Source organism: Alterluteimonas muca, assembly GCF_021191595.1.
Classification (GTDB): Bacteria; Pseudomonadota; Gammaproteobacteria; order Xanthomonadales; family Xanthomonadaceae; genus Luteimonas; species Luteimonas muca.
The window spans coordinates 622,467-678,229 of record NZ_JAIWPS010000001.1 but is presented as its reverse complement, the minus strand read 5'-3'; the positions used below and the strand labels follow the sequence as shown (position 1 = coordinate 678,229).

Here is a 55,763-nt window from a genome sequence, read left to right as displayed (position 1 = left end):
CGGGGCATGCATCGCGCATCGATGCACTGCATGTCGACCAGGGTTTCGACAGCCGGGTCGGTGCCCAGCGCGTCACCGGCAACCCGCTGGATGTGTCGCTGCGACCCGACCGCTGGCTGTCGGTGCAGTCGCCCGATGGCGGCGAGGCCTATACCCGCGCCGGAAACCTGTCGCTGACGCCGAACGGCCAGCTGGTCACCGCCGGCGGGCATCCACTGCTCGACGAGCAGGGCCAGCCGATCGCCCTTCCGCCGCACCAGGCGCTCGACATCGGCCATGACGGCACGGTGTCGATCATTCCGCTGGGCGAAGGCCCGCAGACCATGGCCGTGGTCGGCCGTATCCGCGTGGTCGATGCCACGCCGGAGCGGCTGACGCGTGGCCTCGACGGGCTGATGCGCAACGCACAGCCCGAACAGCCGCTGGCCCAGGCCGCCGGTGACGTGATGACCACCGGCACGCTGGAAGGCAGCAATGTCGATGCCGCCGGTGCGCTGGTGCAGATGATCCAGCTGCAGCGCCAGTTCGAAATGCAGGTGAAGCTGATCCAGCGCGGCGACGACAACGCCCAGGCCGCCAACAGCCTGCTGCGCCTGGGTGGTTGATCCGCCTTCTGGCACGCCGGTTGCATCAGTCCTCGCGACGGCGCCATCCCGCGCCAGCCCTGAGGAATTCCGATGAACCAGGCTCTCTGGGTCGCCAAGACCGGACTGGACGCGCAGCAGACGCGGATGTCGGTGGTGGCCAACAACCTCGCCAACACCAACACCACCGGTTTCAAGCGCGATCGCGCCAACTTCGAGGACCTGCTGTACCAGCAGGTGCGCCAGCCGGGCGGCGCCACGTCGGCGCAAACGCAGCTGCCGTCCGGCCTGCAGCTGGGCACCGGCGTGCGGGTGGTCTCCACCGCCAAGGATTTCCAGCAGGGCAACCCGCAGCAGACCGGCCGCGCGCTCGACGTGATGATCAACGGCCGCGGATTCTTCGAAGTACTGATGCCCGACGGCACCCCCGCCTACACCCGCGACGGCGGCTTCCAGGTCAATGCGCAGGGCGAGTTGGTCACCAGCAGCGGCTATCCGGTGCAGCCCGGCATCCAGGTGCCGGAGGGCGCGCAGTCGATGACCATCGGCAAGGACGGCACGATCAGCGTGCAGGTCGCCGGCGAGGCACAGGCGCTGGAGATCGGCGCGCTCACCATCACCGATTTCATCAATCCCGCCGGCCTGCAGGCGCGGGGCGAGAACCTCTATCTCGAGACCACGGCGTCGGGCCCCGCGCAGAACGGCACCCCGGGCCTCAATGGCCTGGGCCAGCTCGAACAGGGGTCGCTGGAAGGCAGCAACGTCAACGTGGTGGAGGAGCTGGTCAGCATGATCGAGACCCAGCGCGCCTACGAGATGAACGCCAAGGCGATCTCGACCACCGACTCGATGCTGGGCTACCTCAACAACAACGTCTGAGCACCGCGATGAACACTCTTCTCCGCCGTTCCGTCGTGATCGCCTTGCTGGCACCGATGCTGCTGGCCGGCTGTGTTGCCGCCGGCGACGTGCGCCCCTACCCGCCGATCGCACAGCAGATGGCGCCTGCGCCGGTGGCTCCCGCCTACGCCAGCCAGGGCGCGATCTACCAGGCCGGCGGTGGCAACACCGGGCTGTCGCTGTTCGCCGACAAGCGCGCGCGCGACGTCGGCGACCTGCTCACCATCCAGCTGGTCGAAAGCACCGTGGCGCAGACCAACGCGGCCACCCAGGTCGGCAAGGAGAGCAGCATCGGCATCGGCGTGCCGGAACTCTTCGGCGGGCCGGTGACCGTCAATGGCCGCGACGTGCTCAGCGCGTCGGCCAGTGGCTCGCGCGACTTCGACGCCAGCGGCCGCAGCACGCAGAGCAACCGCCTGCAGGGCAGCGTGACCGTCACCGTGGTGCAGCGCATGCCCAATGGCAACCTGGTGGTCGAGGGCAGCAAGAACCTGCGGCTGAACCAGGGCGACGAACTGGTGCAGGTGCAGGGCGTGGTGCGCCCCTCCGACATCGGGCCCGACAACAGCGTGCCGTCGAGCCGCGTGGCCGATGCGCGCATCGTCTATGGCGGCCGCGGCGCCATCGCGCAGTCGAATGCGATGGGCTGGCTGGGGCGGTTCTTCCACTCGCGGCTGTATCCGTACTGATCCCGGTCGTGCCCGCCACGGCGGGACCACCGATCCAGCGTCACCCGTGTTCCAACCAGGCCTGCGCCATGCCCCGTCGCCACCCATTCGCCCTGCTCTCCCTGGTCCTGCTGGCCTTCGCCACGCTGGCGCTGCCCGCCCACGCACAGGAGCGCATCAAGGACCTCGCGTCGGTCGGCGGCGTGCGCGGCAACGCGCTGGTCGGCTATGGCCTCGTGGTGGGCCTGGATGGCAGCGGCGACCGCACCAGCCAGTCGCCCTTCACGGTGCAGAGCCTGCGCAACATGTTGAACGAGCTCGGCGTGACCGTGCCGGCGAACGTCAATCCGCAGCTCAAGAACGTGGCGGCAGTGGCCATCCACGCCGAACTGCCGCCATTCGCCAAGCCGGGCCAGACCATCGATGTCACCGTGTCGTCGATCGCCAACGCGGTATCGCTGCGCGGCGGCACCCTGCTGATGGCACCGCTCAAGGGCGCCGACGGGCAGGTCTACGCGATCGCCCAGGGCAGCCTGGTGGTCGGCGGCTTCGGCGCGCAGGGCCGTGATGGCTCGCGGGTCTCGGTGAACGTGCCGAGCGTGGGCCGCATTCCGAATGGTGCGATGGTCGAGCGCGAGGTTGCCGGTGGCTTCAGCCAGGGCGGCGAGCTCACCCTCAACCTCAACCGCGCCGACTTCAGCACCATCTCCAACATGGTGGCCGCGCTCGATGCCCGCTTCGGCCAGGGCACCGCGCGCGCCGTCGACGGCGTGACCGTGGCCGTACGCGCCCCCTACGACCCCGCCGCGCGCATCGGCTTCCTGGCCGAGGTGGAGAACGTACAGCTGTCGCCGGGCACCGCGCCGGCCAAGGTGATCGTCAATTCGCGCACCGGCACCGTGGTGATGGGCGCGCAGGTGAAGGTGATGCCGGCGGCGATCGCGCACGGCTCGCTGTCGGTGACCATCACCGAGAGCGTCGATGTGAGCCAGCCGGACGCCTTCGGCCGCGGCAATACCGTGATCAGCCCGCGCTCCGACATCGCCATCGACCAGGACGGCAGCCGGATGTTCAAGTTCGCCGGTGGCACCTCGCTCGACGAGATCGTGCGCGCGGTGAACGCGGTGGGCGCCGCGCCCGGCGACCTGATCGCCATCCTCGAAGCGCTCAAGCAGGCCGGTGCCCTGCGCGCGGAGCTCGAGGTCATCTGACATGCGCATCTCCGGCGCCCCCATCGAGCTCAACCCCGCCCAGCGCCACGATGCCGCGCGCATCGACCAGGTCGCGCGCGAGTTCGAGGGTGTGTTCGCCCAGATGATGATCAAGAGCATGCGCGACGCCAGCTTCGGCGATGCGCTGTTCCCCGGCGAGAACCAGCTCTACCGCGACCTCTACGACCAGCGTCTGGCGAAGTCGCTGACCGAAGGCGAAGGCCTCGGGCTGGCCAAGGTGATTGCACGCCAGCTCGGCGGCGGCGCAGACCCGGCGACCGCGCTCGACACCGGCCTGCAGCCTGCCGCGGTGCCCGCGCTGCCGCTGCCAGCCGCTGCGCCCGTGCACCGGCTGGACGCGCTGCCGGAATCGCTCAACGTGCAGGCGCTGGACATGATCGCCGGGCGTGACACGTCCGCCAGCGAGCCGGCGGCGCGCTCGCCGATGGACGCCCTGGTCGAGCGCCTGATGCAGCAGGCGCAGCCGGCAATGGATGCGCTCGGCAACGCCGCCCAGGCGGTGGGCGATGCGGTCGGCCGAGTGCCGGCGGCGCTGGAAGCCGCGTCTCGCAATGTCGCCGAGCAGTTCGGCCCGCGCAGCCCGGAAGGCTTCGTCGCCTCGATCTGGGGCCACGCCCAGCAGGCCGCGCGCGAACTCGGCGTCGATGCACGGGCGCTGGTGGCGCAGGCGGCGCTGGAGACCGGCTGGGGCCGGCGGATGATCCAGCGTGGCGACGGCAATACCGCCAACAACCTGTTCGGCATCAAGGCCACCGGGTGGAAGGGCGAGCGCGCTGCCGCCACCACCCACGAATACAGCAACGGGGTGCGCCACACCGAGCGCGCCGACTTCCGCGCGTACGGCTCGCCGGCGGAGAGCTTTGCCGACTACGTGCGCATGATCAAACACAACCCGCGCTACCGGCAGGCGCTGGAGTCGGGCGGCGACGTGCGCCGCTTCGCATCCGCGCTGCAGCAGGCCGGTTACGCCACCGACCCACGCTACGCCGACAAGATCAGCTCGATCGCCAACGGCCCGACGCTCGACCGCGCGCTGTCGGCGATCAGCGCGCAGGCGCGTTCGCTGGCCTCGACCACGGCAGCGCCGTCCCATGTCCTCGCCAGCGCGGCCGATGCGGCGCGCCAGGCCGTTCTCCGCTGACGCAGGCACCCCCGCATGGCCAACATCCTTTCCACCGGCACCAGCGCCCTGATCGCATTCCAGCGGGCCCTGACCACCGTCAGCCACAACGTCGCCAACATCAACACCCCCGGCTACAGCCGCCAGCGGGTGGAGTTCGAGGCGCGCAGCCCGCAATACGCGGGCGTGGGCTATATCGGCCGTGGCAGCCAGATCAGCGACATCCGCCGCGTCGCCGACGAGCTTGCCAATGCACGCCTGATCGACAGCGGCGGCGAACTCGCCCGCCTGCAGCAGCTGTCCTCGATGGCCAACCGCGTCGACGCGCTGATGTCGGACAAGGCCACCGGCATCGCCGGACTGTGGTCGGGCTTCTTCGGCTCGGTCAGTGCGCTGTCTTCGAACGCATCGGCCCCTGCCGAACGGCAGAACATGCTGGGCCAGGCGAATGCACTGACGACGCGCTTCGGCCAGCTGCAGGGGCAGTTCGACATGCTAGGGCGCGAGGTCAATGGCGGCCTGGTCGCCGGCGCCGACGAGGTCAACCGGCTGGCCAGCGAGATCGCGCGGATGAACGCGCAGATCGGCAGCGCCACCAGCGCGGCGCCGGACCTGCTCGACCGCCGCGAACAGCTGGTCAGCCAGCTCGTCACCTACACCGGCGGCACCGCCGTACCGCAGGACGGCGGTGCGCTCAACGTGTTCACCGCCGGTGGCCAGGCGCTGGTGGTGGGTACGCAACCATCGCAGCTCACCACCGTGGCCGACCCGTACCGGCCGGAGCGCCTGCAGCTCGCGCTGCAGTCGCAGGGCCAGACCATCCGCATCGACGAGCGCGCGATGGGTGGCCGCATCGGCGGACTTCTGGAGTTCCGCAACCAGGTGCTGGACCCGGCGCAGGCGGAACTTGGCCGCATCGCCCTGGGGCTTGCGACCAGCTTCAACGCCGGCCATGCCGCCGGCATGGACCAGCAGGGCGCGATGGGCGGCGACTTCTTCAACGTGCCGGCCCCGGCCGTGAATGCACATGCCGGCAACAGCGGTGACGCACGGCTGGCGGCGACGGTCGCGGACCTCGGCGCGGTCGACGGCCGCAACCTGGTGCTCAAGTGGACCGACGGCGCGTGGTCGGCAACCGATGCCACCAGCGGCGCCGCAGTGGCGATGACCGGCAGCGGTAGCGAAGCCGATCCCCTGCAGGTGGCAGGGTTGTCGCTGGTGATGACGGGGGCCCCGCAGGCCGACGACCGTTTCCTGCTGCAACCCACCGCCCAGGTGGCCGGTGGCATCGGCGTGGCCGTCACCGATCCCGCGCGCATTGCCGCGGCCTCGCCGGTGCGCGTCGAGGCCGCGCTGGACAACCTCGGCAGCGGCAAGCCTACCGCGCTGCGCGTCGTCGACGCTCGCAATGCGGCCCTGGCGGCCAACGTGCAGATCAGCTTCCTCGACGGCGACCAGTACGAGATCGATGGCGACGGCCCATACCCCTACACGCCGGGCAGCGCGATCAGCGCGAATGGCTGGTCGTTCGTGCTCGACGGCGTGCCGGCCGCCGGGGACACGTTCAATGTCCGCCGTAATGGCGCCGGCTCCAGCGACAACGGCAACGCCGCCCTGCTCGCCGGCTTCGACGACCGCCGCAGCCTGGATGACGGCAGCCTCAGCCTCAACGGCGCGATCTCCGGCCTGACCACCGCGGTCGGCTCCGCCGCACGCCAGGCCGAATACGCCGCCGAAGCGCAGGGCGTGCTGCACGAACAGGCGCAGGCCACGCGCGAGGGGATTTCCGGCGTCAACCTCGACGAGGAGGCCGCGAACATGCTTCGCCTGCAGCAGGCCTACCAGGCCGCCGCGCAGATCATCTCCACCGCCGATTCCATGTTCCAGACCCTGCTGGGAGCCGTGCGCCGATGAATAACCGGATCTCCACCGGCATGCTGTACCAGCAGTCCATCGGTACGCTGCAGTCCAGGCAGGCCACGATGGCGAAGTTGCAGCAGCAGCTGGCCAGCGGGCAGAAGCTCACCACCGCCAAGGACGATCCGGTCGGTGCCGGCAGCGCGGTGGGGCTGGACCGCACGCTGGCGGAACTGGAGCGCTTCGGCGCCAATAGCAACACCGTGCGCCACCGGCTCAACACCCAGGAAAACGCACTCGCGCAGGCCGGCGAAGTGATGGGTCGTCTGCAGGTGCTCACCGTGCAGGCCAACAACGGCGCGCTGGCCGAGGGTGACCGGCGCGCGATCGCCGCGGAGGTCCGCAGCCTGCGCGACGCGCTGTTCGACATCGCCAATACCGCCGACGGCACCGGGCGCTACCTGTTCGGCGGCAACCAGGATGGCGCGCCGCCGTTCGCGCGGGCCGCCGGGGGCGTGGCCTACAGCGGCGACCAGACCCAGCGACGGGTCGAGATCGCCCCGTCGATGTTCGCCGCCGACGCCTTGCCCGGCAGCGAGATATTCCTGCGCGTGCGCACCGGCGATGGCCGCGTCGATGCCGCTGCCGTGGCCGGCAATACCGGCAGCGGCCAGGTCGACGGCTTCGGCGTGGCCGATGCGGACCGGTGGAATGGCGGCAGCTACCGCGTGGTGTTCGCTGCCGACGGCGTCTATGACATCCACGATGCGGACGGCGTGGCGGTCGCGGGGGGCACCCTCGTGCCGGGGGAGCCCGTCACCGTCGACGGCCTGCGCCTGTCAATCACCGGCGTGCCGGCCGCAGGCGACGCCTTTGCCATCGGGCCTGCAGGCACGCGCGATGTGTTCGCCACCATCGACAACCTGCTGCAGGGCCTGACCATGCCCGCCGGCACCGATGCCCAGCGCGCAACGCAGCAGGAAACACTGCGCAGCGCACTGCGCGACATCGCCTCGGCGGAAGCACACATGATCGATGCACGTGCGGCCGGTGGTGCACAACTGGCGGCGCTGGAGCAGGCCGATGAGCTGCGCGCCAGTTTCGGCGTCACCGTGCAGGAGACCCTGTCCGGCCTGCGTGACCTGGACTATGCCGACGCCATCACCCGCTTCAACCTCGAGAAGGTGGCAATCGAAGCCGCACAGCTGAGTTTCGTGCAGATGCAGCGCCTGTCGTTGTTCAACCTGATCCGCTGAGGCCGCACGCCGCAACCCCGTGGGAGCTGGCTCGCCCGCGATTCCCGGCTGTCCGGGCATTGCGCCTGAAGGCCGCTCTGACAGGTGCATCCCTGCCTCCCCCGTGGGAGCGGGCTCGCCCGCGATTCCCGGCAGCCCGGGTATCGCGCCTGAAGCCGCCCCCCACGCGGGGGCTAAACCCCTGCCCCACCCTGCCGTTAATACATCCGTGACCGAAAGGGCACGCGGATCGCCGGCAACGCAGCATTAAAGCTTGACGACGACACGCCGTTAATGCTCACAGCAGAGGACAGGGCCGACACAACGGCAACCCCCTGCGGAGCCACCGGCCAGGCCCTGTTCCCGTGCCGGATTCCCAATCCAGGAGACCAGCATCATGTCCGTCATCAACACCAACACCATCGCGCTCAACGCCCAGCGCAACCTCAACACCAACTCGGCCAGCCTGTCGACCACGATCCAGCGCCTGTCCTCGGGCCTGCGCATCAACAGCGCCAAGGACGACGCCGCCGGCCTCGCCATCTCGCAGCGCATGACCGCCCAGGTCCGCGGCATGGACCAGGCCGCCCGCAACGCCAACGACGGCATCTCGCTGGCGCAGACCGCCGAAGGCGCGATGAAGTCGATCGGCGAGAACCTGCAGCGCATCCGCGAGCTCTCGGTCCAGGCCGCGAACGGCACCAACAGCGACACCGACATCGAAGCGCTGCAGAAGGAAGCCACCCAGCTGAGCGCGGAAATCGTCCGCGTCATCGACAACACCAAGTTCAACGGCATCTCGCTGTTCAAGGAATCGAACGCGGCGAACGCCGATGTCGGCAGCCGCAGCATCACGATCCAGGTCGGCGCGAATGCCAATAGCGATGACCAGATCAGCTTCGAAACCGCGGATCTCAGCGAGCTTTACACCGCGGCATCGGCCACCGATGGCATCGACATTTCTGAGGCGGGAACTCTCGCTGATCCCGCCGCGACCCCGCCCGTTACCAACGTGATCGATGACATCGACGGCTTCATGCAGAACATCAACGAGTCCCGCGCCGACCTCGGTGCCATCCAGAACCGTTTCAGCTCGGTGATCGCCAACCTGCAGACCGGCTCCGAGAACCTCTCGGCCTCGCGCAGCCGCATCCAGGATACGGACTACGCCAAGGAGACGGTGGAACTGACCCGCACGCAGATCCTGCAGCAGGCCGGTACCGCCATGCTGGCGCAGGCCAAGTCGGCCCCGCAGAGCGTGCTGAGCCTGCTGCAGTAATTCCGCAGCCTCAGGTATGACCAAGAAGGGCCCTTCGGGGCCCTTCTTCGTTGCTGGCCGCGGCGCGGGCACGCGACTTGCACGCCTATGGGATGGCGGCTCAAGTCAGTGCCTGCGCTGCCGATAACCCCTTCGAACCCCGTCATTGCGGCGGCGTTGCGACAGAAAGGACACTCCACATGGCGATCAATGCGGTCGGCTCCGGCCTGGACATCCCTTCACTGGTTTCGAGCCTGGTGTCGAGTTCGCGTGCGCCCACCGAAAAACGCATCAATACGGCCGGCGCGGCGGTCAACGCCAAGCTATCGGCCGTCGGGCAGATTCGCAATGCGATGAGCAGCCTGCAGACCGCGCTGGAGAAACTTTCGGGCAGTGCGGACACGCCGGCCTTCAAGGCCACCCTGCCCGCGGATGCCGGGTTCGCTGCCACCACCTCATCCGGTGCGATGGCCGGCAGCTGGAGCGTGCGCGTCGACAGCCTTGCCACCGCACAGAAGCTGGCCTCGGCCGGCCATGCGGCGGAGGCGGCCATCGGCCACGGCACCCTCGCCTTCGCCTGGGGCGAGGACAGCACGCTCGAGGTCGAGATCGCCGAAGGCGCAACCCTTTCCCAGATCGCCGCGGCGGTGAACCGTGCCGCCGGCGGCAAGGGAGTGACCGCGTCGGTGGTCACGACGGGCGACGGCCAGAATCCCGAGCAGCGGCTGGTATTCACCGCGGCGCAGACCGGCACCGCCAATGCGCTGACGGTGACTGCCCAAGGCGGCGATGGCGGCCTGTCCGTGCTCACCAGCGGTGGTGGCCTGACCGAGACCGTGACCGCGACCAACGCACGCGTGTGGGTGGACGGACTCGAGCGCGTGTCCGCGAGCAACAGCGTGGCCGACCTGGTGCCTGGCACCGTACTGGAGCTCACCCGCGCCACCGACGCCGCGCAGACGCTGCGTATCGGCGCCGACAACGAGGCACTGGGCAAGAACCTGGAAAGCTTCGTCACCGCCTACAACAACGTGGTCAACGCGTTGCGCAACACCAGCAGCTACAACGCGGCGACAAAATCCGCCTCCGCGCTGACCGGCGATTCGCTGGTGCGCACGCTGCAGTCGCAGCTGCGCGGCATCGCCGGTGTGGAGATGGAAGGCCTGAAGGCGCTGGGCATCACCAGCAACAAGGAAGGCCAGCTCGTCTTCAACGCCGGTGACTTCGCCACCGCGCATGCCGCCGAGCCGGGCGCGGTGGTGGCGATGTTCGGCAAGGACGGCGCCTATACCACTGCGATGTCGCAGGTGCTGAAGGACAACCTCGATTCCATCAGCGGCAGCCTGGTGCTGCGCACCGAGGGGCTCAACAAGCAGGTTGCCGAGTACGAGAAACAGCTGGATGCGCTGGACGTGCGGATGACGCGGCTGGCGGACCTCTACACCAGCCAGTTCACCGCGATGGAAACCATGATCGTGCAGATGCAGAGCAGCAGCAGCTCGCTCAACAGCCTGCTCGCATCGGTCAACAAGGACTGATCGCTCAAGCCGCCGCACCGCCAGCCGATAAGGGTTACAGCCGGCTGCCACGGCGACGTGACCAGGACACCGCCATGTATGCATCCAACCGCCAATATGCCGACCAGTACCGCCGGATGGCCGTCGCCACCAGCGTGGCCGAGGCCGATCCCCACAGGTTGATCGCACTGCTGCTCGCTGGCGCCTGCGAACGCATCCGCCTGGCCGAAGCCTGCCTGCAGAACGGCGACCAGGCGCGCAAGGGCAAGGCGATCGGCGAGGCCTGCGCGATCGTCGGGCATCTCAATGGCTCGCTGGATCATGAAGCCGGAGGCGAGATCGCCGCCAACCTGTCGTCTCTGTACGACTACGTGATGCGTCGTCTGACCGAGGCCAACCTCAACAACGACTCCAGCGCGCTGCAGGAATGCCTGTCGCTGCTGCTCGAGATCGAGACCGCGTGGAACGCGATCCAGCCGGGCGACGCTCCGGGTACCGGCACCGCGAGTGCGACGGCATGACCATCCCGACCCTGCAGCACCTGGCATCGGAGCTTGCTTCCCTGGAGGCTGCGCTGGACTGCCGCAACCTCGAGGGCGCGCAGGCCATCATGTCCAGCTACGACCGTGAACTGCGTGGCTACATCGATGGCATCGGCAGCGCGGCGCCGATGGATGGGTTGCGTACCCTGCTGCGGATGCAGAACGAACTGCTGACGACGATGCACGAACTGCGAGAGTCCCTCGGGCGGGAAGCCAGGGATGCCCAGCGTGCCGGACATGCCTCGCGCGCCTATGCGTCGGTCGGGGTCGCGCTGTGACATCCACCGGCGCGCCCGGCGGCACCAGCGCCGAACACATGCTGTTCGCCGAAGCGTTGAGCTGCGAACTCGCCCTGCCCGTGTCCATCGCCGCCTCCGACAGTGCCGGCCGCCAGGCGCAGGCGGTGACGCTGCTGTCCGGCCTGGCCCAGGTGGAAGACCTGCGCAAGGACGATGGCGGCGAGGAACATGGCGAGCTGCCGCTGCTGGCGCAGCGCATGGACGCCAAGCTCGACCTGATCCTGGCCCTTCTCGGCCGGTTGGCGCGCCAGGTCGATGGCATGCCGGAACACAACCTGCGCTGGTCGCGGCACGGGCTGCGCATCGACATGGCACCCGTGGCGCTGGAACCCGGTACCACGGTGCAGGTGCGACTGCAGCCCGCGGACTGGCTGCCGGACCACCTGGAGCTGCCGGCCGTCGTCCTCGACCGCGATTCGTCGCACGTATGGCTGCAGTTCGCCGGGCTGCGCCCGGACCTGGTCGAGGCGCTCGATCGGCACCTCTTCCGCCTGCATCGCCGCCAGGTGGCCGAGCAGCGCAGGCGCTGAACAGGCGGCTTCGCGTATCCTTCGGCCTGATACGGCCAGAGGCCGCGGGGAGACAGCAGCCGGTGCGCGTACTGATCGTCGACGACCACACCCTCGTGCGCGCGGGCCTATGCCGCCTGCTGCAGGGGTTCGGCGACGTCGACGTCTGCGGCGAGGCCAGCCGTGCCGACGAGGCCTTCGACCTCAGCCTGATCCACCGCCCCGACGTGGTGCTGATGGACCTGTCGTTGCCCGGCCGCAGCGGCATCGAGGCGATGGTCGCCATCCGCAACGAACTGCCCGCCACGCGGGTGCTGATCATGTCGATGCACGACGATTCGCAGCACGTGCGCACCGCGATCGAGCGCGGCGCCTGCGGTTTCATCGTCAAGGATGCCGCGCCGCTGGAACTGGAACTGGCGCTGCGTACGGCGATGTCGGGCCAGGTGTTCCTGAGCCCGCGGCTGTCGTCGCGGATGATGGCGCCGATGTTCGGGCGCGAGAAGGCGGTGGGCGTGGATGCGCTGTCGCCGCGCCAGCGGCAGATCCTCGGCATGATCGGCCGCGGCCTGGGCAACAAGGAGATCGGCGCCGAGCTCGGCATCAGCGTGAAGACGGTGGAAACCCACCGCGCGCGGATGATGGAAGCGCTGGGATGCCGGCGCGCCAACGAGCTGGTGGTGCTGGCGGCGCGGCACCTGCAGGAAGTGGTGTAACGCGGACCTGCGGCCGGTTCGGGCCCGTCATCCGGGTGGCCCGGGTTGGCATGACGAGTGCCCCGTCCTTGGATCCCGGCCTGCGCGGGGATGACGGCAAAGCCGACCCGCACGTAAAGATGTGACTGCCGTCGGAATTCCGCCGGCGCCGGCGGATAGGTCGTAAGGGAATCCCCTACGGGTGTCGGTCGATCACCTGGCAGGGCCGGGTTCTTCCTGATACAGATCCCGTCGCGTCGCCTTCACGATGTCTCCACACCCACGATGAAGCGGGTTTACGGAGTCGCCATGAAGGCCAGTGCCACCACCTCGATGCAGCTCGGCCAGCAGCTGCACATGACCCCGCAGCTGCTGCAGTCGATCCGCCTGTTGCAGCTCGACGGCCTGCAGCTGGAACTGGAAATCCGCCGGACGCTCGAGCACAACCCGCTGCTGGAGCTCGACGAGGAACCCGTTGCAAGCGCGATGCCAGAACCCGCCGACGCGCAGGCCGAGGTCGCCTCGTTCGACGAACTGCCGGAAGCCTCGCTGTGGGACGTGCGCGGCGCCAGCTGGAACGATGCCGACGACGACGGCATGCAGCGCATCGCCGCGGGTGAGTCCAGCGATCCGCAGCTGCGCATCCTGCAGCGCCTGTCGCATGAGCTCGACGCCCACGATCTCGCGGTGGCCGCGTACTGGCTGGAGAACTGCGACGACGCCGGCTACCTGACCGCCCCGCTCGATGCCCTCACCCGGCGCGCCTGCGCGCTGTTCGACCGCCGCGCCGGCGAGATCGAGGCCGTGCGCCAGCGCCTGCTCGCCGGTGACCCCGCCGGCGTCGCCGCCTGCGACCTGCGCGAATGCCTGCTGGCGCAGCTGGATGCCCTGCCCGGTCGCGTCGCCGCGCGCCCGCTGGCCGCTCGCCTGATCCGTGATGCGCTCGATGCGCTGGCCGCGCACGACATCGGCGCGGTTGCACGCAAGCTCGCCTGCGAGGAGGCCGACGCCCACGAGGCGGTGCGCCTGGTGCTGTCGCTGGATCCGAAGCCGGGCGAAGCCGGCGCACCGGACGTCGACCAGGCCGTGGTGCCCGACGTGGTGGTGTGGAAGGCCGATGCCGGCTGGCGGGTGGCACTGAACCCGCGCTCCACGCCGCGGGTGTCGATCAATGCCGGCTACGAACGCGCCGTGGCCGAAGGCGAAGGCGGCGCCGCCACCGCGCCGATGCGCGAGCTGCTGCAGGAAGCGCGCTGGTTCACCCGCGGCCTGTCGATGCGCTACGACACCCTGCTGCGCACCGCGCGGGTGATCGTCGAGCGCCAGGCCGCGTTCCTCGAGCAGGGCGAGGAAGCGATGGCGCCGCTGACGCTGAAGGAAGTTGCCGACGCCATCGGCATGCACGAATCCACGGTCTCGCGCATCACCACCGGCAAGTACCTGCAGACGCCGCGCGGCACCATCGAGATGAAGCGCTTCTTCGCGGTGCGGCTGGATGGCGCCAATGTGTCCGGGGCCGCGGTCCGGGCCATGGTCAAGCGCCTGATCGATGCCGAGCCGCCGCAGCGTCCGCTGGCCGACGATGCCATCGCCGCCCTGCTGGCCCGCCAGGGCGTCAACATCGCCCGGCGCACGGTGGCGAAATACCGCGAACAGCTCGACATCGCGCCGGCACGCCTGCGCCGCAACGCACGCCCACTTTCGCTGCTGGCCCGGACGGGCTGAGGATCCACATCATGGACACGATCAAGGTCCTGCTGGTCGACGACCACGAAGGTTTCATCAACGCCGCGCTGCGGCACTTCCGCAAGGTCACGTGGTTGCAGGTGATCGGCACCGCCGCCAACGGCCTGGAAGCGATCGAGCGCTCCGAAGCGCTGCGCCCCGATGTGGTGCTGATGGACCTGGCGATGCCGGAGATGGGCGGCCTGCAGGCCGCACGCCTGATCAAGGCGCAGGACGATCCGCCCTACATCGTCATCGCCAGCCATTTCGACGATGCCGAGCACCGCGAGCACGCCACCCGTGCCGGCGCCGACAACTTCGTCAGCAAGCTGTCCTACATCCAGGAAGTCATGCAGATCCTGGAATCGCTGCACGCACCGGAACCCGGTGCCGGAGACGTGTCATGAGTGAGCCCCGCATCCTGGTGATCGACGCCAACGGCGACCGCGCCGAGCGCCTGTGCACGCTGCTGGAATTCATGGACCTGCGCCCGCGCTGGGTGTCGGAGCCCGGCGAGATCGCACCCGCACGCCACCGCCAGAACGACTGGATGGCGGTGCTGGTCGGCGACCTGGATGACGCCGACGCCGCGCGCGCCTTTTTCGCCTGGCTGGCGCAGGCCAGCGTGCCGCCGCCGGTGCTGCTGCTCGACGCCGAGCCGGCCGCATTCGCGGCGGCGCACGGGCTGCACGAAGCCGGCGTGTGGGCGCTGGAGGCACCGCTGCGCCACGCCCAGCTCGAGAACCTGCTGCGCATGGCCAGCCTCAAGCGCATCGATGCCGATGCCCAGGCCGCGGCCGACCAGGGCGGTGGCCCGACCGGTACCAGCGAGCCGGTCCAGCGGCTGCGCCGGCTGATCGACCAGGTCGCGCCATTCGATACCACGGTGCTGATCCTCGGCGAGTCCGGAACCGGCAAGGAGGTCGCCGCACGCGCGGTGCATGCGCGCTCGGCCCGCCGCGATGGGCCGTTCGTCGCGATCAACTGCGGCGCGATCCCGCCGGAACTGCTGGAAAGCGAACTGTTCGGTCACGAGAAGGGGGCGTTCACCGGTGCGCTGTCGGCGCGCAAGGGCCGCTTCGAGATGGCCGAAGGCGGCACCCTGCTGCTCGACGAGATCGGCGACATGAGCCTGCCGATGCAGGTCAAGCTGCTGCGCGTGCTGCAGGAGCGCTGCTTCGAGCGCGTCGGCGGCAACCAGACCATCAAGTGCGACGTGCGCGTCATCGCCGCCACCCATCGCAACCTCGAGGACCGCATCGGCGAAGGCCACTTCCGCGAGGACCTGTTCTACCGCCTCAACGTGTTCCCGATCGAGATGCCGGCGCTGCGCGAACGCCGCGACGACCTGCAGGAGCTGGTGCGCACCATTGCTGACCAGCTTGCCCGCAACGGCCGTGGCGAGATCCGCTTCGCCGCGGAGACCCTCGATGCGCTGGCCGGCTACGCCTGGCCGGGCAACGTGCGCGAACTGAGCAATCTGGTCGAACGCCTGGCGGTGCTCAACCCGGGTGGGCTGGTGCGCGTGCAGGACCTGCCGCAGCGCTACCGCGAGCACCTGGCCCAGGCCGCGGCCGCGCCCTCGCCCGTCGCGTCGATGCGCGCGCCGGCAGGTGACGTGTCTCCCCGCACCACGGCCACGGCCGTGGTCCTGGAAACCGCCAACGAGACCCATCTGCCCGAGGACGGCCTGGACCTGCGCGACCACATGGCGCAGATCGAACTGCGGCTGATCCGCGAAGCGCTGGAGCGCAGCGACGGCGTGGTGGCGCATGCCGCGCAGCTGCTGGGCCTGCGCCGCACCACGCTGGCCGAGAAGCTGCGCAAGTACGGCATCGAGCGCGACCTGGCGGCCTGATCAGCTCTGCCCTCATCCGCCCCTTCGGGGCACCTTCTCCCGCATGCGGGAGAAGGGTTAAGGCGACATGCCCGCTCTGGAACCCCTCTCCCGCTTGCGGGAGAGGGGCAGGGGTGAGGGCAACCGGGGCGCGCATCGGCGCGTTCATCACCCGCAGTCAAGCGAGTGCCACCCGCTACGGCACGCGCCTTGCATGGTGAAGGCGGACTCCCGCCAGCCGCATGTCGATGAGCCATTCGATCGATTCCGTCCTCTCGCAGATCCGCAGCTACCAGGGCCAGGTGCGCCAGACCGTGGGCGCCGATGTGCCGCGGTCGGATGCGATCCCGTCGCCCGGCGGGCTGCAGGGTGGCATCGGCGGCGGCGGCGGTGCCACCGCGACCACGCCGAGCTTCGGCGCCACCCTGCGCAGCGCGCTGGAAGGCGTCAACGGCGCGCAGCAGCGCAGCGGTGAACTCGTGCGGGCGTTCGAACTGGGTGAGCCCGGCGCGGACCTCGCCAAGGTGATGGTCGCCGCGCAGCAGTCGCAGGTCGCCTTCCGCGCCACCGTGGAAGTGCGCAACCGGCTGGTGCAGGCGTACCAGGACGTCATGAACATGCCGCTGTAACGCGGCCCGAACAGCTCCAGGGGACCACCGGACACCATGGCGATCACGTTGTCGAGAGAAGCGCTCCGCGCGGACAAGGCCGGCGAAAAAGCGGTTGAGGTGTTCGACCGCCTCGAGAAAATGCAGCTGGCGCGGCGGCTGGGCAAGATGCTGCTGCTGGCCGGCGCCGTGGCGCTGGGGCTGATCGTGTTCTTCTGGTCGCAGAAGCCCGGCTACGTGCCGCTGTATGCCGGGCTCGACGCCAAGGCCACCGCCGAAGCCACCGACCTGCTGCGTACCGCGCAGATCCCGTTCCGCATCGACCAGTCCACCGGCGCGATCTCGGTGCCCGAGCAGAACGTGCACGACGCGCGGCTGAAGCTCGCCGGTTCCGGGCTCACCGAATCCGGCCGTCTCGGCTTCGAGATGATGGAGCGCGACCCCGGTTTCGGCGTCAGCCAGTTCGTGGAGACCGCGCGCTACCAGCACGCGCTGGAAACCGAACTGGTGCGCACCATCAGCGCGCTGCGCCCGGTGCGCGACGCCCGCGTGCACCTGGCCATTCCCAAGCCCAGCGCGTTCACCCGCCAGCGTGAAGCCGCGAGTGCCTCGGTGGTGCTGGAACTGCGCGGTGGCGCCGCGCTCGAGCGCGGCCAGGTGGATGCGATCGTGCATCTGGTCGCGTCCAGCATTCCCGACCTCGCGCCCGAGCGCGTCACCGTGGTCGACCAGAACGGCCGCATGCTCAGCAACGACCGCCAGGACGCCGCCGCGGCACTGAGCACGCTGCAGTTCGAGCAGGTGCGCCGCCAGGAAACCTCGTTCAACCAGCGCATCCGCGAGCTGCTCGAGCCGATGACCGGCGCCGGCCGCGTCAATGCCGAGGTCACCGTGGACATGGACTTCTCGGCGATCGAGGAAGCCCGCGAGCAGTTCAACGCCGAGCCGCCGAAGCTGCGCAGCGAACAGGTCAGCGAGAACAGTGCGGCCACCGCCGGCGCGCAGGGCATCCCCGGCGCCACCAGCAACCTGCCCGAGACCGTCGAGGACCCGGCCGCGGTGGACGCCGCGGTGGCGGCCGCGACCGGCGGCAACCCCACCGAGTCCTCGCGCAGCGCCACCCGCAACTACGAGCTCGACCGCACGCTGAGCCACACCCGGCAGCCGCCCGGCCGCATCCGCCGCGTCACCACCGCGGTGCTGGTCGACCACGTGCCCCGCCCGGGTGCGGAAGGCGCGAGCACGCTGCAGCCGCTGACCGCGGCCGAACTGCAGCGCGTGGAAGCGCTGGTGCGCCAGGCGGTCGGCTTCGACGAGACCCGCGGTGACGTGGTCTCGGTGATGAATGCACCGTTCGTGCGCGAACAGGCCGAGGAGTTCGGTGGTACGCCGTGGTGGCAGATGCCGCAGCTGCGCGATGGCCTGCGCCTGCTGCTCGGCGCGATCGTGGTGCTGGCGCTGCTGTTCGGCGTGGTGCGCCCCGCCATCCGCCAGATCACCGACCCGGCACCGCGGCGCAAGCCGGAGCCGCAGACCGCCGAGGTGCGGCTGGTCGAGGACGAACTGCTGCCGCTGGCCGACGACACCGCGCAGATCGGCAGCGCCGGCGAGCGCGCACCGATCGCGCTGCCATCCAATGCCTACGAGGACCGCCTGCGCCATGCGCGCGAGGCCGTCCGTACCGATTCCAAGCGCGTGGCACAGGTCGTGAAGGGGTGGTTGGGCGATGAAGCAGCCGTTTAACAGCGAGTCCCTCACCGGCGTGCAGCGCGCAGCGGTGCTGCTGCTGTCGCTGGGCGAGGAGGACGCGGCCGAGGTGCTCAAGCACATGGACGCCAAGGAAGTGCAGAAGCTCGGCCTGGCGATGGCGACGGTGGGCGCGGTCAGCCGCGAACAGGTCGGCAAGGTGATGGACGACTTCCAGGGCGCACTCGACCGCCAGACCTCGCTGGGCGTGGGCGCCGACGACTACATCCGCGCGGTGCTGGTGCAGGCGCTGGGTGCCGACAAGGCCGGCAGCCTGATCGACCGCATCCTGCTCGGCCGCAACACCACCGGTCTCGACACCCTGAAGTGGATGGACCCGCGCGCGATCGCCGACCTGGTGCGCAACGAGCACCCGCAGATCATCGCCATCGTGCTGTCGCACCTCGATCCCGACCAGGCCGCCGACACCCTGAAGCTGATGCCCGAGCGCACCCGCGCCGACGTGCTGCTGCGCATCGCCACGCTCGACGGCATTCCGCCGAATGCGCTCAACGAGCTCAACGAGATCATGGAGCGGCAGTTCGCGGGCAACCAGAACCTCAAGTCCTCGGCGGTGGGCGGGGTGAAGGTGGCCGCCAACATCCTCAACTACATGGACACCGGCCAGGACCAGAATCTGCTGGTGGCGATCCGCAAGGTCGACGCCCAGCTGGGCCAGCGCATCCAGGACCTCATGTTCGTGTTCGACGACCTGATCGACCTCGAGGACCGCGAGCTGCAGACCGTGCTGCGCGAGGTGTCCGGCGAGCGCCTGGGCGTGGCCCTGCGCGGCGCCGACCCCAAGGTGCGCGAGAAGATCACCCGCAACATGTCGCAGCGTGCCGCCGAGATCCTGCTCGAGGACATGGAAGCGCGCGGGCCCGTGCGGCTGTCGGATGTCGAGACCGCGCAGAAGGAGATCCTCGCGGTGGTGCGCAGGCTTGCCGATGAGGGCGCGGTCAGCCTCGGCGGTGGTGCCACCGAGGAGATGGTATGAGCGCGGTGGTGCGCTGGCTGGCGCCGTCGATGGATGCGGAAGCCACGACCGCGGCCCTACAGGTCGAGGAGCCGGTCGAGCTTCCGCGCCCGCCGTCGCTGGAGGAGATCCAGCGCATCCGCGACGACGCCCATCGCGAAGGCCACGACGAAGGCTACGCCGCCGGCCATGCCGAAGGGTTCGCCCAGGGCCAGGCGGAGATCCGCCGGCTGACCGCACAGATCGAGGGCATTCTCGACAACTTCTCGCGTCCCCTCGCCCGCCTCGAGAACGAGGTGGTGGCGGCGCTTGGCGACCTCGCCGTGCGCGTGGCCGGTGGCCTGGTCGGGCGCGTGTACGAGGCCGATCCCGGCCTGCTTGCCGACCTTGTCGCCGAGGCCGTGGATGCGGTGGGTGGCGCGGCGCGCGAGGTGGAGGTGCGCCTGCATCCCGACGACATCGCCGCGCTGACCCCGCTGCTGTCGCTGGCGCCGGCCACGCGGCTGGTGGCCGACCATGCGCTGGCGCGAGGCGACCTGCGCGTGCACGCCGAAAGCGTGCGCATCGACGGCAGCCTCGACGCACGCCTGCGCGGCGCGCTCGATACGGTGCTGCGTCGCGCCGGGGCGCGCGCATGAGCAGCACGACGCTTCCGCATGACGATCCACGCCTGGGCGATGCCGCGCGGCCAGCCGATCCCGCCGGCTGGCTGGACGCGCGCAACCTGCGCCTGGCGGCACGGCTGGCCGCCACCGGCCCCGACCCCGCCGCCGGCCGTGGCCTGATCCGCGAGGGCATCCTGCGCCGGGCGATCGGCCTGACCGTCGAGGCGGTGGGCTGTGCGGCGCCGATGGGTGCCACCTGCCGGGTCGAAGTCGACGGCGGCTGGGTGGAAGCGGAAGTGGTCGGCTTTGCGGGCGACCGCACCTCGCTGATGCCCAGCGCCGAACTGCATGGCCTGCTGCCCAACGCGCGCGTGGTGCCGCTGCATCGGCGCGGCGGCGTCGAGGTCGGCGAAGGCCTGTTGGGGCGCGTCATCGACAGCGACGGCATTCCGCTCGACGGCAAGGGCCCCATCCGCGCCGAGGGCAGCGTCGGCATGGCCGGCGTCGCCATCAATCCGCTCGCGCGCGAGCCGATCACCCAGCCGCTGGATGTCGGCGTGCGCGCGATCAATGCGCTGCTGCCGATCGGCCGCGGCCAGCGCGTGGGTCTGTTCGCCGGCTCCGGCGTCGGCAAGTCCACCCTGCTCGGCATGATGACCCGCTACACCGCCGCCGACGTCATCGTGGTCGGGCTGATCGGTGAGCGCGGCCGCGAAGTGCGCGACTTCGTCGAGAGCACGCTGGGCGAGGAAGGCCTGCGCCGCGCGGTGGTCGTTGCGGCACCCGCCGACCGGCCGCCGTTGGCGCGCCTGCATGGTGCCTACCGCGCCACCGCGATCGCCGAGTGGTTCCGCGACCAGGGCCTCAACGTGCTGCTGCTGATGGATTCGCTGACCCGCTTCGCGCAGGCGCAGCGCGAGATCGGCCTGTCGGTCGGCGAGCCTCCGACCACCCGCGGCTACCCGCCGTCGGTGTTCGCCAAGTTGCCGGCGCTGGTCGAACGGGCCGGCAACGGCGCCAAGGGCCGCGGCTCCATCACCGCGTTCTACACCGTGCTCACCGAAGGCGACGATCCGCAGGATCCGATCGCCGATGCCGCGCGCGCGATTCTCGACGGCCACATCCTGCTGTCGCGACGGATTGCCGACGCCGGCCTGTATCCGGCGATCGACGTCGAATCGTCGGTCAGCCGCGTCGTCACCGAGATCGCCGACGAGACCTGGCGCGACCGCATCCGCGCGCTCAAGCGGTTGGTTTCCGCCTACAACGCCAACCGCGACCTCATCGCCATCGGCGCCTACCAGCGCGGTGGCGATCCGGCGGTCGACGAGGCGCTGGCGCGCTGGCCCGAGATCATGGCCTTCCTGGGCCAGGACGTGGCCCGCGCCGCCGACCTGAACCACAGCCGCGACGCGCTCGCGAGCCTGCTGCACACCGAGGAGTCCCCTGCATGAAGTCGTCCACACGCATCGATCCACTGCTCAACCGCGCACAGGACAACGAGGACGCCGTCGCCCGCGTGCTGGCCGATCGCCAGCGGGCGCTGCAACAGAACGAGTCGCGGCTCGACGAGCTGCGCCGCTATGCCGCCGAGTACGGCCAGAGCCAGCTCGCCGCCACCAGCCCCGCGCAGCTGGCCAACCGCCGCGCGTTCCTGGAGCGGCTGGAAAGCGCGGTCGAACAGCAGAGTCGCGCGGTCGACAACCACCGCCAGACGGTGGAGGTCGAGCGCAGCCGCCTGCTGCTGGCCAGCCGCGACAAGCAGGTGCTCGAACAGCTTGCGGCGAGCTACCGCGCGCAGGAGCGCGTGGTCGACGAGCGCCGCTCGCAGCGCGAACTCGACGACCTCGGTGCACGCCGGGTGCGCCTGGCTGCGCTGGCCGCGGAAGGCGCCGGCCCGTGACTCCGCTGGGGCTGTCGGCGCCGCTGCCGCCCGCGGCAAAGGCGCCGGCATCGGCATCCGGGTCGTCGCCAGCGAAGGGTGGCGGGGAATTCGCGCGTACGCTGCACGCCGCTTCGGCACCGGCCGACGGTGAAGCGCCGGAGGCCGCGGCTGCGAAGATGCCGGCGGAGCGGGAGCCCGGCGCCGACGAGCAGCCGGGTATTCCCGCGGATCCGTCGCTGGTCCCCACCCCGGAGCCCGTGACCACCCTGCCCTGGCCGCCGGAAGGCCTCGCCGGCCTGCCCGGCATCGTCATGCCTGCCGATGCGGATGCGGATACGGATGCGGAACCGCAGTCGGTGCCTTCCACCACTCTGCGCGGCGGACTTCAGACCCTCGCCGGCGCGATGGCCGCGCCCGCGGCCAGCAGCACCGCGCTATCGCCCGCGGCGCAGCCGCTGGCGGCGGCCGCTGCGCAGGAACCGGGGCTTGCGGCCAGCCTCGACGATGGCGCGGCCGCGATGCCGCTGCCGGTCGAACTCCAGACCGCTGGCGATGCCGCACCGGCTCCGCCTGCGTTCGCGCTTCCAGCGGTGGCCGGCGGCGCGCCGCTCGCACTGCGCGAGCCGCCGCCCGTGCTGGCCACGCCCCTGCCGCCCGCGGACGTCCATGCCGAGGACTTCGGCGACCGCTTCGGTGCGCAGCTGCAGTGGATGGCCGGACAGAAGATCGGCCACGCCCGCATCCAGGTCACGCCGCACGGCCTCGGGCCGGTGGAAGTGCGCCTGCAACTGGATGGCGACCGCATCAGCGCCGAATTCTTCAGCGCCCATGTCGATACCCGCCAGGCGCTCGAACAGGGCCTGCCACGGCTGCGTGACCTGCTCGGCGAGCACGGCTTCCACCTCGCACATGCCGATGTCGGCGCACAGTCCGGTGGCGACGATCGCGGCGGTGACCCGCGTGCAGCGGCGCCCGCCGACGGCGCGGGCAACGAGCCCGGCACCGGCGCGGCCGTGACATCGGCGGTCAGCTACGGCGGATCGCGGCTGCTCGACGCCTACGCCTGAGGCATGGCGCCTGCCGTGCGCAGGCAGGCATGGCGGGGTCGCGCCGCGCTCAGCCGCACGCCGCTCAGCGGTCGAGCATCCGCGGCACCACGTCCTGCAGCGCGGCCATCAGCAGGTCGCGGTCGAGCCCCGGTTCGCGGGTCTCGCGCAGCTTCAGTCCCTCGATCAGGCACTGCAGCATCAATGCGCGCCTGCGCGCATCTTCACCGTCCAGCGCCATCCCGCCGGCCTCGCGGGCGCGGGTCAGCCAGTCCTGCAGCGCATTGCGCACCGTGGTGTCGTAGTCGTCGAGGGCGGCCGCGATCTGCGGGTCGCGGGTGGCTTCGGCCGAGATCTCCAGCAGCAGCGAGGCACTCATGCGGCGGCCTTCGCACCGGTGCGGGCGTCCGTACTCCTCCGCGAGCACCGTCGGGAAGTCCGGGTGCGTGTTGCGGGCGATGTCCTCGCGCAGCAGTTCCAGCTGTTCCTCCACGATCGCGCGGATGATCGCGCTCTTGCTCTCGAAATACCGGTAGATCAGCCCCGCGCTCATCTGCGCGGTCTCGGCGATGAGCGCCATGCCCGCGCCGTGGAACCCGTGCTCGATGAAGCAGTGCTGCGCGGCATCGAGGATGCGCGTGCGCTGCGCCTCGGCACGCGCCTCCGCCTTTTCCGATCTGGGTCTTGCGCTCATCCAGGTGCTCCGTGATACGGCATGCGGTGGACAACATCATCCCCGGGCCATGACGGCTGGCGCGAATACGCCAGCCGTCAACCATCAGGGCGCGGTGGCGCCGGGCTCCGGCGATCCTGCCACGGCCGGTGCCGGCACTGCCGGCCTGCGTCGGCCGCCGAACACCTTCTGCACCACCACGAAGAACAGCGGGATCAGGAACAGCCCGAACAGGGTGCCGACGATCATGCCGCCGAGCACGCTCGTGCCGATCGCGTTCTGGGCGCCGGAACCGGCACCCGACGACAGCGCCAGCGGGGTGACGCCGAGACCGAACGCCAGCGAGGTCATGACGATCGGCCGCAGGCGGTCGCGCACCGCCTGCATGGTCGCCTCGATCACCTCCATGCCGGCTTCCAGGTTCTGCTTGGCGAACTCAACGATCAGGATCGCGTTCTTGCTGACCAGCCCCACCGTGGTGAGCATCGCCACCTGGAAGTAGACGTCGCGGTCCAGGCCGAACACCGTCGCCGCCAGCGCCGCACCGAGGATGCCGATCGGCGCCGCCAGCAGCACCGAGGTCGGCACCTTCCAGCTCTCGTACAGCGCGGCCAGGCACAGGAACACGATCAGCAGCGACATGGTGTAGAGCAGCGGCGTCTGCGAACCGGCCTCGCGTTCCTGGTAGGACAGCGCGGTCCACTCGATCGCGAAGCCCGGCGGCAGCTGCGCGGCGAGGCGTTCGATCTCGGCCATCGCGTCACCCGAGGACACGCCGGGCGCGGCCTCGCCCTGGATCTCCATCGCCGGTATGCCGTTGTAGCGCTCCAGGCGCGGCGAACCGTAGTCCCAGTCCCAGCTGCCGAACGCGGAGAACGGCACCATCTCGCCGGCACTGTTCTTCACCGACCACTGGTTGAAGTCCTCCGGGGTCATGCGGAACTGCGCATCGGACTGCACATAGACCCGCTTGACCCGGCCACGGTCGATGAAGTCGTCGATGTACTGGCCGCCCCACGCGGTGGCGAGCGTTGCGTTGATGGCGTCCTGGGTCAGGCCCAGCGCGCCGGCGCGGGCGACGTCGACATCGATGCGCAGCTGCGGCGTGTCCTCCTGGCCGTTGGGGCGCACGTTGGCCAGCAGCCCGCTCTGCCCCGCCATGCCCAGCAGCTGGTTGCGTGCATCCAGCAGCGCCTCGTGGCCCTGCGCGCCGTTGTCCTGCAGGAAGAACGAGTAGCCGGCGGCGACGCCCAGTTCCGGCATCGCCGGCGGCGCGAACACGAAGATGAAGGCGTCCTTGATCCGGCTCAGCGCGCCCATGCCGCGGCCGGCCACGGCCGATGCGCTGAGCGACGCGTCGCTGCGCTGGTCCCAGTCCTTGAGCTTGACGAAGGCCATGCCGGTGTTCTGGCCCATGCCCGCGAAGCTGAAGCCCTGCACCGCGAACACGGATTCCACCGCGTCCGTCTCGTTGTGCAGGAAGTGCTGCTCCAGCGCCTCGATCGAGCGCATGGTGCGCTCCTGGGTGGCGCCGACCGGGGTCTGCACCATCGCCATCAGCACGCCCTGGTCCTCGTCGGGCAGGAACGACGTCGGCAGGCGCATGAACAGCACACCCATCACCACCACCATCGCGGCGAACACCATCATCCAGCGCCTGGGGCGCGAGACGATCGCGCGCACGCCACGGCGGTATCTGCCGCTGGTGGCGTCGAAGCCGCGGTTGAACCAGGCGAAGAAGCGCGCCATGCGCCCGCCGCCGCTGTCGTGGTGCTCGCCCTTCTCCAGCGGCTTGAGCATGGTCGCGCACAGCGCCGGGGTCAGCACGATCGCCACCAGCACCGACAGCGCCATCGCCGACACGATCGTCACCGAGAACTGCCGGTAGATGACACCGGTCGAGCCCGACATGAAGGCCATCGGCACGAACACCGCCGACAGCACCACGCCGATGCCGACCAGCGCACCGGTGATCTGGTCCATCGACTTGCGGGTGGCCTCCAGTGGCGACAGGCCCTCCTCGGTCATGATGCGTTCGACGTTCTCCACGACCACGATGGCGTCGTCGACCAGCAGCCCGATCGCCAGCACCATCGCGAACATCGTCAGCATGTTGACCGAGAAGCCCAGCGCCGCGAGCACGCCGAAGGTGCCCAGCAGCACCACCGGCACCGCGATCGTCGGGATCAGGGTGGCGCGGAAGTTCTGCAGGAACAGGTACATCACCAGGAACACCAGCACGATGGCTTCGATCAGCGTGGTCACCACGCTCTTGATCGAGACCCGCACGAACGGCGTGGTGTCGAACGGCACCACCACCTTCATGCCCGCCGGGAAATACGGTTCCAGCTCGTCGAGCGCGCTACGGACCCCGGCCGCGGTGTCGAGCGCGTTGGCGCCGGTCGACATCGAGATCGCCACGCCGGTGGCCGGCTCGCCGTTGTAGCGCGAGGTGAACTCGTAGAGTTCGGTGCCCATTTCCACGCGGGCGATGTCGCCCAGCCGCAGCACCGAGCCGTCGGCATCGCTGCGCACGACGATGTCGCGGAACTGCTCCGGCGTCTGCAGGCGGTCCTGGGCGTTGATGGTGGCGTTGATCTGCTGGCCATCGATGGCCGGCGCGCCGCCCAGCGAACCGATCGCCACCTGCGCGTTCTGCGCGCGGATCGCGGTGGTGACTTCCGGGATCGACAGCCGGTAGGTGTGCAGCTTGTTGGGGTCGAGCCAGATGCGCATGGCGTACTTGCCGCCGAACACCTGGATGTTGCCCACGCCGGGCACGCGGCTGAGCGGGTCGACGACGTTGGCGGTCACGTAGTCGGCGATGTCGACCTCGTCCATCGAGCCGTCGTCGGAGACGAAGCCGATCACCTGCAGGAAGCCCGACATCGACTTGGCGACGTTGACGCCCTGGCGCTGCACGTCCTGCGGCAACAGTGGCATCGCCAGCTGCAGCTTGTTCTGCACCTGCACCTGGGCGATGTCCGGGTCGGTGCCGCTCTCGAAGGTCAGGGTGATCGTCGCCATGCCGTTGGACGACGACTGCGACGAGAAGTACATCAGCCCGTCGAGGCCCTTCATGTTCTGCTCGATGACCTGGGTCACCGAGTCCTCGAGCACCTGCGCCGAGGCGCCGGGGTAGGTGGCGCTGATCTCGATCGCGGGCGGCGCCACCGTGGGATACATCGACACCGGCAGGCTGGTGATCGACAGGATGCCGGCCAGCATGATGATGATCGCGATGACCCAGGCGAAAATCGGGCGATCGATGAAGAAACGTGCCATGGAAGTCTCCGCTTACGGCTGCTGGGCAGCAGCGTCGGCCGCCGGTGCGGCCGCGTCGGGGTCGGCGGGCTGCACGGCGGCATCGGCCTGCGTGGCCGCATCGGTGGCCGGGGTCGCGGCGGGCGACGTGCCCGCGGCGGAATCGCCGGCGGGCGGCGCTTCGGCGACCTGCACCGGCACGCCGGGCTGGATCTTCTGCAGGCCCTCGACGATCACCCGGTCACCGGCGACCAGGCCATCCTCGACCAGCCAGCGGTCGCCGACGGTGCGGCTGACCTGCACCGGGCGCTGTTCCACCATGCCTTCGGCATTGACCACCATCGCGCTGGCATTGCCGCGCGGGTCGCGGGTCACGCCCTGTTGCGGCACCAGGATCGCGTTCTGCCGCACGCCGCTGCCGAGGACCGCACGCACGTACATGCCGGGCATCAGCACGTGGTCGGGGTTGTCCACGGTCACCCGCAGGCCGTAGCTGCCGGTCGCCGGGTCCACGCCGACCTCGGAGAACGCCAGCGTGCCCGGATGCGGGAAGGGCGTGCCGTCTTCCAGCAGGATCGTCACCGGCAGGCCCTGCCCGCTCTCCAGCGTGCCGGCGGCGAATTCGCGCCGCAGCTGCAGCAGTTCGCTGGACGACTGGGTGAGATCCACATGGATCGGGTCGAGCTGCTGCACGGTGGCCAGCGCCGCCGGCTGGTTGGCGGTGACCAGCGCACCCACGGTCACCGACGACCTGCCGATGCGACCGTCGATCGGCGCGGTGATGCGGGCATGGCCGAGGGTGACGTTGGCGGCGTCCAGCACCGCGCGCGCGGCACCGACATCGGCCTCGGCCTGGCGCAGCGCCGCGGTCGCGTTCTCGTCGTCCTGCCGGCTCACGACCTGCACGGCGGCCAGCTCGCCGATGCGGTTGGCGCTCAGCCGCGCGGCGGTCAGCGTGGCCTGGGCACGCGACAGCTGCGCGCGCGCGCTGTTGGCGGCAGCGCGGTAGCTGGCGTCGTCGATCTGGTACAGCGGCTCGCCGGCCTTGACCAGGCTGCCCTCGGTGAACAGCTGGCGGCGCACGATCCCGTTGACCTGCGGCCGCACTTCGGCGACCAGGAAGGCACTGGTGCGCCCCGGCAGTTCGCGGGTCAGGGTGACGGTTTCCGGTTGCAGGGTGACCACATTCACTTCCGGCGGCGGCGGTGCCTCCGGTGCGCCGCCGGCGCCACAGGCCGCCAGCAAGAGACTCAGGATCAGGAGGCCGGCGAACCGACGCGACGATGTGGACATGGGGAAAGGCCTGCACGGAAAAAGGAAAACCGCCGGGGGGGGGCCGGCGGCAGGCGGGAAGAATGAACGATCATTCTCAATCCGTCAAAGCGCCGAAGAGCGCCTGCACGGGGTCCATTCAGTTTCAGCGCGTCCAGCCAGGTATTTCGGCCAGCGCCCCGCGCGGCCCGCGCCCGGCCCGCGCCCGGCGACGGCTTTCCGGCGGTGCAACGGCACGGCGATTGCATGTGACCGGTCGAATCCACACCGGTAACGCCACGTGGCTGTCGCTGCAGACCCTTCCCGCAAGAAGCCCTCGTCCTCTTCGCACCGCATCACCCTGGCCATCGTGGCCGTGGTCGCCCTGCTCGGCCTGGCCGGCGCCGGCTTCTGGTACTTCAACACCCGTGGCGACAGCGATGCGCCGAAGCCGCCGGCGCCGGCGCAGTACCTGCCGATGTCGCCGCCGTTCGTGGTGAACCTCGACGAGACCCCGATGGGCCCGCGCTACCTGCAGGTCGAGGTGCAGCTGGTCACGCGCGACCCGCTGGCCACCCAGGAACTCACCCGCCACGAGCCGGCACTGCGCGCGCGGCTGCTGATGCTGTTCGCCCAGCAGACCTACGACGGCGTCGCCACCCGCGAGGGCAAGGAAGCGCTGCGCGCGCAGGCGCTGGAGGAAGTGCAGGCGCTGATGACCGAGGAAACCGGCGCGCCACAGGCCGAATCGCTGCTGTTCACCAGCTTCGTCACCCAGTAAGGGGCCACCGGCCATGAGCACCCACGACCTGCTGTCCCAGGACGAGATCGACGCGCTGCTGCACGGCGTCGACTCGGGCGTGGTCGACACCGAGCCGGCGCCCGACCCGGGCGTTGCGCGCACCTACGACTTCGCCAGCCAGGACCGCATCATCCGCGGCCGCATGCCGACCATGGAGATGGTCAACGAGCGCTTCGTGCGCCTGTGGCGGATCGGCCTGTTCAACCTGATCCGCCGCTCCGCCGACATCTCCGTGCGCGGCATCGACCTGATCAAGTTCGGCGACTACCTGCACCAGCTCTACGTGCCGACCAACCTCAACCTGATCAAGTTCAAGCCGCTGCGCGGCACCGGGCTGATCGTGTTCGAGCCGAAGCTGGTGTTCTCGGTGGTCGACAACTTCTTCGGCGGCGATGGCCGCTACCCCACCCGCATCGAGGGCCGCGAGTTCACCGCGACCGAGATGCGGGTCATCCAGCTGATGCTCAAGCAGACCTTCGCCGACCTTGCCGAGGCCTGGGCGCCGGTGCTGGACGTGGAGTGCGAATACCTCAACTCCGAGATCAACCCGCACTTCGCCAACATCGTCACCCCGCGCGAGTACGTGGTGGTCAGCCGCTTCCACGTGGACCTCGAAGGCGGCGGCGGCGAGATCCACGTCACCCTGCCCTATTCGATGCTCGAGCCGATCCGCGAGCTGCTGGATGCCGGCATCCAGTCCGACCGCGTCGACCGCGACGAGAGCTGGAACGTGTCGATGCGCGAGCAGCTGATGTCGGCCGAGGTCAACGTGTCGAGCGTGCTGGCGCGCCGCCGCATCGACCTGCGCCAGCTCACCCGGCTGAAGGTGGGCGACATCATCCCGATCGACCTCCCCGAGGAGGTGCCGATCTGCATCGAGGACATCCCGGTCTTCACCGGCCGCTTCGGCACCGCCAACGGCAACAACGTGGTGAAGATCACCCGGACCCATCCGCCCGGCACGCAGCCGCAGCGCCGCACCGACCCCCAGGACCTGCCCGCATGAACACCCAGGACACCGTCTTCCCCACCGCCGAGCCGGCCCGTTTCGACGACCTGCGCGCCGACAACCCCGACGATGCGAGCGATCTCAACCTCGACGTCATCCTCGACGTGCCGGTGGCGCTGTCGCTGGAAGTCGGGCGCACCCGCATGCCGATCCGCAACCTGCTGCAGCTCAACCGCGGCTCGGTGATCGAGCTCGAGCGCGGCGCCGGCGAGCCGCTCGACGTCTACGTCAACGGCACCCTCATCGCGCATGGCGAGGTGGTGGTGATCAACGACCGCTTCGGCGTGCGCCTGACCGACGTGGTCAGCCCGAGCGAACGGATCCGGAGACTGCGGTGATCGTTGCCGGCAGCCTCGGCATCGTGCAGGCGAGCGCGCAGGCGGCGACGATCGCCACCACCGCGGCGGCGGTCACGCCGGTCGCGGCTGCATCCGCCAATGACACGGCGATGGATGCCGGCACCGCCGCCCTGCCGGTGGCGTCGCCGCCGCAGCTGCATGCCGAAGTCGCCACCCCGGCAAAGCCCGTCGCGATCGGCGCGCATGCCCCGCAGGCCCCGGGCCTGGGCGGTGCGGTGATCGCGCTGCTGCTGGTGGTCGGGCTGATCCTCGGCCTGGCTTGGGTGCTCAAGCGCATGCCGGGCAGCAGCTTCCGCCAGGCCGAGGGCCTGCGCGTGGTCGCGAATATCCCGCTGGGTGCACGCGAGCGTGCGGCGGTGGTGCAGGTCGGCGGCGAGCAGCTGCTGATCGGCATCGGCGCCGGTGGCGTGCGCACGCTGCACCTGTTGCCCGAGCACCTGCCGGAGGCGACGCCCGCCCGGCTGCCGTCGCTGAAGCAGCTTCCCGATTTCAAGCAACTGCTCGCGCAACGCCTGCGCAAGGATTCCTGACATGACCTCCCGCTGGGTGCGCCGCGTCGCGGCGCTGGTGGCGATCGCCTGCCTGCTGCTGCCATCGCTGGCCTGGGCCACGCCGCAGTTGCCCTCGCTGCCGGGCGTGACCGTGGGCCAGATCGGCGATGCGCCGGTGAGCCTGCCGCTGCAGACCCTGCTGCTGATGACGGCGATCACCCTGATCCCGTCGATGCTGCTGGTGCTGACCGCGTTCACCCGGATCATCGTGGTGCTGGCGCTGCTGCGCCAGGCGATGGGCACCGGGCAGACGCCGTCCAACCAGGTGCTGGTGGGGCTGGCGCTGTTCCTGACCGCGCTGGTGATGACCCCGGTATGGGAAGCCGCATGGACCAATGGCTTCGGTCCGTGGCTCAACGGCGAGCTGGAATTCCGTGCCGCCTGGGACCTCGGCAGCGCGCCGCTGCGCGCCTTCATGCTGGCGCAGGTGCGCGAGACCGACCTGATGACGTTCGCCGGCCTCGCCGGCCACAGCGGCTATGCCGGGCCGGACGAGGTGCCGTTCCAGGTGCTGGTCGCCTCGTTCGTCACCAGCGAGCTCAAGACCGCGTTCGAGATCGGCTTCCTGGTGTTCATCCCCTTCATCATCATCGACCTGGTGGTGGCCAGCGTGCTGATGTCGATGGGCATGATGATGCTGTCGCCGATGCTGGTCTCGGCGCCGTTCAAGATCCTGCTGTTCGTGCTGGTCGACGGCTGGGTGCTCACGGTCGGCACGCTCGCCGCCAGCTTCAACGCGGTCTGAGCCGATGACGCCTGAACTCGCCCTCACCGAACTGCGCCTGGGCCTGCAGGTGGCGCTGTGGGTCGGTGGCCCGCTGCTTGTGACCGTGCTGATCGTCGGCGTGGTGGTCGGCGTGGTGCAGGCCGCCACCCAGATCAACGAGCCGACCATCGCCTTCGTGGCCAAGGCGGCGGCGCTGACCGCGGCGCTGTTCGCGCTCGGCGCGTTCCTCCTGAGCTACCTGGTCGACTACACGATCACCCTGTTCCACCGCATTCCCCACCTCATCGGCTAGGCGGGACGGAGGATGGACCCCGCCACCCAGATGGCGATCGATGGCCAGCAGGCCTTCGGCATGATCGGCACCCTGCTGTGGACCGCGCTGCGCGTGGGCGCGCTGCTGATGGCGATCCCGCTGATCGGCACCCGCGCGATCCCGGCGCGCATCCGGGTGATGGCCGCGCTGGTGATCAGCCTGGCGCTCGCCCCGCTGCTGCCGGCGCCGCCTGCGTTCACCGGCTTCGATGCCGCCACCGTGCTGTCGGTGGCCCGTGAGCTGGCGGTCGGCGCGGCGATGGGCTTCATGCTGCGGCTGGTGTTCGAGGCCGGCGCACTCGCCGGTGAGCTGATCTCGCAGGGCACCGGCCTGTCGTTCGCGCAGATGAGCGATCCCCTGCGCGGGGTGGACTCCGGTGTCATCTCGCAGTGGTTCTACCTCGCGTTCGGGTTGCTGTTCTTCGCCGCCAACGGCCATCTGGCACTGATCGCGCTGCTGGTGCACAGCTACGAGGCACTGCCGATCGGCACCGCCCTGCCCGATGTGCGCGCCACGCTGGAGATCGCCCCGCAGTTCTTCTCGCTGGTGCTGCGCGGGGCGGTCACGCTGGCGCTGCCGGTGATGGTGGCGATGCTGGCCATCAACCTGGCCTTCGGCGTGCTGTCGCGGGCGGCGCCGGCACTCAACCCGATCCAGCTCGGCCTGCCGGTCTCGGTGCTGGTCGGCCTGTTCCTGATCGCGATGCTGGCCGGGGAGATGGGCCCGCCGGTGCAGCGGCTGTACGACGCCGCGTTCGATGCGGCCGGACGGGTTCCGACCGGCGGGTAGGCAGGCCGTGGGAATCTCCGGCGGTCCACGCCCTGCCCTCGGGTGAGGGTCCGCTTCGCGGCACGCGCCTTGCACCACCCCGGGCAGGTACCAGCGGCCGTGAGTGATGGCGGAAAACGAAGACGGTCAGGAAAAAACCGAACAGCCCAGTGAAAAACGGCTGCGCGAGGCACGGGAGAAAGGCAATGTCCCGCGCTCGCGCGAGCTGTCGACGGTGGCGGTGTTCGGTGCGGGCGTGGTCGCGCTGCTGGCGATGGGCGGCGGATTCGCCGCGCGCGCCCTCGACTGGATGCGCACGGCGCTGACCCCCGACCTGGCCCTGCTGGAATCGCCACATCTGCTGTTCGGCCATGCCGCGAAGCTGATGCTGGGCTTCCTGTGGATCCTGGCGCCGCTGCTGCTGGTCACTCTGGCCGCGTGCTTCATCGCCCCGGCGGCGATGGGCGGCTTCAACTTCGCCACCAAGGGCCTGGTGCCCGACCTCAAGAAGCTCGACCCGCTGGCCGGGCTCAAGCGCATCTATGGACCCGAAGGCTTCGCCGAGCTGCTGAAGTCGCTGCTGCGCGTGGCCCTGGTTGGCGGCGCGGCCACGCTGTTCCTGTGGCCCGGGCTCAACCGGCTGCGCTCGATGCTCAACCAGCCGCTGGAGGATGCCGCGCGTGGCGGTCTGCACTTCGCGCTGTGGATGCTGCTGGCCACCGCCGCCGCGCTGCTGTTGCTGGCGCTGATGGATGCGCCGTACCAGAAGTGGAACTGGCGGCGGAAGCTGATGATGACGCGGCAGGAACTGCGCGAGGAAATGAAGGAATCCGAAGGCCGGCCCGAGGTCAAGGGCCGCATCCGCCAGCTGCAGCAGGAGATGTCGCAGCGCCGGATGATGGAGGACGTGCCCACCGCCGACGTGATCGTGGTCAACCCCACCCACTACGCGGTGGCGCTGAAATACGACGGCGGCAACATGCGCGCACCGAAGGTGGTCGCCAAGGGCGTCGACGAACTGGCGCTGCGTATCCGCGAAGTCGCCACCCAGCACCGGGTCGCGCTGGTCGAAGCACCGCCTCTGGCACGGGTCTTGTATCGGGAAGGGGAGATCGGCCAGGAAATCCCGGTGAAACTCTACGCAGCCGTTGCCCAGGTGCTCTCCTACGTCTACCAGTTGCGCAACTGGCGGGCGGGCACGCCGCAGCCGCAGCTGGCCGATATCGAGGTCGACGAGGCTGACGGCGCACGCGGGGCACCGCGATGAGCGCCGCGCTGATGCAGCCGGGGCCGAAGCGCTTCTTCGACATGCTGCGCAACGGCCTGGGCGCACCGCTGGTGGTGCTGGCGCTGCTGGCGATGGTGGTGGTGCCGCTGCCGCCGACCATCCTCGACATCCTTTTCAGCTTCAACATCGCGATCTCGCTGGTGGTGCTGCTGGCGGTGATCTACGTGCAGCGGCCGCTGGACTTCAGCATCTTCCCGATCGTGCTGCTGATCACCACGATGCTGCGCCTCGCGCTCAACGTGGCCTCCACCCGCGTCATCCTGCTGCACGGCCAGAACGGCCCCGGTGCGGCCGGCAAGGTGATCGAATCGTTCGGCGAGTTCGTGATCGGCGGCAACTTCGCCGTCGGCATCGTCGCCTTCGCGATCCTCACCATCATCAACTTCGTGGTCGTCACCAAGGGCGCCGGCCGCGTCTCCGAAGTGACCGCGCGCTTCATCCTCGACGCCATGCCCGGCAAGCAGATGGCGATCGACGCCGACCTCAATGCCGGCCTGCTGACGCGCGAGGAAGCCAAGGCCCGTCGCGAGGAGGTCCGCCAGGAGGCGGACTTCTACGGCGCGATGGACGGTGCCAGCAAGTTCATCCGCGGCGATGCGATCGCCGGCCTGCTGATCCTGTTCGTGACGGTGATCGGCGGGCTTGCCATCGGCGTGCTCCAGCACGGGATGGGCGCCGGCGATGCCGCGGCGACCTACACCCTGCTGTCGATCGGTGACGGCCTGGTCTCGCAGATCCCCGCCCTGCTGGTGTCGTCGGCGGTCGCCCTGCTGGTGACCCGCGCCTCGCGCTCGCAGGACATGGGCGGTGCGGTCACCGGCCAGGTGTTCGGCCAGTACAAGGCGCTGACCATCGCGGCGTCGATCCTGCTGGTCGTGGGCCTGGTGCCCGGCATGCCGAACCTGGCCTTCCTGAGCCTGGCGGCCGTGGTGGGCTACGCGGCCTGGCACATGCGCAAGCGCAGCATCGAGGCCGAGCAGGCCGCGGCCAATCCCGATCCCGCCCTGCCCTCGCCCGAACAGGCCGCCACCGCCGAGCTCGGCTGGGACGACCTGCGCCCGGTCGATCCGCTCGGGCTGGAAGTGGGCTACCGGCTGATCCCGCTGGTCGACAAGGCCCAGGGCGGCGAGCTGATGGCGCGGATCAAGGCGGTGCGCCGCAAGCTCACCCAGGACATCGGCTTCCTGATCCCGCCGGTGCATATCCGCGACAACCTCGAGCTCGCGCCCACCGCCTACCGCCTGCTGGTGCATGGCGTGCCGGTGGCCACCGCCGACATCCATCCCGACCGCCTGCTCGCACTCGACCCCGGCGGCACCCTGCATCCGATCGAGGGCATCCCCGGCAAGGACCCGGCGTTCGGGCTCGACGCCCTGTGGATCCTGCCGCTGCAGCGCGCCCAGGCGGAGGCCGCCGGCTACACGGTGGTCGATCCCGCCACCGTGGTCGCCACCCACCTCTCGCACCTGGTGCGAGAGCAGGCGCCGGAACTGCTGGGCCACGAGGAAGTGCAGCAGCTGCTGGCAACGCTTGCGCGCAGCACGCCCAAGCTCGCCGAGGACCTGACGCCGAAGTCGCTGCCGCTGGCGGTGGTGGTGCGGGTGCTGCAGAACCTGCTGATCGAACGCATCCCGGTGCGCCAGCTGCGGCGCATCGCCGAGTCGCTGGTCGAGCACGCGGCCCATACCCAGGACCCGACCCAGCTGACCGCGGCGGTGCGCACCGCGCTGGGCCGCTTCATCGTCCAGGAAATCGCCGGGCCCGCCATCGAACTGCCGGTGTACACGCTGGCGCCGACGCTGGAACGGGTGTTGCAGGATTCCGCGCAGGGCGCCGGGGCCGCACTGGAACCGGGCCTGGCCGAACGTCTGCAGCAGAGCCTCGCCGACTGCGCGGGCCAGCAGGAGGCCAGGAACGAACCGGCGGTGGTGCTGGTGCCCAGCCAGGTGCGCGCTGCGCTGGCGCGCCTGGTCCGCCACAGCGTGCCCGGACTGTCGGTGCTGGCCTACACGGAAGTCCCGGAGGACCGGCGCCTGAAGCTGGTGGGCACGATCAATTGAGCAACGCATCACCCCCTTCGCAACACGGGCAACAACCATGAACATCCGCCGCTTCGTCGCCGCCGACATGCGCACCGCACTGCAGATGGTGCGCGATGCCCATGGACCCGATGCCGTGATCCTCTCCAACCGCCGCACCGACGAGGGCGTGGAGATCGTGGCGGCCAGCAACTACGACGAAGCCTGCCTGCAGCGTGCCCTCGAGGCGCAGCCGCGCGCCGCGGCCGAAGCCCCGGCCCCGGTGGTGGCCGCCCCGGAACGCCCACTGGCCCCGGCCGAGCGCTGGCTGCGCGACCTCGCCCCGCCCGCCGCGCCGGCAGGGGCTGCCGCACCGATCGCGCCCACACCTGTGGCCCAACCTGCGCCTGCTTCCATCCCGGTTGCACCGCGCGCGATCGAGGTACCGGCGGAGCCGACCGCGGTGGCCAATGCACTCGACGTCGCCGACGAATTCGACGGCCCCGCCTTCGCCGAACTGCTGGCGCGCACCCGTCCGCCGGTTGCGCCGATGATCGAGCCGCTGCCGGAACCGCCCGCCCCGCCCGCGCCGGTGCTGGCCGCGGTGCCCACGCCACCCGCGCCTGCAAGCGACGGCGAACTGGCGCGCATGCGCGACGAACTGGCGCAGATGCGCACGATGATCGAACGCGAGATGGCGCGGCTCACCGACGAGCGCCTGCGCGGCTCGCCGGTGCGCGCGCAGGCGATGGAACTGCTGGAGGACTACGGTTTCGATGCCGGCATCACCCGCGACGTGGTGCTGCAGATTCCCGCCGACACCCCGGCCCACCGCGCGCGCGGGCTGATGCTCGGCCTGATCTCGCGCAGGCTGCCGATCTGCCCGGTCGATCCGCTGCACGAGGCCGGGGTGATCGCCCTGGTCGGCCCGACCGGTGCCGGCAAGACCACCACGATTGCAAAGCTGGCCGCACTCTATGCGTCGCAGTACCAGCCGCGCGACGTCGCCCTGGTGACCACCGACACCGCGCGCGTCGGTGGCCGCGAGCAGCTGCACAGCTACGGCCGCCAGCTCGGCATCGCCGTGCACGAGGCCGACAGCGAGGCCGGCCTGCTGCAGCTGCTGCAGAAGCTGCAGGACTACCGGCTGGTGCTGGTGGACACCGCCGGCCTGAGCCAGCGCGACCGTGCCCTCGCCGGCCAGCTGAACTGGCTGCGCGCCGCGCGCCAGGTGCGCACCCTGCTGGTACTGCCGGCCAACACCCACTTCGCCGACCTCGATGAAGTCGTCCGCCGCTTCGAGCACGCGCGCCCGCAGGGCGTGGTGCTGACCAAGCTCGACGAGACCAGCCGACTCGGCAGCGCGCTGTCGGTGGTGGTCGACCACCAGCTGCCGCTGACCTGGACCACCGACGGCCAGCGCATCCCTGAAGACCTGAGCCGGGCCAATGCGGCCCACCTGGTACTTCGCCTTGAAGATCTCCGCCGCGATGCCGATAAGCCCATGGCATCCGAGCATTCCGCCCCGGAGCACACCCATGCTGTCGCCTGAGACCCTGCCGCCGATGTCCGTCGCCGTTCCGCCCGTGCCCGCCCCCGTGCGCACCCTCGCCGTCACCGGTGGCAAGGGCGGCGTGGGCAAGACCAATGTGTCGGCGAACCTGGCGATCGCGCTGTCGGAGCTCGGCAAGCGCACCCTGCTGCTGGATGCCGACCTCGGCCTGGCGAACGTCGACGTGCTGCTGGGGCTGTCGCCGCGCTACACGCTGGCCGACCTGGTGGCCGGGCGCTGCAGCCTCGACGAGGTGATCCTCGACGGCCCGTCGGGCGTGATGATCGTCCCCGCCGCCTCCGGCCGCCGGCACATGGCGGAACTGCGCCCCGCCGAACATGCCGGGCTGGTCAACGTCTTCAACGACCTGCAGCGCGATCTCGACATGCTGGTGGTGGACACCGCCGCCGGCATCACCGATTCGGTGCTGACCTTCTGCCAGGCCGCGCAGGACACCCTGGTGGTGGTCTGCGACGAGCCGGCGTCGATCACCGATGCGTATGCGCTGATCAAGGTGCTGGCACGCGAGCGCGGCGTCGGCCAGGTGCAGGTGGTGGCCAACATGGTGCGCAGCCCGCAGGAAGGCCGCGGCCTGTACGAGAAGCTGTCGCGCGTGTGCGAGCGCTTCATCGGCGACGTGTCGCTGAACTACCTCGGCGCGGTTCCGCAGTGCGAATGGCTGCGGATGTCGGTGCAGCGCCAGCAGGCGGTGGTGCGCGCCTACCCGTCGAGCCCGTCGGCGCGTGCGCTGGCCGAGATCGCCCGCCGCACCGCCCGCTGGCAGGCGCCGACCGCGCCACGCGGGCATGTCGAGTTCTTCGTCGAGCGGATGCTGCGCCAGGGGGTGCCGGCATGAGCATGGCCGCCCGCCACTACCAGGACATCCAGCGCAGCAGCGCGCCGGATCCGATCGTCCAGCATGCCGAACTGGTGCGCCGCATCGCCCACCACCTGGCGGCGCGACTGCCGGCCAGCGTGGAGATCGACGATCTCGTGCAGGCCGGCATGATCGGCCTGCTCGAAGCCTCGCGCAGCTACGACGCCGACCAGGGCGCCTCGTTCGAGACCTATGCCTCGATCCGCATCCGCGGTTCGATGATCGACGAGATCCGCCGTGGCGACTGGGTGCCGCGTTCGGTGCACCGCCGCGCGCGCGAAGCCGCCGCCGCGATCCGTTCGATCGAGCAGGCCACCGGCCGCGCCGCCGCGGCGCAGGAAGTCGCCGACAAGCTCGGGCTGCCGCTGGCCGACTACATGCGCCTGCTGGAAGACGCCGCGCGCGGCCAGGTGCTGAGCCTGGACTCGCACGTCGAGGACCACGGCGAGGTCGAGCCCGCGCGTCGTGGCGGGCCCACCCCCCAGGAAGCAATGGTGCGCGGCGAATTCGGCCGCGAACTCGCCGCCGCGATCGGCCTGTTGCCCGAACGCGAGCAGCTGGTGCTGTCGCTGTACTACCAGCAGGAACTCAACCTCAAGGAGATCGGCGCGGTGCTCGGCGTCAGCGAATCACGCGTGTGCCAGATCCATGGCCAGGCGGTGGTGCGGCTGCGCGGGCGGCTGACCGCGTTCGAACTCGCCGATACCGGCATCGGCGACGACGACTGATGCCATCGTTTTACTGGAGCCCCTTTTGAACAAGAACATGCGCGTGCTGATCGTCGATGACTTCTCGACGATGCGGCGGATCATCAAGAACCTGCTGACCGACCTCGGCTTCAACAACACCGTGGAAGCCGAGGACGGCCACAGCGCGCTGGCCGTGCTGCGGCAGGATGCGGTGGAGCTGGTGATCACCGACTGGAACATGCCCGGCATGACCGGCATCGAGCTGCTGCGCGAGATCCGCGCCGATGCCAAGTTCCGCACCCTGCCGGTGCTGATGGTGACCGCCGAGGCCAAGCGCGAACAGATCATCGAGGCCGCGCAGAACGGCGTGAACGGCTACATCATCAAGCCGTTCACCGCGCAGACCCTGGAAGAGAAGCTCAACAAGGTGTTCGAACGCCTCGGGGGCGGCGCTTGAACGCGGCGGTGGCGGACGACGTCCCGGTCGCGCGCCTGCTGCAGGATGCACTCGACGCGCTGGAGCGCGGCGACGAGGACGCCTGGCGCCGCCACGTCGATGCGATCGCCGCATCGCGCGCGCATACGCTGGTCAGCGGCCTCGGCCGGCTGGCGCGCGAGCTCGAACAGGCGCTCGATGCCCTGCCCCCGGCACCGTCGGGCGGCAACCTCGACGACGCCTGCGCCCGCCTCGACCACGTGGTGGCGATGACCGAGGAGGCCACCCATCGCACCCTCGACCTGATCGACGACAGCCGTGCGCTGGTCGCCCGCCTCAAGGACGGCCCGCTCGACGACAGCCAGGCCGGTACCGTCGAGGCGCTGCGCGACAACCTGCGCGAGATGGCGCTGGCACAGAGCCACCAGGACCTCGGCGGGCAGATCATCCGCCGCGTCGCATCGATCGTGCGTGGCGTGCACGAGGGTTTCGGCGAACTCGGCCTGCCGCCGAAGGACGAGCCGGCGTGCCCGAACCGTGGCCACGGCCCGGCGGTCGGGGGGCTGGATCGCGGCACCGTGGGCCAGAGCGACGCCGACGACCTGCTGTCGAACCTCGGGCTCTGACACCGTGAACGCCTCGCCGGAAATCGCCGCCGACTTCGTGATCGAGGCACGCGAGCTGCTCGACGACCTCGGCGGGCAGCTGGTGGCGCTGGAGCAGACGCCCGGCGACCGCGAACAGTTGAACGCGGTCTTCCGCGCGTTCCACACGCTCAAGGGCGGCGCCGGCTTTCTCGGCGTGACCCCGCTGGTGGAGCTCTGCCACGCGGCCGAGGAAACCCTGGGCGCTGCACGCAGCGGCCAGGCGACGCTGGAGGCGCGGCATTTCGATGCCGCGCAGCAGTCATTGGACTGGCTGCAGGCGATGGTGGACGCGATCGACTCCGGCAGCGAGGTGCCGCGCGCGCCCGCCGCGGTCGTCAACGGCTTCTCGCTTGCGCCGCCGGCCACGACCGCCACGCCCGCCGCCGCCGCCGCCAATGGCGACATGATCGGCGACGACGAATTCGAGGCACTGCTCGACCAGCTGCACGGCAACGCGGCGCCGGGCCCGGTCGGTGCAGCCGGAAACGGCGGGGCGATCAGCGACGACGAATTCGAGGCGCTGCTCGACCAGTTGCACGGGTCGGCCCCGCCCGGAGCTGCCGCAGCCCAGGTGACTCCGCCGGCCGCCCCGCGCACGCCGACGCCCGCACCTGCGCCGCCTGCCGCCGCCGCGCCGAAGCCGGCAGCCCCGCAGGCCGCCAATGGAGCGGCCACTGCCGAGCGCGAACACACCGTACGCGTGGACACCCGCCGTCTGGACGCCATCGTCGATCTCGTCGGCGAGCTGGTACTGGCGCGCAACCGCCTCAAGACCCTGCGCGCGCGGCTGCGCGACGAGGAGCTCGACCGTGCCGTGAGCACGCTCGACAACGCCACCGCGCGCCTGCAGGGCGCGGTGATGCACACCCGCATGCAGCCGGTGGGCAAGGTGTTCGCGCGCTTCCCCAAGCTCGCGCGTGACGTCGCACGCGCACTCGACAAGGAAGTGGACCTCGAGCTCGTCGGCGCCGAGACCGAACTCGACCGCAACCTGGTCGAGGCGCTGGCCGATCCGCTGGTGCACCTGGTGCGCAACGCCATCGACCACGGCATCGAAGCACCGGCCCTGCGCGAGGCCACCGGCAAGCCGCGCGCCGGCAAGGTGAGGCTGATCGCCCAGCAGCAGGGCGACTATGTCGGCATCGAGGTGCAGGACGACGGTGCCGGCATCGACCCCGAGCGCCTGCGCACCAAGGCGCGCGAGAAGGGTCTGATCGATGCCGAGACCGCGGCGCGGCTGAGCGTGGAGGAATGCCTGCACCTGGTGTTCATGCCCGGCTTCTCGACGCGCAGCGAGGTCAGCGACATTTCCGGCCGTGGCGTCGGCATGGACGTGGTGCAGTCGCGCATCCGCGAGCTCAGCGGGCAGATCCAGGTGCACTCCGAACTCGGGCGCGGCAGCCGGTTCTCGCTGCGCGTGCCGCTGACGCTGGCGATCCTGCCGACGCTGCTGGTGCAGGCGGCCGGCGATGCCTATGCCTTGCCGTTGGCGCGGGTGCAGGAAGTGCTGCATGCACCCACCCATGCGGTGAACTGGTTCGACGGCCGCGCCGCGCTCGACCGCCGCTCGCACACGCTGCCGCTGCTGGACCTGCGGCACTGGCTGCGGCAACCGGCACCGGAGACGCCGCTGCTCACCATCGTGGTCCTGCAGCGCGGCGACGCCCGCTTCGGCCTGGTGGTCGACGAGGTGCGCGGCCGCGAGGAGGTGGTGATCAAGCCGCTGCCACGCGCCCTGCGTGGCCTGCCCGGCTACGCCGGCGCCACCCTGATCGGCGACGGCCGCCTGGCGCTGATCCTCGACGTGGACGCGTTGCGCACGGTCTGATCGGCACCGCGCAACTCAAGTCGCGCGCACCTTCGCCGATATCGCCACCATGGATATCTTCAGTCTCGTCGGGCTCGTCCTCGCGATCGTCGCGCTGATCGGCGGCAGCGTCCTCAAGGGCGCCGGGCTTGCCGGCCTGTGGTCGCCCGCGGCGTTCGTGATCGTGATCATCGGCACCGTCGCCGCCATCCTGCTGCACGCACCGCGCCCGGTGCTCACCCGCGCCATGAAGATCTCGCGCTGGGTGATCAAGCCGCCGGTGGCCGACCGCCAGGCGCTGATCGCGCAGCTGCTGGAGTGGAGCAACGTCGCCCGCCGCCAGGGCCTGCTCGGGCTGGAAAGCCACGTCGAGGCGCAGACCGATCCGTTCCTGCGCAAGGGCCTGCAGATGCTGGTCGACGGCCTCGAGCCCGAGGCGATCCGCCACATGCTCGAGATCGAGCTCGGTGGCGAGGAACACCACGACCTCGCCGCCGCGAAGATCTACGAGAGCATGGGCATCTATGCGCCCACCCTGGGCATCGTCGGCGCCGTGCTCGGCCTGATGGCGGTGATGCAGAACCTCGCCGACCCCAGCAAGCTCGGCCAGGGCATCGCCGCCGCCTTCACCGCGACCATCTACGGCATCGCCTCGGCGAACCTGCTGTTCCTGCCGATGGCGGCCAAGCTCAAGAGCGTGGTCGGCCGCCGCAGCGGCGAGCGCGAACTGGTGATCGAAGGCCTGATCGCGATTGCCCAGGGCGAGAACCCGCGCAATATCGAAGCACGCCTTGCCGGCTTCCTGCACTGACGCCATGGCACGCCGCAAGCACCACGAGGAGCACACCAATCACGAGGCGTGGGCAATCCCCTACGCCGACCTGATGACGCTGCTGCTCGCCTTCTTCGTGGTCATGTACGCGATCTCCTCGCTCAACGAAGGCAAGTACCGGGTGATGTCGCAGTCGCTGGCCAATGCCTTCAACGGCACGCCGCGCACCATCGACCCGGTGCAGATCGGCGAAAGCGATCGCCGCGAGTCCGACTTCGGCCGCCCCACGCCGATTCCCAGCGGTGCCCGCCGCGGCCCGCAGGCAGTGTCCCCGGTGCTGGATTCGCCCCTGCAGCCGATGCTGGAATCGAAGATGCGCAGCGACCGCACCGGCGAAGGCCTGGATGCGGCGGCGCTGGAAGCCTCGCGCAGGCAGCTGTCGCGCATCGCCCTGCAGCTGGAGGACGCGCTGTCGGAGATGGTGCGCGCACGCATGATCACCATCCACCGCACCGACCTGTGGCTGGAGGTGGAGATCAACAGCGACATCCTGTTCCCGACCGGTTCGGCGTCGCTGGATCCAGCCGCCCAGGGCCTGATGACGAAACTCGCCGCGCTGCTGCGCGACGCCCCCAATCCGATCCGCGTCGAGGGCTATACCGACGACCGGCCGATCCGCACGCTGCAGTTCCCGTCCAACTGGGAGCTGTCGGCCGCGCGCGCGGCCAGCGTCGTGCACCTGTTCGTGCGCGAGCAGCTGGCCCCGGAGCGGCTGGTGATGGTCGGCTACGGCGAACACCGCCCGAAGGCCGACAACGCCACCGATGCCGGCCGCAATGCCAACCGCCGCGTGGTGCTGATGGTGCTGGCCGCACCCGATGCGGCCGGCGCGCGTGCGGCCGACCACCCACAGCCGGCCGGTTCCAACCAGGCCGCAGTGGCCAGTGCCCCACCCCGTGCGGCCACGATGACGATGCGAGGAGACAGCTGATGCGCGTGTGGGCGATCGCCAACCAGAAAGGAGGCGTGGGCAAGACCACCACGACGCTCGCGCTCGGCCGCAGCCTGGTGCTGCGCGGGCTCAGCGTATTGCTGGTCGACCTCGACCCGCATGCCTCGCTGACCCGTGCCTTCGGCATCCCCAGCGACCCGCAGCCCGCGGGCGTGGTGGACCTGTTCGGCGCCCCGCCGGCCACCCTGGCCGGGGTGATGCGCCCGGCTCCCGTCGAAGGCCTGGATTTCGTCTGCGCGCAGACCGCGCTGGCCACCCTGGAGCGGCGCAGCGCCAACCAGCCGGGCCTGGGCCTGGCGCTTTCGCAGGCGATCACCCGCCACACCGGCGGGCACGACGTGGTGCTGCTCGACTGCCCGCCCACGCTCGGCCTGCTGATGGTCAACGCGCTGGCCGCGGCCGACCGGCTGATCGTGCCGACCCAGTGCGAACCGCTGGCGCTGCACGGCCTGGCCGGCATGGTGCGCACCGGCGCGATGGTGGAACGCTCGCGCCAGCGGCCGCTGCCGGTGTCGGTGCTGCCGACCCTGTTCGACCGCCGTACCCGCGCCGGCCGCGACACCCTCGCCCAGCTGCAGCAGGAATACCGCGCACTGGCCTGGGACGAGGCGATCCCGGTCGACACCCAGCTCGCCAACGCCGACGCGCTGGCACAGCAGGTCTTCCATGGCGAGCCGGGCGGCCGCGCGATGACCGCCTATGCCCGCGCACTCGACTGGCTGCTGGCCAGCGAGCAGCAGCAGCTGGAGCGCGCGGCATGAACGCGCTGCGCGAGGTGGACGACTACGTGGACCTGCTGCTGGGTACCGGCACCCCTGCGCCGGCGCTGGCTGCGGTGGCCGCAGCTGTCGCCGCGCCCGCCCCGACACCCGCGGTGGCAGAAGCGGCGCCGTCCACGTCCGCGCCACCACGCGCTGCCACCCCTGCGCCGTCGGCACGCACGGACACCCGCGCCACCGATGACGCGGAGTCGGCAGCACAGGGCGAACGCCGTCGTCGTCGCGGCGAACGCACCGCACGCTGGCTGCGGCTGCGCTGCGGCAGCCAGGCCTACGCACTCGAGCTGCTGAAGATCCGCGAGGTGGTGCGCCCGATGCCGCTGCTGTCGCTGCGCGGCGCGGTGCCCAGCGTGGCCGGGGTGATGAACCTGCGCGGCCAGGTGGTGCCGGTGATCGACCTCGGCGTGCAGCTCGGCGAAAGCCCGGCGGCGGATTCCGGCAGCACCCGCATCATCGTGCTCGAGGACCGCGGCGAAGTGCTCGGGCTGCGCGTGTGCGGGGTCGAGGACGTGGTGATCATCAACGACGCGCAGATCGAGGATGCCCACGCCTCGCGGCTGGCACCGGTCGGCGACCGCCGTATCCACGGCATCGCCCGCATCGGCCGCGACGTCATGCTGCTGCTCGATGCCACCCGCCTGATGGACATGCCGCTGCGGCCGCAATGAGCGACGTCACGGCGCTAAAGATCGCCGCGATCCGGCCGTTACCGCGGCGAACCGTCCGTAACCCGGGGACTGATTTTTTGGACACGGTGACCTTGCAATCCGACCTCGGCATCGAGAGCAGTGCCGGGCTCAAGGACATGCTCGCCGCGCACGTGGACGTCGATGCACCCATCGCCGTCGACGGCGCCGGTGTGCAGCGCGTGCACACCGCCAGCCTGCAGGTGCTTGCGGCCTGGTGGCAGGCACGCACGCTGCACGCCCGCGAAACGCGCTGGGCCGATATCGGCGAGCCGTTGCGTGCAGCCGCCCGCACCCTCAGCCTGGAGCCCGCACTCGCGATCGCGGACGCGGACGCCCCGGCACACCCCACTTCCTCCATGGAGAGAACCCCATGAGCGCCCGTATCCTCGTCGTCGACGATTCCGCCTCGATGCGCCAGATGGTCTCGTTCGCCCTCACCTCGGCCGGCTATGCCGTCGAGGAGGCCGAAGACGGCCAGGTCGCGCTGGGCCGCGCCCGCGGCGCACGCTTCAACGCAGTGATCACCGACGTCAACATGCCGAACATGGACGGCATCTCGCTGATCCGCGAACTGCGCCAGCTGCCGGACTACAAGTTCACCCCGCTGCTGATGCTGACCACCGAGTCGTCGGCCGACAAGAAGGCCGATGGCCGCGCCGCCGGCGCCACCGGCTGGCTGGTCAAGCCATTCGACCCGGACCAGCTCGTGGCGACCGTGCGCCGCGTGGTCAGCTGATCCACGCCACACCGGAGCGCGACCTTGAGCATCGACCTGCAGCGGTTCCACGCCACCTACTTCGAGGAGAGCCGCGAAGGGCTCGACGCGATGGAGGCCGGCCTGCTCGCGCTCGACGCCGGTGAACGCGGTGCCGAGCTCATCAACTCGGTGTTCCGCGCGGCGCACTCGATCAAGGGGGGCGCGGCCACCTTCGGCTTCGCCGCGACGGCCGAACTGACCCATGTGCTGGAAACGCTGCTCGACCAGATCCGCGCCGGCGAGCGCGCGGTGGAAGCCGCCGCGCTCGACGCGATGCTGGGGTCGGTCGACGTGCTGCGTGCACTGCTCGACGAGGCGGAGCACCAGCGCCCGGCCGACCCGGCGCAGGTGCGTGCGGTGCACCAGCGGCTTGCGGCGGTGCTCGGAGGCGAGGCCGTGCCCGTGGTCGCCGATGCACCCGTTGCCGCCGACGCCGGCGGGCGGCTGATCGGCTGGCGGATCGGCTTCCAGCCCGAACCCTCGCTGTTCATGAGCGGCAACGATCCGCTGCGGATCCTGCGCGAGCTCGAGGAACTCGGCCCGCTGAAGGTGGAGGCCAGGCTCGACGCCCTGCCCACCTTCGATGCGCTGGATCCGCTGCAGGCGCATATCGGCTGGACGCTGGAACTGTGCGCGCCGGTCAAGCGCGCCGCGATCGACGACGTGTTCGCCTGGGTCGCCGACGAATGCCGGCTGGAGATCGAGGCGATCCAGGAGCAGGTGGTCGATACCGGCCCCGCCGCCGGGGCCAACAAGACAACCGGCGCGGAAGCCGAAAGTTCGATCCGCGTCGGCGTCGACAAGATCGACGGCCTGATCAACCTCGTCGGCGAACTGGTCATCACCCAGTCGATGCTGCAGCAGCTGGGCACCGGAGTGGACGGTGCGCTCGGCGAGCGCCTGCAGGCCGCGCTGGAGCAGCTGGAACGCAACACCCGCGACCTGCAGGACGCGGTCATCGGCGTGCGCATGCTGCCGGTGGATGCGGTATTCCGCCGCTTCCCGCGCCTGGTGCGCGACCTGTCCGGGCGCCTCGGCAAGCTGGTGCGGCTGCAGACCAGCGGCGAGGCCACCGAACTCGACAAGGGCCTGATCGAGAAGATCGCCGATCCGCTGGTGCACCTGGTGCGCAACGCGATCGATCACGGCCTCGAGGACCCGGCCACGCGCAGCGGTGCGGGCAAGGAGCCCACCGGCACGATCACCCTCGCCGCCTCGCACCAGGATGGCCATATCGTCATCGAGGTCGGCGACGACGGCCGCGGCCTCGACCGCAACCGCATCCTTGCCAAAGCGCGCGAGCGCGGGCTCGCAGTGCCCGAGCAGCCCACCGATGCGCAGGTGTGGGACCTGATCTTCCAGGCCGGCTTCTCCACCGCCGACGCCGTCACCGACCTGTCCGGCCGTGGCGTGGGCATGGATGTCGTGCGCAGCAACATCCGCCAGCTGGGCGGCAGCGTGCAGCTGGAAAGCCATCTCGGCCGTGGCACCCGGGTGACCATCCGCCTGCCGCTGACGCTCGCCATCCTCGACGGCATGACCGTGGCGGTGGGCAACGAGACGCTGGTGCTGCCGCTCACCCATGTGCGCGAGGCACTGCAGCCCGCGGCCGGCGACGTGCGCACGGTCAAGGGCGAGGGCCGGATGCTGAAGGTGCGCGACGAATACCTGCCGCTGCTGTCGCTGGGCGATACCTATGGTTACGGGCGCGCCGGCAACGAGGCGCCGGTGGCGGTGGTGGTCGAGGGCGATGGCCACCGGCTTGCGGTGGAGGTCGATGCCCTGCTCGGCCAGCAGCAGGTCGTGGTCAAGAGCCTGGAACGCAACTACCGCAAGGTGGACGGCATTTCCGGCGCCACCATCCTCGGCGATGGCCGCGTCGCGCTGATCGTCGACGTCGCCGGCCTCGCCCGCAGCAGGCGGCTGCCGCAGGCAGCCTGAGCCGCGCAGGACGACGGCCATGGTGACCACCGGCGAAATCGCGACGCCACCCGACGGCCCCGGCATCGACAACGCCGACCTGCTGCGTTACGAGAAGAACGACCCCGCCGAGGTGCGTCGCCTGCTGGGCGCGCTGGTCGCGGCGCGTGCGCTGGTCAGCGCGCAGCTGGTGCCGGGCGGCATCAGCTGCCCGACGGCGGTGCTGTCCGTCGACGGGCACGGCCTGCTGCTCGACGGCCATCCGCAGGAGGTCTTCAACCAGCGCATGCTGCAGGCCCACCACCTGGTGTGCACGTCGCAGCTCGACCGCGTACAGATCCGCTTCCGCGTGCAGCGCCTGCAGCGCGTCGACAACGACGGCTACACCGCCTTCCTGGCGCCGCTGCCGGGCTCGATCATCGAGCTGCAGCGCCGCGATACCTACCGCCTGCAGATCCCGCCGATGCAGCCGGTGCACTGCCGCCTGCCCGCCGGGGCCGATGGCGACGGACCGGAGCTGCGCGTGCTCGACCTCAGTGCCGGCGGGCTGGCGCTGGCCGCCGACCCGCACTTCCCGCTGCCGGCCAACCAGCGCCTGGGCGCCTGCGTGCTGCTGCTGCCCGAGACCGCGCCGATCCCGGTGCAGCTGTCGGTGGCGCACAGCCATCTCGAGCACGTGCGCACCGGCCAGCGCCTGCGCATCGGCTGCCGCTTCGAGCGCCTGCCGGTGCCGGCCGAACGCGCGATCCAGAACTACATCTTCCGCGTCGAGCGCCAGCGCAGCGCCCGCGAACGGCGCGCGGTGTAGGCCCGCGGCGCGCATCGGCAGAAGGTCGCGACGGTGGGCTCAAGTTCCGCGCGCCGCGGCCGATCACGCAGGCACAGGCCGGCGCAACGGCGGCCACGGCATCTGCAGGAGCGGTATGTGAGCACTTCCGACACCCTACCCGGGCCCGGCGAGTATCTCGGTTTCACCCTGGGCGGCGAGCACTACGCGCTCGACATCCTCAAGGTGCAGGAGATCCGCGGCTATGACGCGGTCACCCGCGTGCCCGACACGCCCGACTACATCCGCGGCGTGGTCAACCTGCGCGGCGCGATCGTGCCGGTGCTCGACCTGCGCATGAAGCTCGGGCTGAAGGAGGCGCGCTACGACGCCTTCACCGTGATGATCGTGCTGAATTTCGAAGGCCGCACCGCCGGCATCGTGGTCGACGCGGTATCCGACGTGGTGCAGCTGGGCGCCGACCAGATCCGCGCCACGCCCGAGCTCGGTGCCGCGGTCGACACCCGTTTCATCTCCGCCATCGGCACCACCGACGAGCAGATGGTGATCCTGCTCGACATCGAATCGCTCATCGACTGGGCCGACATCGGTGCCGAAGTACTCGACGCCGTGGCGTGAGCGCGGCTAAAGCCGCCGCGCCGGCGGCCGATAGCGGGGCAATGGCGGTGCCAAGCCGCCTGTCCCCCGAACAGATCCACCTCCCAGGAGCCGTTTCATGAACACCCGTTCCCTGATCGCCGCCGCCCTCGGCGCGCTCATCGCCGCCGCCAGCCTGCCGGCCAGCGCCCAGGACATGATTCCCGCCGAGCAGGCCGTGCGCCACGTGGGCAAGTCCGGCATGGTCTGCGGCCGCGTCGACCGCACCCGCCACGCGCAGAACACCGAAGGCGAGCCCACCTTCCTCTACATGGGCGGCAGCTTCCCGCGCCACACGTTCTCCGCGCGCATCCCCGGCAGCATCCGCGGCAACTTCCGCCCGTCGCCGGAAGAGCTGCAGGGCAAGGACATCTGCGTGGTCGGCAACATCCAGCGCGATGCCAGCCGAGCCGAGATCGCGGTGAGCTCGCCGTCCAACATCAAGCTCGCCGACATCCGCTGATCCACCCGCAAGCAGGCTGCGTGGCATGCACGCGCATGCCACGTGCCAGTCACCCGCTCCAACGGACATCTTCTCCATGATGCAGCGCCTCGACAACCTCAAGCTCTCCTACAAGCTGATGCTCGCTTTTGGCATCGTGCTGGTGCTGATGGTCGTGCAGGGCATCGTGGCCTACGGCGGGATGTCGTCGCTGGCGCGAGAGGCCAACCAGCTTGTCAACGGCACGATGGCCTCGGTGGCCACCGCCAACGAAGCCAAGCTGCTGCTGGCGGAATACCGCAACAATGCCTACCGCGGCCTGATCCGCGCCAGCGACGCGGTCAAGACGCAGGCGCGCGAACGCACCCAGGCGTTCGACGAGCGCATCGCCGCGACCTTCGAGCGCTACGCCGCCGCACTGCCCGAGGGCGAATCGCAGCAGCGCAGCCTGCACGAGGCCGCCACGGCGAGCTGGGCGCAGGCGCGGCAGTCGTACGCCGACGTCAACGAGATGATCGACCTCGACCTGCCCGAGGACGCCCTCGACACCTTTCTGGGCGACACCCATCGTCTGCACAACGCGTCCGTCGCCGCGGTCGATGCGCTGATCACGCACGAGAACACGCTGGCCGAACAGGCCCAGGCCGAAGCCGAGGCCACCCACGCCACCGCCATCACGCTGACCGTGATCATGCTGCTGGCCGGCGTGGCCGGTGGCCTGGCCATCGCCTGGTTCGTGGCCGCCGCACTGACCCGCAACCTGCGCCGTGCGGTCGACGTGTCCAACGCAATCGCCGCGGGCCAGCTCGACAACGAGATCGACGCCGACCGCGGCGACGAGATCGGCGACCTGCTCAAGGCCATGCAGCAGATGCAGGGCGACCTGCGTGCCCGCATCGAACGCGACCAGCTGGTTGCCGGTGAGAACCTGCGCATCCGCACCGCGCTCGACAGCTCCGGCACCAGCGTGATGATCGCCGACCCCGAGCGCCGCATCATCTACGCCAACCAGGCCGTCACCACCCTGCTCGGCCAGTACGAGGCGGAGATCCACAAGGACCTGCCGCACTTCGACTTCAACAACCTCGTCGGCACCAGCATCGACGGCTTCCACCGCGATCCGGGCAGCATCGCCGGCATGCTGGAGCGCCTGCAGGGCACCCACCAGGGCGAGATCTCGATGGGCGACGCGCACTTCGTGCAGACCGTGGCCCGCGTGGACGATGCCGATGGCGCCCTGCTCGGCTACGTGGTTGAATGGCGCGACCGCACCCCGCAGGTGCGCGTGGAAGCTGAACTCGCCAGCGTCCTCAGCGCCGCCGCTGCCGGCGACCTCTCGCACCGCATCGAACTGGCAGGCAAGCAGGGCTTCTACCTGCAGCTGGCCGGCCAGCTCAACCGCCTGCTCGATGCCAACGGCAAGAGTCTGGAAGGGGTTTCCAGCGTGCTGCAGGCACTGGCCGAGGGCGACCTCACCGCGCGCATGGACGGCAACTACCAGGGTGTGTTCGCGCAGATGCGCGACGACGCCAATCGCACCGTGACCCAGCTGACCAGCCTGGTCGGCAGCATCCAGCGCGCATCGCGTGCCATCAACACCGCATCCAGCGAGATCGTGTCGGGCAACAACGACCTCTCGCGCCGTACCGAGCAGCAGGCCGCCAACCTCGAGGAGACCGCGGCCTCGATGGAGGAGCTGACCTCCACCGTCAAGCAGAACGCCGAGCACGCCCACCAGGCCAACCAGCTGGCGATCGGCGCGGCCGGTGTCGCCACCCGCGGCGGCGACGTGGTCGGCCAGGTGGTGGGCACCATGCGCGAGATCGAGCAGGCCTCACGCCGCATCGCCGAGATCATCTCGGTCATCGACGGCATCGCCTTCCAGACGAATATTCTGGCGCTCAATGCCGCGGTCGAAGCGGCACGCGCCGGCGAACAGGGCCGCGGCTTCGCAGTGGTCGCCGCCGAGGTGCGCTCGCTGGCACAGCGTTCGGCCACCGCAGCCAAGGAGATCAAGGGCCTGATCGAGGATTCGGTGACCAGGGTCGGTAACGGTTCCGCGCTGGCCTCCGAAGCCGGCAGGACAATGGTCGAGATGGTCGCCTCGGTGCAGCGCGTGACCGACATCATGGCGGAGATCTCCGCGGCCTCTCAGGAGCAGGCCTCGGGCATCGAGCAGGTCAACCAGACCATCACCCAGATGGACGAGACCACCCAGCAGAACGCCGCGCTGGTGGAAGAAGCCTCGGCCGCCGCACGCAGCATGGAAGAACAGGCCGGCCAGCTGGCGGACGTGGTCTCGGTGTTCCAGATGCATGCGTCGGACGCGCCAGCCGAGCCGGTCGCAGCCCCGACCCGCCCGGCGGCCGCGAACGCGCAGGCCGCGCGCGGCCAAGGCCGTGCCGCCGCGCCGCGCAAGCGCGTCGAGCCCGCACTCGCCGCCGCCGGCGAGGACTGGCAGGAGTTCTGATCCACCGCGACATGTCGCACGCGCAACGCCGGCCCCGGGGCCGGCGTTGTGCGTGCGGCTGGCGTGCTCCAGGTCGCATGCCGCCGGCCGATAACGTGGTGCCCTCCGAGACGGATCCATGTCGGCCAGTTCCCTTCTCCCCGCTCCGCCCGAAGCGCGCGAGTTCGTGTTCCATGACTGCGACTTCCGCCGCGTCTGCGGACTCATCCATCGCCATGCCGGGATCGCACTCGGCCCGGCCAAGCGCGACATGGTCTACGGCCGCCTGTCGCGGCGCCTGCGCACGCTCGGGATCGACAGCTTCCGCGAGTACCTCGACCTTATCGAAGCCGGCGACGACGGCGAACTGCAGGGTTTCATCAATGCGCTCACCACCAACCTCACCGCGTTCTTCCGTGAGCCGCACCATTTCGAGCGGCTGAAGGAAGAGCTGGTCGCGCACGCCGCATCGCGCGCCATACGCAGGCCGCTGCGGCTGTGGTCGTGCGCGGCGTCCACCGGGGAGGAGCCGTACTCGATGGCGATCGCCGCGTGCGAGGCCTTCGGCACGCTCGGCCCGCCGGTGCGCATCCTCGCCACCGACATCGACACCCAGGTGCTGGCCACGGCCGCCAGCGGTGTGTATCCGCTCGAACGCGTGGCCTCCCTGGAACCGGCGTTGCTGCGCCGCTATTTCCTGCGCGGCAAGGGTCCGCAGGCCGGTCGCTGCCGGGTCCGTCCGGAACTGCAGGCGCTCGTCCGTTTCGAAACGCTCAACCTGCTGCAACCCCGCTACGGGGTCGAGGGCGACGTGGTGGCGCTGTTCTGCCGCAACGTGATGATCTACTTCGACAAGCCGACCCAGCGCGCCATCCTGTCGCGGCTGGTGCCGCACCTCGCGCAGGACGGCATGCTCTACACCGGCCATTCCGAGAACTACCTGCACGCCGCCGACCTCATCCGCCCCTGCGGCCGCACCCTGTACCGCCGTGCGGAGCCTGCGCAATGAGCGTGGCTGCCGAGGACGTGCTGCGCTACCGCGATGCGCGCTTCCAGGTGCAGGCGGCCAAGCTGCTGCCCACCCAGTACCTGGTGGTGGACGACGGCACCGCGCTGGTCACGGTGCTGGGCTCGTGCGTGGCTGCGTGCCTGCGCGATCCGCTGCTGGGCATCGGCGGCATGAACCACTTCATGCTGCCCGACGGCAGCGCCGACGATGGCGCGCCCGCGCGCTACGGCAGCCACGCGATGGAACTGCTGATCAACGACCTGCTCAAGCGCGGCGCCAGCCGCCGCCGGCTGGAAGCCAAGGTGTTCGGCGGTGCCAACGTGCTGCGCGGCTTCACCAGCAACCCGGTGGGCAGCCGCAATGCGGACTTCGTCGGCACCTACCTGGCCGCGGAACATATCCCGGTGGTCGCCTCCGACCTGCGCGGCATCCATCCGCGCAAGGTGTGGTTCTTCCCCGACAGCGGCCGGGTGATGGTGCAGCGGCTGCCGCACGCTCACGAGGCCGAAGTGGCGGCTACCGAGACCGCCGTGCGTGCGCGCCTGTCCGGCACGCCCGCCAGTGGCGGCGTGGAACTGTTCGAATGAATGCCGCGCCGGTGCGGGTGCTGGTCGTCGACGATTCGGCGGTGGTACGGCAGATGCTGTCGGAGATCCTTGCCAGCGACCCCGGCATCGAGGTGGTCGGTACCGCCGCCGATCCGCTGATCGCGCGCGACAAGATCCAGCGCCTGCAGCCCGATGTCATCACGCTGGACATCGAGATGCCGCGCATGAACGGCCTCGAGTTCCTCGAACAGCTGATGCGCGTGCGGCCGATGCCGGTGGTGATGGTGTCGTCGCTCACCGAGCGTGGTGCGCAGACCACCCTGCAGGCGCTGGCGCTGGGTGCGGTGGACGTGGTGTCCAAGCCGCGCCTCGATGTGGCCCGGGGCCTGCAGCGCTACGCCGAGGAGATCGTCGACAAGGTCAGGCAGGCGGCGCGCGCACGGGTGCGTCCACCGGCGCGGCCGTTGCCCACGGTGGCGACTCCGGCGCCGCGGGCGGTACGGCCGCTGCCGGTGCGCAGCAACGAGCGCCTGATCGCGCTGGGCGCCTCCGCCGGTGGCACCGAGGCGCTGCGCGTGGTGCTCGAACAGCTGCCCGCCGACGCGCCGGCCGTGGTGCTGGCCCAGCACCTGCCGGCCAGTTTCAGCGCGGCGTTCGCCGAACGCCTCGACCGGCACTCCGCGATGACCGTGCGCGAAGCCCGCGACGGCGAGCCGGTGCTCCGCGGCCACGCCTACCTGCCGCCCGGGGGCCGGCATCTGGCCGTGCTGCGCAATGGTGCCGGCTGGCGCCTGCGCATCGATGACGGCGAACCGGTCAATCGCCACAAGCCGGCGGTCGACGTGCTGTTCCGCTCGGTGGCACGTGCGGCGGGCGCGAATGCGATCGGCGCGCTGCTCACCGGCATGGGCGACGACGGCGCGCGCGGCCTGCTGGAGATGCGCGAGGCCGGCGCCGCGACCCTGGTGCAGGACGAGGCGACCAGCGTGGTCTGGGGGATGCCGGGCGCGGCGATGAAGCTGGGCGCGGCCAGCGAGACCGTGCCGCTGGATGCGATCGCCGCACGCCTGCTGGCCCTGGCGGGCCAGCCGCAGGCCTGATCACGGCCTCAGCTGGCGGCGAAGATGCCCATGTGCGCGCGGTAGTGACGCAGCTCGGCGATCGAATCCCTGACGTCGCTCATCGCCGTATGCGCGGCCTGCTTGCGCACGCCGTGCAGCACCGAGGGCGCCCAGCGCCGGGCGAGCTCCTTGACCGTGCTGACGTCGAGGTTGCGGTAGTGGAAGTGGCGTTCCAGCGACGGCATCAACCGGTGCAGGAAACGGCGGTCCTGGCAGATCGAGTTGCCGCACATCGGCGACGCGCGCTCGGGCACCCACTCGCGCAGGAATGCCAGCGTGCGCGCTTCGGCCTCGTGCAGCGGCACGCCTTCCTCGAGCACCCGGCGCCACAGGCCGGAGCGCCCGTGCTGCGTGCGGTTCCACTCGTCCATGCCCTCGAGCACCTTCAGCGGCTGTGCGATCGCGCAGTCCGGGCCTTCGGCCAGCACGTTGAGCTGCGCATCGGTGACGATGGTGGCGATCTCGAGGATCGCGTCCCGGTCGGTATCGAGCCCGGTCATTTCCAGGTCGATCCAGATCAACCTGCCCTCACCCGCCTGGTCCATCGCCATCCTTTTTCGCGTGTCATTGAACGACGGCGCATCATATCCCACCGCTTCCGCTCCCCATGCCGATGCCACCACTGCCACTCAGCCACTACGCCATCCTGACCTCGATGCTGGCGCCGGCGCTGTTCCTGACCGCCACCGCGGCGCTGCTGACCACCGCCAACTCGCGCCTTGCGCGGGTGATCGACCGCGCGCGCGGGCTGATGCGCGAGCTCGCCGACAACGATGACCCCGCCGACCGGGTGGTGATCGAGGAACGCATCACCCTGCAGCGCACCCGCAGCCGCATGCTGCTGCGCGCGAGCCAGCTCTTCTACGTCGCGATCAGCTGCTTCGTCGGCACCAGCCTGAGCGTGGCCGGCGATGCACTGCTCGGGCACAGGCTCACGCAGCTGCCCACGCTGCTGGCAGTGCTCGGG

At 70.2% G+C, this 55,763-nt stretch carries 57 protein-coding genes and 1 pseudogene (2 of these 58 cut by a window edge); 54 read left to right on the top strand and 4 right to left on the bottom strand.

Annotation, left to right across the window (positions count from 1 at the left end; all coding sequences use genetic code 11):
• The 24 genes and pseudogenes from LDO11_RS03060 to LDO11_RS02950 all read left to right on the top strand — a co-directional run.
• Positions 1–605, top strand: the 3' portion of a protein-coding gene (locus LDO11_RS03060) for a flagellar basal body rod protein FlgF (RefSeq protein WP_232140281.1). Its footprint begins 145 nt before the window's first position; 605 of the gene's 750 nt are visible here — the last part of the coding sequence; the start codon falls outside the window, past its left edge; the stop codon is at positions 603–605.
• A gap of 72 nt (positions 606–677) precedes the next feature.
• A complete protein-coding gene (flgG, locus tag LDO11_RS03055; RefSeq protein ID WP_129135850.1) occupies positions 678–1,463 on the top strand; it encodes a flagellar basal-body rod protein FlgG in 786 nt (261 codons plus the stop codon).
• Positions 1,464–1,471: 8 nt separating this feature from the next.
• Positions 1,472–2,173, top strand: a complete 702-nt coding sequence (flgH, locus tag LDO11_RS03050; RefSeq protein WP_232140280.1) for a flagellar basal body L-ring protein FlgH — start codon at positions 1,472–1,474, stop codon at positions 2,171–2,173.
• Positions 2,174–2,241: 68 nt separating this feature from the next.
• Positions 2,242–3,363, top strand: coding sequence for a flagellar basal body P-ring protein FlgI (locus tag LDO11_RS03045; protein WP_232140279.1), 1,122 nt, complete (start codon positions 2,242–2,244; stop codon positions 3,361–3,363).
• A 1-nt stretch (position 3,364) separates the two neighbouring features.
• On the top strand, positions 3,365–4,525 hold the full coding sequence (gene flgJ / locus LDO11_RS03040; protein WP_232140278.1) for a flagellar assembly peptidoglycan hydrolase FlgJ: 1,161 nt from the start codon (positions 3,365–3,367) through the stop codon (positions 4,523–4,525).
• Between the two features lie 15 nt (positions 4,526–4,540).
• Positions 4,541–6,418 (top strand): flagellar hook-associated protein FlgK, encoded by a 1,878-nt coding sequence (gene flgK, locus LDO11_RS03035; RefSeq protein WP_232140277.1) that lies wholly within the window; start codon positions 4,541–4,543, stop codon positions 6,416–6,418.
• Positions 6,415–7,617: a flagellar hook-associated protein FlgL gene (gene flgL, locus LDO11_RS03030; RefSeq protein ID WP_232140276.1), complete on the top strand. Its 1,203-nt coding sequence runs from the start codon at positions 6,415–6,417 to the stop codon at positions 7,615–7,617. The genes flgK and flgL overlap by 4 nt, the downstream gene beginning before the upstream one ends.
• 373 nt (positions 7,618–7,990) lie before the next feature.
• Positions 7,991–8,473 (top strand): annotated as a pseudogene (locus LDO11_RS15905) (flagellin N-terminal helical domain-containing protein); the annotation flags it as partial.
• A 135-nt stretch (positions 8,474–8,608) separates the two neighbouring features.
• A complete protein-coding gene (locus tag LDO11_RS15900; protein WP_435574590.1) occupies positions 8,609–8,875 on the top strand; it encodes a flagellin in 267 nt (88 codons plus the stop codon).
• Positions 8,876–9,054: 179 nt separating this feature from the next.
• Positions 9,055–10,392 carry a flagellar filament capping protein FliD gene (gene fliD / locus LDO11_RS03020; RefSeq protein WP_232140275.1) on the top strand — a complete coding sequence of 446 codons (1,338 nt, stop codon included), beginning with the start codon at positions 9,055–9,057 and terminating at the stop codon, positions 10,390–10,392.
• A gap of 74 nt (positions 10,393–10,466) precedes the next feature.
• Positions 10,467–10,892 carry a flagellar export chaperone FliS gene (gene fliS, locus LDO11_RS03015; protein ID WP_232140274.1) on the top strand — a complete coding sequence of 142 codons (426 nt, stop codon included), beginning with the start codon at positions 10,467–10,469 and terminating at the stop codon, positions 10,890–10,892.
• A complete protein-coding gene (locus LDO11_RS03010; protein WP_232140273.1) occupies positions 10,889–11,191 on the top strand; it encodes a hypothetical protein in 303 nt (100 codons plus the stop codon). The genes fliS and LDO11_RS03010 overlap by 4 nt, the downstream gene beginning before the upstream one ends.
• Positions 11,192–11,229: 38 nt before the next feature.
• Positions 11,230–11,742: a PilZ domain-containing protein gene (locus LDO11_RS03005; protein ID WP_232140335.1), complete on the top strand. Its 513-nt coding sequence runs from the start codon at positions 11,230–11,232 to the stop codon at positions 11,740–11,742.
• Between the two features lie 62 nt (positions 11,743–11,804).
• Positions 11,805–12,437 (top strand): response regulator transcription factor, encoded by a 633-nt coding sequence (locus tag LDO11_RS03000; RefSeq protein ID WP_232140272.1) that lies wholly within the window; start codon positions 11,805–11,807, stop codon positions 12,435–12,437.
• Between the two features lie 288 nt (positions 12,438–12,725).
• Positions 12,726–14,141, top strand: a complete 1,416-nt coding sequence (rpoN, locus tag LDO11_RS02995; RefSeq protein WP_232140271.1) for an RNA polymerase factor sigma-54 — start codon at positions 12,726–12,728, stop codon at positions 14,139–14,141.
• Between the two features lie 11 nt (positions 14,142–14,152).
• Positions 14,153–14,548, top strand: coding sequence for a response regulator (locus LDO11_RS02990; protein ID WP_232140270.1), 396 nt, complete (start codon positions 14,153–14,155; stop codon positions 14,546–14,548).
• On the top strand, positions 14,545–15,999 hold the full coding sequence (locus LDO11_RS02985) for a sigma-54 dependent transcriptional regulator (protein ID WP_232140269.1): 1,455 nt from the start codon (positions 14,545–14,547) through the stop codon (positions 15,997–15,999). The genes LDO11_RS02990 and LDO11_RS02985 overlap by 4 nt, the downstream gene beginning before the upstream one ends.
• A gap of 227 nt (positions 16,000–16,226) precedes the next feature.
• Entirely contained in the window at positions 16,227–16,607 is a 381-nt protein-coding gene (gene fliE / locus LDO11_RS02980) for a flagellar hook-basal body complex protein FliE (protein WP_232140268.1), read from the top strand.
• 36 nt (positions 16,608–16,643) lie between these two features.
• Positions 16,644–18,329, top strand: coding sequence for a flagellar basal-body MS-ring/collar protein FliF (gene fliF / locus LDO11_RS02975; RefSeq protein WP_232140267.1), 1,686 nt, complete (start codon positions 16,644–16,646; stop codon positions 18,327–18,329).
• The gene (gene fliG, locus LDO11_RS02970) at positions 18,313–19,329 is read left to right on the top strand and encodes a flagellar motor switch protein FliG (protein ID WP_232140266.1); all 1,017 of its coding nucleotides are present in this window, start codon (positions 18,313–18,315) and stop codon (positions 19,327–19,329) included. Before fliF ends, fliG begins: the two co-directional genes overlap by 17 nt.
• Complete coding sequence (locus LDO11_RS02965; RefSeq protein WP_232140265.1) at positions 19,326–19,946, top strand: FliH/SctL family protein; 621 nt, start codon at positions 19,326–19,328, stop codon at positions 19,944–19,946. The genes fliG and LDO11_RS02965 overlap by 4 nt, the downstream gene beginning before the upstream one ends.
• Complete coding sequence (locus tag LDO11_RS02960) at positions 19,943–21,367, top strand: FliI/YscN family ATPase (protein ID WP_232140264.1); 1,425 nt, start codon at positions 19,943–19,945, stop codon at positions 21,365–21,367. The genes LDO11_RS02965 and LDO11_RS02960 overlap by 4 nt, the downstream gene beginning before the upstream one ends.
• Entirely contained in the window at positions 21,364–21,816 is a 453-nt protein-coding gene (gene fliJ, locus LDO11_RS02955) for a flagellar export protein FliJ (RefSeq protein WP_129135831.1), read from the top strand. The genes LDO11_RS02960 and fliJ overlap by 4 nt, the downstream gene beginning before the upstream one ends.
• Positions 21,813–22,865 (top strand): flagellar hook-length control protein FliK, encoded by a 1,053-nt coding sequence (locus LDO11_RS02950; RefSeq protein WP_232140263.1) that lies wholly within the window; start codon positions 21,813–21,815, stop codon positions 22,863–22,865. The genes fliJ and LDO11_RS02950 overlap by 4 nt, the downstream gene beginning before the upstream one ends.
• A gap of 64 nt (positions 22,866–22,929) precedes the next feature.
• Here LDO11_RS02950 and LDO11_RS02945 read toward each other — a convergent pair whose 3' ends face one another.
• From LDO11_RS02945 to LDO11_RS02935, 3 genes are all read right to left on the bottom strand, one after another.
• Positions 22,930–23,538 (bottom strand): TetR/AcrR family transcriptional regulator, encoded by a 609-nt coding sequence (locus LDO11_RS02945; RefSeq protein ID WP_232140262.1) that lies wholly within the window; start codon positions 23,536–23,538, stop codon positions 22,930–22,932.
• 84 nt (positions 23,539–23,622) lie between these two features.
• The gene (locus tag LDO11_RS02940) at positions 23,623–26,802 is read right to left on the bottom strand and encodes an efflux RND transporter permease subunit (RefSeq protein WP_232140261.1); all 3,180 of its coding nucleotides are present in this window, start codon (positions 26,800–26,802) and stop codon (positions 23,623–23,625) included.
• A 12-nt stretch (positions 26,803–26,814) separates the two neighbouring features.
• Positions 26,815–28,074 carry an efflux RND transporter periplasmic adaptor subunit gene (locus tag LDO11_RS02935; RefSeq protein WP_232140260.1) on the bottom strand — a complete coding sequence of 420 codons (1,260 nt, stop codon included), beginning with the start codon at positions 28,072–28,074 and terminating at the stop codon, positions 26,815–26,817.
• Positions 28,075–28,333: 259 nt separating this feature from the next.
• Here LDO11_RS02935 and LDO11_RS02930 point away from each other — a divergent pair, with 259 nt between their 5' ends.
• The 29 genes from LDO11_RS02930 (at position 28,334) to LDO11_RS02785 (ending at position 54,775) form a co-directional block, all read left to right on the top strand.
• A complete protein-coding gene (locus tag LDO11_RS02930; protein WP_232140259.1) occupies positions 28,334–28,813 on the top strand; it encodes a flagellar basal body-associated FliL family protein in 480 nt (159 codons plus the stop codon).
• 13 nt (positions 28,814–28,826) lie between these two features.
• Positions 28,827–29,840: a flagellar motor switch protein FliM gene (fliM, locus tag LDO11_RS02925; protein ID WP_129135826.1), complete on the top strand. Its 1,014-nt coding sequence runs from the start codon at positions 28,827–28,829 to the stop codon at positions 29,838–29,840.
• A complete protein-coding gene (gene fliN, locus LDO11_RS02920) occupies positions 29,837–30,181 on the top strand; it encodes a flagellar motor switch protein FliN (RefSeq protein ID WP_100323036.1) in 345 nt (114 codons plus the stop codon). Before fliM ends, fliN begins: the two co-directional genes overlap by 4 nt.
• A gap of 110 nt (positions 30,182–30,291) precedes the next feature.
• Positions 30,292–30,732, top strand: coding sequence for a flagellar biosynthetic protein FliO (fliO, locus tag LDO11_RS02915; RefSeq protein WP_100323246.1), 441 nt, complete (start codon positions 30,292–30,294; stop codon positions 30,730–30,732).
• Position 30,733: 1 nt separating this feature from the next.
• A complete protein-coding gene (fliP, locus tag LDO11_RS02910; RefSeq protein WP_129135825.1) occupies positions 30,734–31,498 on the top strand; it encodes a flagellar type III secretion system pore protein FliP in 765 nt (254 codons plus the stop codon).
• Positions 31,499–31,502: 4 nt separating this feature from the next.
• Positions 31,503–31,772, top strand: a complete 270-nt coding sequence (locus LDO11_RS02905) for a flagellar biosynthetic protein FliQ (protein WP_129135824.1) — start codon at positions 31,503–31,505, stop codon at positions 31,770–31,772.
• Between the two features lie 12 nt (positions 31,773–31,784).
• A complete protein-coding gene (gene fliR / locus LDO11_RS02900; protein ID WP_232140258.1) occupies positions 31,785–32,582 on the top strand; it encodes a flagellar biosynthetic protein FliR in 798 nt (265 codons plus the stop codon).
• Positions 32,583–32,688: 106 nt separating this feature from the next.
• The gene (gene flhB / locus LDO11_RS02895) at positions 32,689–33,828 is read left to right on the top strand and encodes a flagellar biosynthesis protein FlhB (RefSeq protein WP_232140257.1); all 1,140 of its coding nucleotides are present in this window, start codon (positions 32,689–32,691) and stop codon (positions 33,826–33,828) included.
• The gene (gene flhA, locus LDO11_RS02890) at positions 33,825–35,909 is read left to right on the top strand and encodes a flagellar biosynthesis protein FlhA (protein ID WP_232140256.1); all 2,085 of its coding nucleotides are present in this window, start codon (positions 33,825–33,827) and stop codon (positions 35,907–35,909) included. The genes flhB and flhA overlap by 4 nt, the downstream gene beginning before the upstream one ends.
• A gap of 37 nt (positions 35,910–35,946) precedes the next feature.
• Positions 35,947–37,419 carry a flagellar biosynthesis GTPase FlhF gene (flhF, locus tag LDO11_RS02885; protein ID WP_232140255.1) on the top strand — a complete coding sequence of 491 codons (1,473 nt, stop codon included), beginning with the start codon at positions 35,947–35,949 and terminating at the stop codon, positions 37,417–37,419.
• The gene (locus LDO11_RS02880) at positions 37,406–38,275 is read left to right on the top strand and encodes a P-loop NTPase (protein ID WP_129135819.1); all 870 of its coding nucleotides are present in this window, start codon (positions 37,406–37,408) and stop codon (positions 38,273–38,275) included. The genes flhF and LDO11_RS02880 overlap by 14 nt, the downstream gene beginning before the upstream one ends.
• Positions 38,272–39,024 carry an RNA polymerase sigma factor FliA gene (locus tag LDO11_RS02875; RefSeq protein WP_232140254.1) on the top strand — a complete coding sequence of 251 codons (753 nt, stop codon included), beginning with the start codon at positions 38,272–38,274 and terminating at the stop codon, positions 39,022–39,024. The genes LDO11_RS02880 and LDO11_RS02875 overlap by 4 nt, the downstream gene beginning before the upstream one ends.
• Before the next feature lie 25 nt (positions 39,025–39,049).
• Positions 39,050–39,442 (top strand): chemotaxis response regulator CheY, encoded by a 393-nt coding sequence (cheY, locus tag LDO11_RS02870; protein ID WP_164972141.1) that lies wholly within the window; start codon positions 39,050–39,052, stop codon positions 39,440–39,442.
• Entirely contained in the window at positions 39,439–40,047 is a 609-nt protein-coding gene (locus LDO11_RS02865) for a protein phosphatase CheZ (protein WP_206733386.1), read from the top strand. Before cheY ends, LDO11_RS02865 begins: the two co-directional genes overlap by 4 nt.
• Before the next feature lie 4 nt (positions 40,048–40,051).
• Entirely contained in the window at positions 40,052–41,896 is a 1,845-nt protein-coding gene (locus LDO11_RS02860; protein WP_129135817.1) for a chemotaxis protein CheA, read from the top strand.
• 49 nt (positions 41,897–41,945) lie between these two features.
• Complete coding sequence (locus LDO11_RS02855; RefSeq protein WP_129135816.1) at positions 41,946–42,686, top strand: flagellar motor protein; 741 nt, start codon at positions 41,946–41,948, stop codon at positions 42,684–42,686.
• A 4-nt stretch (positions 42,687–42,690) separates the two neighbouring features.
• Positions 42,691–43,638, top strand: a complete 948-nt coding sequence (gene motD, locus LDO11_RS02850; RefSeq protein ID WP_255683160.1) for a flagellar motor protein MotD — start codon at positions 42,691–42,693, stop codon at positions 43,636–43,638.
• Complete coding sequence (locus LDO11_RS02845) at positions 43,638–44,420, top strand: ParA family protein (RefSeq protein ID WP_232140253.1); 783 nt, start codon at positions 43,638–43,640, stop codon at positions 44,418–44,420. The genes motD and LDO11_RS02845 overlap by 1 nt, the downstream gene beginning before the upstream one ends.
• Positions 44,417–45,106, top strand: a complete 690-nt coding sequence (locus LDO11_RS02840) for a chemotaxis protein CheW (RefSeq protein WP_232140252.1) — start codon at positions 44,417–44,419, stop codon at positions 45,104–45,106. Before LDO11_RS02845 ends, LDO11_RS02840 begins: the two co-directional genes overlap by 4 nt.
• Positions 45,103–45,501: an STAS domain-containing protein gene (locus LDO11_RS02835; protein WP_232140251.1), complete on the top strand. Its 399-nt coding sequence runs from the start codon at positions 45,103–45,105 to the stop codon at positions 45,499–45,501. Before LDO11_RS02840 ends, LDO11_RS02835 begins: the two co-directional genes overlap by 4 nt.
• Entirely contained in the window at positions 45,498–45,863 is a 366-nt protein-coding gene (locus LDO11_RS02830) for a response regulator (protein WP_129135811.1), read from the top strand. The genes LDO11_RS02835 and LDO11_RS02830 overlap by 4 nt, the downstream gene beginning before the upstream one ends.
• A 24-nt stretch (positions 45,864–45,887) precedes the next feature.
• Positions 45,888–47,825, top strand: a complete 1,938-nt coding sequence (locus LDO11_RS02825; protein WP_232140250.1) for a chemotaxis protein CheA — start codon at positions 45,888–45,890, stop codon at positions 47,823–47,825.
• Between the two features lie 19 nt (positions 47,826–47,844).
• Positions 47,845–48,612: a flagellar brake protein gene (locus tag LDO11_RS02820; protein ID WP_232140249.1), complete on the top strand. Its 768-nt coding sequence runs from the start codon at positions 47,845–47,847 to the stop codon at positions 48,610–48,612.
• A 117-nt stretch (positions 48,613–48,729) separates the two neighbouring features.
• The gene (locus tag LDO11_RS02815; RefSeq protein WP_232140248.1) at positions 48,730–49,209 is read left to right on the top strand and encodes a chemotaxis protein CheW; all 480 of its coding nucleotides are present in this window, start codon (positions 48,730–48,732) and stop codon (positions 49,207–49,209) included.
• 97 nt (positions 49,210–49,306) lie between these two features.
• Positions 49,307–49,690 (top strand): hypothetical protein, encoded by a 384-nt coding sequence (locus LDO11_RS02810; protein ID WP_232140247.1) that lies wholly within the window; start codon positions 49,307–49,309, stop codon positions 49,688–49,690.
• Between the two features lie 79 nt (positions 49,691–49,769).
• Entirely contained in the window at positions 49,770–52,139 is a 2,370-nt protein-coding gene (locus tag LDO11_RS15785; RefSeq protein ID WP_435574589.1) for a methyl-accepting chemotaxis protein, read from the top strand.
• A 118-nt stretch (positions 52,140–52,257) separates the two neighbouring features.
• Positions 52,258–53,127 carry a CheR family methyltransferase gene (locus tag LDO11_RS02795; protein WP_232140246.1) on the top strand — a complete coding sequence of 290 codons (870 nt, stop codon included), beginning with the start codon at positions 52,258–52,260 and terminating at the stop codon, positions 53,125–53,127.
• Entirely contained in the window at positions 53,124–53,714 is a 591-nt protein-coding gene (gene cheD / locus LDO11_RS02790) for a chemoreceptor glutamine deamidase CheD (RefSeq protein ID WP_232140245.1), read from the top strand. The genes LDO11_RS02795 and cheD overlap by 4 nt, the downstream gene beginning before the upstream one ends.
• A complete protein-coding gene (locus LDO11_RS02785) occupies positions 53,711–54,775 on the top strand; it encodes a protein-glutamate methylesterase/protein-glutamine glutaminase (RefSeq protein ID WP_232140244.1) in 1,065 nt (354 codons plus the stop codon). Before cheD ends, LDO11_RS02785 begins: the two co-directional genes overlap by 4 nt.
• Before the next feature lie 8 nt (positions 54,776–54,783).
• Here LDO11_RS02785 and orn read toward each other — a convergent pair whose 3' ends face one another.
• Positions 54,784–55,347 (bottom strand): oligoribonuclease, encoded by a 564-nt coding sequence (orn, locus tag LDO11_RS02780; protein ID WP_232140243.1) that lies wholly within the window; start codon positions 55,345–55,347, stop codon positions 54,784–54,786.
• Between the two features lie 56 nt (positions 55,348–55,403).
• On the opposite strand from orn, the gene LDO11_RS02775 reads away from it, so the two are divergent.
• A protein-coding gene (locus LDO11_RS02775; protein ID WP_232140242.1) for a DUF2721 domain-containing protein crosses the window boundary here: on the top strand, positions 55,404–55,763 show its 5' portion. It continues 132 nt past the right edge of the window; only the first 360 of its 492 coding nucleotides appear in the window; its start codon is at positions 55,404–55,406; its stop codon lies off the right edge, out of view.

What these genes read in the sequence shown, in the direction of transcription:
- flgG (WP_129135850.1), top strand. Translation starts at nt 678, where the DNA reads ATGAACCAGGCTCTCTGGGTCGCCAAGACCGGACTGGACGCGCAGCAG.
- flgH (WP_232140280.1), top strand. Translation starts at nt 1,472, where the DNA reads ATGAACACTCTTCTCCGCCGTTCCGTCGTGATCGCCTTGCTGGCACCG.
- LDO11_RS03045 (WP_232140279.1), top strand. Translation starts at nt 2,242, where the DNA reads ATGCCCCGTCGCCACCCATTCGCCCTGCTCTCCCTGGTCCTGCTGGCC.
- flgJ (WP_232140278.1), top strand. Translation starts at nt 3,365, where the DNA reads ATGCGCATCTCCGGCGCCCCCATCGAGCTCAACCCCGCCCAGCGCCAC.
- flgK (WP_232140277.1), top strand. Translation starts at nt 4,541, where the DNA reads ATGGCCAACATCCTTTCCACCGGCACCAGCGCCCTGATCGCATTCCAG.
- flgL (WP_232140276.1), top strand. Translation starts at nt 6,415, where the DNA reads ATGAATAACCGGATCTCCACCGGCATGCTGTACCAGCAGTCCATCGGT.
- fliD (WP_232140275.1), top strand. Translation starts at nt 9,055, where the DNA reads ATGGCGATCAATGCGGTCGGCTCCGGCCTGGACATCCCTTCACTGGTT.
- fliS (WP_232140274.1), top strand. Translation starts at nt 10,467, where the DNA reads ATGTATGCATCCAACCGCCAATATGCCGACCAGTACCGCCGGATGGCC.
- LDO11_RS03010 (WP_232140273.1), top strand. Translation starts at nt 10,889, where the DNA reads ATGACCATCCCGACCCTGCAGCACCTGGCATCGGAGCTTGCTTCCCTG.
- LDO11_RS03005 (WP_232140335.1), top strand. Translation starts at nt 11,230, where the DNA reads ATGCTGTTCGCCGAAGCGTTGAGCTGCGAACTCGCCCTGCCCGTGTCC.
- rpoN (WP_232140271.1), top strand. Translation starts at nt 12,726, where the DNA reads ATGAAGGCCAGTGCCACCACCTCGATGCAGCTCGGCCAGCAGCTGCAC.
- LDO11_RS02990 (WP_232140270.1), top strand. Translation starts at nt 14,153, where the DNA reads ATGGACACGATCAAGGTCCTGCTGGTCGACGACCACGAAGGTTTCATC.
- LDO11_RS02985 (WP_232140269.1), top strand. Translation starts at nt 14,545, where the DNA reads ATGAGTGAGCCCCGCATCCTGGTGATCGACGCCAACGGCGACCGCGCC.
- fliE (WP_232140268.1), top strand. Translation starts at nt 16,227, where the DNA reads ATGAGCCATTCGATCGATTCCGTCCTCTCGCAGATCCGCAGCTACCAG.
- fliF (WP_232140267.1), top strand. Translation starts at nt 16,644, where the DNA reads ATGGCGATCACGTTGTCGAGAGAAGCGCTCCGCGCGGACAAGGCCGGC.
- fliG (WP_232140266.1), top strand. Translation starts at nt 18,313, where the DNA reads ATGAAGCAGCCGTTTAACAGCGAGTCCCTCACCGGCGTGCAGCGCGCA.
- LDO11_RS02965 (WP_232140265.1), top strand. Translation starts at nt 19,326, where the DNA reads ATGAGCGCGGTGGTGCGCTGGCTGGCGCCGTCGATGGATGCGGAAGCC.
- LDO11_RS02960 (WP_232140264.1), top strand. Translation starts at nt 19,943, where the DNA reads ATGAGCAGCACGACGCTTCCGCATGACGATCCACGCCTGGGCGATGCC.
- fliJ (WP_129135831.1), top strand. Translation starts at nt 21,364, where the DNA reads ATGAAGTCGTCCACACGCATCGATCCACTGCTCAACCGCGCACAGGAC.
- LDO11_RS02945 (WP_232140262.1), bottom strand. Translation starts at nt 23,538, where the DNA reads ATGAGCGCAAGACCCAGATCGGAAAAGGCGGAGGCGCGTGCCGAGGCG.
- LDO11_RS02940 (WP_232140261.1), bottom strand. Translation starts at nt 26,802, where the DNA reads ATGGCACGTTTCTTCATCGATCGCCCGATTTTCGCCTGGGTCATCGCG.
- LDO11_RS02935 (WP_232140260.1), bottom strand. Translation starts at nt 28,074, where the DNA reads ATGTCCACATCGTCGCGTCGGTTCGCCGGCCTCCTGATCCTGAGTCTC.
- fliM (WP_129135826.1), top strand. Translation starts at nt 28,827, where the DNA reads ATGAGCACCCACGACCTGCTGTCCCAGGACGAGATCGACGCGCTGCTG.
- fliN (WP_100323036.1), top strand. Translation starts at nt 29,837, where the DNA reads ATGAACACCCAGGACACCGTCTTCCCCACCGCCGAGCCGGCCCGTTTC.
- fliO (WP_100323246.1), top strand. Translation starts at nt 30,292, where the DNA reads ATGGATGCCGGCACCGCCGCCCTGCCGGTGGCGTCGCCGCCGCAGCTG.
- fliP (WP_129135825.1), top strand. Translation starts at nt 30,734, where the DNA reads ATGACCTCCCGCTGGGTGCGCCGCGTCGCGGCGCTGGTGGCGATCGCC.
- LDO11_RS02905 (WP_129135824.1), top strand. Translation starts at nt 31,503, where the DNA reads ATGACGCCTGAACTCGCCCTCACCGAACTGCGCCTGGGCCTGCAGGTG.
- fliR (WP_232140258.1), top strand. Translation starts at nt 31,785, where the DNA reads ATGGACCCCGCCACCCAGATGGCGATCGATGGCCAGCAGGCCTTCGGC.
- flhB (WP_232140257.1), top strand. Translation starts at nt 32,689, where the DNA reads ATGGCGGAAAACGAAGACGGTCAGGAAAAAACCGAACAGCCCAGTGAA.
- flhA (WP_232140256.1), top strand. Translation starts at nt 33,825, where the DNA reads ATGAGCGCCGCGCTGATGCAGCCGGGGCCGAAGCGCTTCTTCGACATG.
- flhF (WP_232140255.1), top strand. Translation starts at nt 35,947, where the DNA reads ATGAACATCCGCCGCTTCGTCGCCGCCGACATGCGCACCGCACTGCAG.
- LDO11_RS02880 (WP_129135819.1), top strand. Translation starts at nt 37,406, where the DNA reads ATGCTGTCGCCTGAGACCCTGCCGCCGATGTCCGTCGCCGTTCCGCCC.
- LDO11_RS02875 (WP_232140254.1), top strand. Translation starts at nt 38,272, where the DNA reads ATGAGCATGGCCGCCCGCCACTACCAGGACATCCAGCGCAGCAGCGCG.
- LDO11_RS02855 (WP_129135816.1), top strand. Translation starts at nt 41,946, where the DNA reads ATGGATATCTTCAGTCTCGTCGGGCTCGTCCTCGCGATCGTCGCGCTG.
- motD (WP_255683160.1), top strand. Translation starts at nt 42,691, where the DNA reads ATGGCACGCCGCAAGCACCACGAGGAGCACACCAATCACGAGGCGTGG.
- LDO11_RS02845 (WP_232140253.1), top strand. Translation starts at nt 43,638, where the DNA reads ATGCGCGTGTGGGCGATCGCCAACCAGAAAGGAGGCGTGGGCAAGACC.
- LDO11_RS02840 (WP_232140252.1), top strand. Translation starts at nt 44,417, where the DNA reads ATGAACGCGCTGCGCGAGGTGGACGACTACGTGGACCTGCTGCTGGGT.
- LDO11_RS02835 (WP_232140251.1), top strand. Translation starts at nt 45,103, where the DNA reads ATGAGCGACGTCACGGCGCTAAAGATCGCCGCGATCCGGCCGTTACCG.
- LDO11_RS02830 (WP_129135811.1), top strand. Translation starts at nt 45,498, where the DNA reads ATGAGCGCCCGTATCCTCGTCGTCGACGATTCCGCCTCGATGCGCCAG.
- LDO11_RS02820 (WP_232140249.1), top strand. Translation starts at nt 47,845, where the DNA reads ATGGTGACCACCGGCGAAATCGCGACGCCACCCGACGGCCCCGGCATC.
- LDO11_RS02810 (WP_232140247.1), top strand. Translation starts at nt 49,307, where the DNA reads ATGAACACCCGTTCCCTGATCGCCGCCGCCCTCGGCGCGCTCATCGCC.
- LDO11_RS15785 (WP_435574589.1), top strand. Translation starts at nt 49,770, where the DNA reads ATGCAGCGCCTCGACAACCTCAAGCTCTCCTACAAGCTGATGCTCGCT.
- LDO11_RS02795 (WP_232140246.1), top strand. Translation starts at nt 52,258, where the DNA reads ATGTCGGCCAGTTCCCTTCTCCCCGCTCCGCCCGAAGCGCGCGAGTTC.
- cheD (WP_232140245.1), top strand. Translation starts at nt 53,124, where the DNA reads ATGAGCGTGGCTGCCGAGGACGTGCTGCGCTACCGCGATGCGCGCTTC.
- LDO11_RS02785 (WP_232140244.1), top strand. Translation starts at nt 53,711, where the DNA reads ATGAATGCCGCGCCGGTGCGGGTGCTGGTCGTCGACGATTCGGCGGTG.
- orn (WP_232140243.1), bottom strand. Translation starts at nt 55,347, where the DNA reads ATGGCGATGGACCAGGCGGGTGAGGGCAGGTTGATCTGGATCGACCTG.